This window comes from Mesobacillus sp. (assembly GCF_057785455.1).
In genome coordinates this window covers 1-57671 of record NZ_JBYNSB010000033.1, presented here as the reverse complement: position 1 = coordinate 57671, position 57671 = coordinate 1, and the positions used below count along the sequence as shown (strand labels likewise).

At 43.7% G+C, this 57671-nt stretch carries 54 protein-coding genes (1 of these 54 running past the window's edge); 11 read left to right on the top strand and 43 right to left on the bottom strand.

The genetic code is table 11. The annotated features are described in order from the left end of the window. From thrS to AC3EBE_RS12765, 21 genes are all read right to left on the bottom strand, one after another. Positions 1–692 carry the 5' portion of a threonine--tRNA ligase gene (gene thrS, locus AC3EBE_RS12865; protein WP_488595438.1) on the bottom strand. It extends 1240 nt beyond the left edge of the window, so the window shows 692 of its 1932 coding nt (coding positions 1–692); its start codon is at positions 690–692; the stop codon falls past the left edge of the window. Positions 693–1052: 360 nt separating this feature from the next. Next, positions 1053–1928, bottom strand: coding sequence for a putative sporulation protein YtxC (ytxC, locus tag AC3EBE_RS12860; RefSeq protein WP_488595437.1), 876 nt, complete (start codon positions 1926–1928; stop codon positions 1053–1055). A 137-nt stretch (positions 1929–2065) separates the two neighbouring features. Next, entirely contained in the window at positions 2066–2998 is a 933-nt protein-coding gene (gene dnaI, locus AC3EBE_RS12855) for a primosomal protein DnaI (protein ID WP_488595436.1), read from the bottom strand. A 5-nt stretch (positions 2999–3003) separates the two neighbouring features. Continuing rightward, positions 3004–4416 (bottom strand): replication initiation and membrane attachment family protein, encoded by a 1413-nt coding sequence (locus AC3EBE_RS12850; RefSeq protein ID WP_488595435.1) that lies wholly within the window; start codon positions 4414–4416, stop codon positions 3004–3006. Positions 4417–4835: 419 nt separating this feature from the next. After that, positions 4836–5297 (bottom strand): transcriptional regulator NrdR, encoded by a 462-nt coding sequence (gene nrdR, locus AC3EBE_RS12845; protein ID WP_488595434.1) that lies wholly within the window; start codon positions 5295–5297, stop codon positions 4836–4838. Between the two features lie 144 nt (positions 5298–5441). Beyond that, positions 5442–5840 (bottom strand): hypothetical protein, encoded by a 399-nt coding sequence (locus AC3EBE_RS12840; RefSeq protein WP_488595433.1) that lies wholly within the window; start codon positions 5838–5840, stop codon positions 5442–5444. A 103-nt stretch (positions 5841–5943) separates the two neighbouring features. Next, the gene (gene speD / locus AC3EBE_RS12835; protein WP_488595432.1) at positions 5944–6324 is read right to left on the bottom strand and encodes an adenosylmethionine decarboxylase; all 381 of its coding nucleotides are present in this window, start codon (positions 6322–6324) and stop codon (positions 5944–5946) included. Positions 6325–6894: 570 nt separating this feature from the next. After that, on the bottom strand, positions 6895–7926 hold the full coding sequence (locus AC3EBE_RS12830; protein ID WP_488595431.1) for a glyceraldehyde-3-phosphate dehydrogenase: 1032 nt from the start codon (positions 7924–7926) through the stop codon (positions 6895–6897). Positions 7927–8195: 269 nt separating this feature from the next. Continuing rightward, positions 8196–8792: a dephospho-CoA kinase gene (coaE, locus tag AC3EBE_RS12825; protein WP_488595430.1), complete on the bottom strand. Its 597-nt coding sequence runs from the start codon at positions 8790–8792 to the stop codon at positions 8196–8198. Between the two features lie 26 nt (positions 8793–8818). Next, positions 8819–9451: a sporulation membrane protein YtaF gene (gene ytaF / locus AC3EBE_RS12820; protein WP_488595429.1), complete on the bottom strand. Its 633-nt coding sequence runs from the start codon at positions 9449–9451 to the stop codon at positions 8819–8821. Between the two features lie 98 nt (positions 9452–9549). Then, on the bottom strand, positions 9550–10377 hold the full coding sequence (gene mutM, locus AC3EBE_RS12815) for a DNA-formamidopyrimidine glycosylase (protein ID WP_488595509.1): 828 nt from the start codon (positions 10375–10377) through the stop codon (positions 9550–9552). Positions 10378–10430: 53 nt separating this feature from the next. Further along, on the bottom strand, positions 10431–13064 hold the full coding sequence (polA, locus tag AC3EBE_RS12810) for a DNA polymerase I (RefSeq protein ID WP_488595428.1): 2634 nt from the start codon (positions 13062–13064) through the stop codon (positions 10431–10433). Between the two features lie 442 nt (positions 13065–13506). After that, positions 13507–14442, bottom strand: coding sequence for a protease modulator HflC (hflC, locus tag AC3EBE_RS12805; protein WP_488595427.1), 936 nt, complete (start codon positions 14440–14442; stop codon positions 13507–13509). Then, a complete protein-coding gene (hflK, locus tag AC3EBE_RS12800) occupies positions 14435–15403 on the bottom strand; it encodes an FtsH protease activity modulator HflK (protein ID WP_488595426.1) in 969 nt (322 codons plus the stop codon). The genes hflC and hflK overlap by 8 nt, the downstream gene beginning before the upstream one ends. A 314-nt stretch (positions 15404–15717) precedes the next feature. Further along, the gene (pnpS, locus tag AC3EBE_RS12795) at positions 15718–17490 is read right to left on the bottom strand and encodes a two-component system histidine kinase PnpS (protein ID WP_488595425.1); all 1773 of its coding nucleotides are present in this window, start codon (positions 17488–17490) and stop codon (positions 15718–15720) included. Next, a complete protein-coding gene (locus AC3EBE_RS12790) occupies positions 17487–18203 on the bottom strand; it encodes a response regulator transcription factor (RefSeq protein ID WP_488595424.1) in 717 nt (238 codons plus the stop codon). Before AC3EBE_RS12790 ends, pnpS begins: the two co-directional genes overlap by 4 nt. 128 nt (positions 18204–18331) lie before the next feature. Then, positions 18332–18808, bottom strand: a complete 477-nt coding sequence (locus AC3EBE_RS12785) for a MaoC/PaaZ C-terminal domain-containing protein (RefSeq protein WP_488595423.1) — start codon at positions 18806–18808, stop codon at positions 18332–18334. Positions 18809–18930: 122 nt separating this feature from the next. Further along, complete coding sequence (mdh, locus tag AC3EBE_RS12780) at positions 18931–19869, bottom strand: malate dehydrogenase (RefSeq protein ID WP_488595422.1); 939 nt, start codon at positions 19867–19869, stop codon at positions 18931–18933. 154 nt (positions 19870–20023) lie between these two features. Then, positions 20024–21292 (bottom strand): NADP-dependent isocitrate dehydrogenase, encoded by a 1269-nt coding sequence (gene icd / locus AC3EBE_RS12775; protein WP_488595421.1) that lies wholly within the window; start codon positions 21290–21292, stop codon positions 20024–20026. Positions 21293–21472: 180 nt separating this feature from the next. Then, positions 21473–22588 (bottom strand): citrate synthase, encoded by a 1116-nt coding sequence (gene citZ, locus AC3EBE_RS12770; RefSeq protein ID WP_488595420.1) that lies wholly within the window; start codon positions 22586–22588, stop codon positions 21473–21475. 383 nt (positions 22589–22971) lie between these two features. Beyond that, complete coding sequence (locus tag AC3EBE_RS12765; RefSeq protein ID WP_488595419.1) at positions 22972–23430, bottom strand: DUF441 domain-containing protein; 459 nt, start codon at positions 23428–23430, stop codon at positions 22972–22974. Positions 23431–23707: 277 nt separating this feature from the next. Between AC3EBE_RS12765 and ytvI the strand changes: the two genes are divergently transcribed. Then, entirely contained in the window at positions 23708–24835 is a 1128-nt protein-coding gene (gene ytvI, locus AC3EBE_RS12760; RefSeq protein ID WP_488595418.1) for a sporulation integral membrane protein YtvI, read from the top strand. A gap of 68 nt (positions 24836–24903) precedes the next feature. Here the strand turns inward: ytvI and AC3EBE_RS12755 are convergent, their stop codons facing one another. From AC3EBE_RS12755 to dnaE, 8 genes are all read right to left on the bottom strand, one after another. Next, positions 24904–25290 (bottom strand): FxsA family protein, encoded by a 387-nt coding sequence (locus AC3EBE_RS12755; protein WP_488595417.1) that lies wholly within the window; start codon positions 25288–25290, stop codon positions 24904–24906. A 178-nt stretch (positions 25291–25468) separates the two neighbouring features. After that, entirely contained in the window at positions 25469–27229 is a 1761-nt protein-coding gene (gene pyk, locus AC3EBE_RS12750) for a pyruvate kinase (protein ID WP_488595416.1), read from the bottom strand. Between the two features lie 32 nt (positions 27230–27261). After that, positions 27262–28221 (bottom strand): 6-phosphofructokinase, encoded by a 960-nt coding sequence (gene pfkA / locus AC3EBE_RS12745; RefSeq protein WP_488595415.1) that lies wholly within the window; start codon positions 28219–28221, stop codon positions 27262–27264. Positions 28222–28568: 347 nt separating this feature from the next. Then, complete coding sequence (gene accA / locus AC3EBE_RS12740; protein WP_488595414.1) at positions 28569–29546, bottom strand: acetyl-CoA carboxylase carboxyl transferase subunit alpha; 978 nt, start codon at positions 29544–29546, stop codon at positions 28569–28571. Beyond that, positions 29531–30409, bottom strand: a complete 879-nt coding sequence (accD, locus tag AC3EBE_RS12735; protein WP_488595413.1) for an acetyl-CoA carboxylase, carboxyltransferase subunit beta — start codon at positions 30407–30409, stop codon at positions 29531–29533. Before accD ends, accA begins: the two co-directional genes overlap by 16 nt. 166 nt (positions 30410–30575) lie before the next feature. Next, positions 30576–31139 (bottom strand): FadR/GntR family transcriptional regulator, encoded by a 564-nt coding sequence (locus AC3EBE_RS12730; RefSeq protein ID WP_488595508.1) that lies wholly within the window; start codon positions 31137–31139, stop codon positions 30576–30578. A gap of 67 nt (positions 31140–31206) precedes the next feature. Next, entirely contained in the window at positions 31207–32445 is a 1239-nt protein-coding gene (gene ystJ / locus AC3EBE_RS12725; protein ID WP_488595412.1) for an NADP-dependent malic enzyme, read from the bottom strand. A gap of 100 nt (positions 32446–32545) precedes the next feature. After that, positions 32546–35908, bottom strand: a complete 3363-nt coding sequence (gene dnaE / locus AC3EBE_RS12720; protein WP_488595411.1) for a DNA polymerase III subunit alpha — start codon at positions 35906–35908, stop codon at positions 32546–32548. A gap of 167 nt (positions 35909–36075) precedes the next feature. Here dnaE and ytrH point away from each other — a divergent pair, with 167 nt between their 5' ends. Next, a complete protein-coding gene (gene ytrH, locus AC3EBE_RS12715; protein ID WP_251479100.1) occupies positions 36076–36405 on the top strand; it encodes a sporulation membrane protein YtrH in 330 nt (109 codons plus the stop codon). A 1-nt stretch (position 36406) separates the two neighbouring features. Beyond that, positions 36407–36907, top strand: a complete 501-nt coding sequence (ytrI, locus tag AC3EBE_RS12710) for a sporulation membrane protein YtrI (protein WP_488595410.1) — start codon at positions 36407–36409, stop codon at positions 36905–36907. A gap of 40 nt (positions 36908–36947) precedes the next feature. Here ytrI and AC3EBE_RS12705 read toward each other — a convergent pair whose 3' ends face one another. After that, on the bottom strand, positions 36948–37883 hold the full coding sequence (locus tag AC3EBE_RS12705) for a DHH family phosphoesterase (protein WP_488595409.1): 936 nt from the start codon (positions 37881–37883) through the stop codon (positions 36948–36950). 222 nt (positions 37884–38105) lie between these two features. Here AC3EBE_RS12705 and AC3EBE_RS12700 point away from each other — a divergent pair, with 222 nt between their 5' ends. Further along, on the top strand, positions 38106–38402 hold the full coding sequence (locus tag AC3EBE_RS12700; RefSeq protein WP_488595408.1) for a YtpI family protein: 297 nt from the start codon (positions 38106–38108) through the stop codon (positions 38400–38402). Positions 38403–38964: 562 nt separating this feature from the next. On the opposite strand, the gene AC3EBE_RS12695 is transcribed toward AC3EBE_RS12700, so the two are convergent. The 3 genes from AC3EBE_RS12695 to AC3EBE_RS12685 all read right to left on the bottom strand — a co-directional run bounded on the left by AC3EBE_RS12695 (position 38965) and on the right by AC3EBE_RS12685 (position 41595). After that, the gene (locus AC3EBE_RS12695; RefSeq protein WP_488595407.1) at positions 38965–40284 is read right to left on the bottom strand and encodes a DRTGG domain-containing protein; all 1320 of its coding nucleotides are present in this window, start codon (positions 40282–40284) and stop codon (positions 38965–38967) included. 161 nt (positions 40285–40445) lie between these two features. Beyond that, a complete protein-coding gene (locus AC3EBE_RS12690; protein ID WP_488595406.1) occupies positions 40446–40688 on the bottom strand; it encodes a hypothetical protein in 243 nt (80 codons plus the stop codon). Between the two features lie 226 nt (positions 40689–40914). Beyond that, positions 40915–41595 carry a metal-dependent hydrolase gene (locus tag AC3EBE_RS12685; protein WP_488595405.1) on the bottom strand — a complete coding sequence of 227 codons (681 nt, stop codon included), beginning with the start codon at positions 41593–41595 and terminating at the stop codon, positions 40915–40917. Positions 41596–41759: 164 nt separating this feature from the next. On the opposite strand from AC3EBE_RS12685, the gene AC3EBE_RS12680 reads away from it, so the two are divergent. Continuing rightward, entirely contained in the window at positions 41760–42857 is a 1098-nt protein-coding gene (locus AC3EBE_RS12680) for a M24 family metallopeptidase (protein WP_488595404.1), read from the top strand. Between the two features lie 122 nt (positions 42858–42979). Here AC3EBE_RS12680 and queF read toward each other — a convergent pair whose 3' ends face one another. Then, entirely contained in the window at positions 42980–43477 is a 498-nt protein-coding gene (queF, locus tag AC3EBE_RS12675) for a preQ(1) synthase (protein WP_488595403.1), read from the bottom strand. Positions 43478–43949: 472 nt separating this feature from the next. Here queF and deoC point away from each other — a divergent pair, with 472 nt between their 5' ends. From deoC to AC3EBE_RS12660, 3 genes are all read left to right on the top strand, one after another. Further along, positions 43950–44624, top strand: coding sequence for a deoxyribose-phosphate aldolase (gene deoC / locus AC3EBE_RS12670; protein WP_488595402.1), 675 nt, complete (start codon positions 43950–43952; stop codon positions 44622–44624). Positions 44625–44803: 179 nt separating this feature from the next. Further along, a complete protein-coding gene (locus AC3EBE_RS12665) occupies positions 44804–45208 on the top strand; it encodes a cytidine deaminase (protein ID WP_488595401.1) in 405 nt (134 codons plus the stop codon). Between the two features lie 155 nt (positions 45209–45363). Next, a complete protein-coding gene (locus AC3EBE_RS12660; protein ID WP_488595400.1) occupies positions 45364–45978 on the top strand; it encodes an AmiS/UreI family transporter in 615 nt (204 codons plus the stop codon). A 60-nt stretch (positions 45979–46038) separates the two neighbouring features. On the opposite strand, the gene AC3EBE_RS12655 is transcribed toward AC3EBE_RS12660, so the two are convergent. The 3 genes from AC3EBE_RS12655 to AC3EBE_RS12645 form a co-directional block, all read right to left on the bottom strand. Beyond that, positions 46039–46968: a manganese-dependent inorganic pyrophosphatase gene (locus AC3EBE_RS12655; protein ID WP_488595399.1), complete on the bottom strand. Its 930-nt coding sequence runs from the start codon at positions 46966–46968 to the stop codon at positions 46039–46041. A 288-nt stretch (positions 46969–47256) separates the two neighbouring features. Continuing rightward, on the bottom strand, positions 47257–48378 hold the full coding sequence (ald, locus tag AC3EBE_RS12650; protein ID WP_488595398.1) for an alanine dehydrogenase: 1122 nt from the start codon (positions 48376–48378) through the stop codon (positions 47257–47259). 576 nt (positions 48379–48954) lie between these two features. Continuing rightward, complete coding sequence (locus tag AC3EBE_RS12645; protein ID WP_488595397.1) at positions 48955–49110, bottom strand: hypothetical protein; 156 nt, start codon at positions 49108–49110, stop codon at positions 48955–48957. Positions 49111–49212: 102 nt separating this feature from the next. Here AC3EBE_RS12645 and AC3EBE_RS12640 point away from each other — a divergent pair, with 102 nt between their 5' ends. Further along, positions 49213–49662, top strand: a complete 450-nt coding sequence (locus AC3EBE_RS12640) for a universal stress protein (protein WP_488595396.1) — start codon at positions 49213–49215, stop codon at positions 49660–49662. 56 nt (positions 49663–49718) lie between these two features. Here AC3EBE_RS12640 and argH read toward each other — a convergent pair whose 3' ends face one another. Together argH and AC3EBE_RS12630 are read right to left on the bottom strand one after the other, a co-directional pair. After that, positions 49719–51089: an argininosuccinate lyase gene (gene argH / locus AC3EBE_RS12635; protein ID WP_488595395.1), complete on the bottom strand. Its 1371-nt coding sequence runs from the start codon at positions 51087–51089 to the stop codon at positions 49719–49721. After that, positions 51086–52291 carry an argininosuccinate synthase gene (locus tag AC3EBE_RS12630; protein ID WP_488595394.1) on the bottom strand — a complete coding sequence of 402 codons (1206 nt, stop codon included), beginning with the start codon at positions 52289–52291 and terminating at the stop codon, positions 51086–51088. The genes argH and AC3EBE_RS12630 overlap by 4 nt, the downstream gene beginning before the upstream one ends. A gap of 207 nt (positions 52292–52498) precedes the next feature. Between AC3EBE_RS12630 and AC3EBE_RS12625 the strand changes: the two genes are divergently transcribed. Beyond that, entirely contained in the window at positions 52499–52816 is a 318-nt protein-coding gene (locus AC3EBE_RS12625; RefSeq protein WP_488595393.1) for a hypothetical protein, read from the top strand. A 238-nt stretch (positions 52817–53054) separates the two neighbouring features. Here AC3EBE_RS12625 and AC3EBE_RS12620 read toward each other — a convergent pair whose 3' ends face one another. From AC3EBE_RS12620 to AC3EBE_RS12605, 4 genes are all read right to left on the bottom strand, one after another. Then, positions 53055–53567 carry a MogA/MoaB family molybdenum cofactor biosynthesis protein gene (locus AC3EBE_RS12620; RefSeq protein ID WP_488595392.1) on the bottom strand — a complete coding sequence of 171 codons (513 nt, stop codon included), beginning with the start codon at positions 53565–53567 and terminating at the stop codon, positions 53055–53057. Positions 53568–53570: 3 nt separating this feature from the next. Further along, positions 53571–54407, bottom strand: a complete 837-nt coding sequence (locus AC3EBE_RS12615) for an EcsC family protein (RefSeq protein WP_488595391.1) — start codon at positions 54405–54407, stop codon at positions 53571–53573. A 211-nt stretch (positions 54408–54618) separates the two neighbouring features. Beyond that, positions 54619–55806, bottom strand: coding sequence for an acetate kinase (locus AC3EBE_RS12610; RefSeq protein ID WP_488595390.1), 1188 nt, complete (start codon positions 55804–55806; stop codon positions 54619–54621). A 253-nt stretch (positions 55807–56059) separates the two neighbouring features. Continuing rightward, positions 56060–57055: a class I SAM-dependent methyltransferase gene (locus AC3EBE_RS12605; RefSeq protein ID WP_488595389.1), complete on the bottom strand. Its 996-nt coding sequence runs from the start codon at positions 57053–57055 to the stop codon at positions 56060–56062. Positions 57056–57246: 191 nt separating this feature from the next. Here AC3EBE_RS12605 and AC3EBE_RS12600 point away from each other — a divergent pair, with 191 nt between their 5' ends. Beyond that, complete coding sequence (locus tag AC3EBE_RS12600) at positions 57247–57405, top strand: hypothetical protein (protein ID WP_488595388.1); 159 nt, start codon at positions 57247–57249, stop codon at positions 57403–57405. Positions 57406–57671: the final 266 nt, after the last annotated feature.

Sequence of the window (57671 nt, the reverse complement as noted above, 5' to 3'; positions counted from 1 at the left end):
AAATCCTCTTTCTTGAAGAAAGCAGTACCATAGATACGCTGAAGCATCTTGTTGTCGCTGTCTCCGCGCCAGTATGCGCCAGCAATGCTGAGCAGCTTGAACTCCTTCAATTTGCCTGTTGATGGGACATGGACACCGCGGCAAAGATCAACAAAATCTCCCTGCTCATACAGAGTCACTTTTTCATCAGCCGGAATCGCCTCGATCAACTCAAGCTTATATTCGTCACCGATTTCCTTGAAGAATTCTACAGCTTCTTCACGGCTGACCTCTTTACGGACAATCTCAATATTTTCATTGATGATTTTGTTCATTTCTTTTTCAATCGCAGGAAGGTCCTCTGGAGTCAATGACTCCTCCATATCGATATCATAATAGAATCCGCCTTCAATTACAGGACCGACTCCAAGTTTGACGTTTTTATAAAGACGCTTGATTGCCTGTGCCATTAAGTGAGCTGAGCTGTGGCGCAGGATTTCTAAAGCTTCCGGATGATCAGGTGTCACGATCTCGATGGACACGTCCTCTTCAATCGGTCTGCGGAGATCATACGGCTTTCCATTTACCATACCGGCAATGGCTTTCTTCTTGAGGCCCGGGCTGATTGAGCTCGCAATATCTTCAGTAGATGTTCCTGCCGGAAACTCCTTCACTGCTCCATCTGGAAACGAAATTTTTAACATGTCTGCCATTGGCTTTTCCTCCTTTTAAGATATGCGCATTTTTTGCGCAAAAAAATAAAAAAACCCGCCCCTGAAACAGGGACGAGTTTGATCACACGTGGTTCCACCCAATTTTTCATCCCACGCCAAAAGAGGCACAGGAATGACTTGGTTGAGATAACGGCAGCTGCCGCCAGCCAATACTTGCAAAGAAGCGTTCATAGCTGGAGTTCAAAGGTGGTAAGCATCTCTTTAGTGTTAGGAAGTTTTCAGCCTTGCCTTCCCTCTCTGGAAACCTTTCAAGAAAGCCCGTATCCTTATCATTACTTTTGCTAAATAATTTAAGTATGTACGTAATTATAGTTTGTAATGTTTTGAAAATCAAGTAGGCTATCGTACATTTTCATTATCCTTGTTAAAAAAATTCATCCGATCCAATTCAAACGCAGAAATCGGGCTCACTTCGACCCTTTCCTCAAAAATATTGAGGATGGTACGAACGAGAGGCTGCTGCTGGTCATCAGTATATAAATAAATCCTGTTTGGCGCGATTGACAATAGCGGAGCAATTGTCGCAGAGTCGACGTACACCGGGTGATTGACAAGCAGTCTTCGGTCGATGGCCTTGAACAGATCGCTTCGCTTGAGTTCTGTAAAATGCTGGTTATAAAAGGACATATTTTCACCAATGATCAGATACAGATGATTCATCTGTGAATTCCTGTCTGCCAGGAAATTACGAAGAGTATGGATAAACACCTGATATTCCTGTTCCATTTTGTATTCATCAATGGCTACTTCCAGCCATTGGGATAGCCGCTCCAAATAGGCCTTCAGCCTGAACTTCACAAAAGAATCGAACGAGAAAGAGATCTTTTCATTAAAAATCTCATTGATCGCCTGTTTAATATGCCCCTCCTCATCGAATCCTTCCAGGAATGGGGTCAGTTCCTCCCGTTCACCTTCCAGGACGGAGTAGATGATATCAATGATTTGTTCCTGCTCCTCCTCATCGGTAAAAAAATATCCATCCGCCAATATGGACCTGAACCAATCATCCCGCTTTGTCAAAATCAAAAAATCATAAAAACTGTTTTTTAGCTCGGTGAGCAGCCCATCTTTAAAAAATTCTTCAGGTATTTGCACTCTATTTCGATCTTCATTAAGAAGAATAACATTCGTTTCCTGCCATGAAGCGAGCCTGGTGATCAGATGCTGGTACAGCTTCCAGGCATCCTGCTTTTTTCGGAAGATGATTTCAATCAACCATATCCCCCCTTTATAAATAATCCCTGATTATATATATGGGGAACTTGGCCAATTTAGAAGTGGAGTAATTGCAGATTATCCGGTCAAAAAAAGAGGCCGCAGTGCAGGCTGCGGCATTCATGTGTTAATTTGCTTTATATTCTGCGGTTCTTGCCTTCTACCTTGACCGGATCGGCCAGATACTTGATCCGCTCCATGATTCTCGCGGCCTTGAGCTGCTCTTCTTCTCCGCGCTGGCTGTGCGTCAAATGATGCTCCAGCCCTTTCAGGTCGAAATTGGAGGTGAAGAATGTCGGCAGGTTTTCGAGCATGCGGAATTGCAGGATCGTCCCCAAAATCTCATCGCGTGCCCAGCTGCTCATTGTTTCAGCTCCTAAATCATCAAGCATCAGGACATTTGCTTTTTTGATCGCTTCCAGCTTGTCATTTACACTGTGGTCGCCGATTGCGTTTTTCATTTCCCTGAAGAATTCAGGCACATAGACAATCAAGGAGCTTACTTGCTTTTGAGCAAGCTCGTTGGCGATGGCTCCAAGAAGGTATGACTTCCCTGTCCCGAACGGACCGTGCAGAAAAAGTCCTTTCTGCTTCTTGCCTGGTTCATAATTCTCAACAAAATCCTTGGCCATCTTAATTGCCTTGAATCTTCCCTGATCATCAAGCTCGATGCCGCCGAAGGATGCCTTCAAAATCTCCTTGGGCACATATATGCTATTGATCAGGCGGGCATGCTTTTGCTGTTCGTCATGAACGACTTTTTTCTTGCAGCGGTCATATTTAATTTCGATATATTTCCCTTTGATAAAAAGTTCAGGCTCATAGCCCTTGATCATATTCCTGCACGCAGACAAACTAGGACAGTCTTCGCATCCCTTGCTCTGGTTTGTGAACTCATACAGCTTGCTCATGCTTCCGTCCAGCATTTCGCGGGTTATGCTATCTGCATTTTCGTCAAGGAATTGTTTAACATGCTGGTCCTGCATGACCTGCCGTTTGATTGCCTCATAGCGGCTCTGGAAATTCTGGTTATTCGCCAGTTTTTTTAGAGTTTCATTTATATTTTGCATTGGAGTCACCTCCCGGATTTAAATTTCTTCAGTTCTTCTTCAAGTTTTCTCTTCTCTGTTTCGTAATCAGCGTCTTCTACCGCACCCGCTGCCTGTCCTGCTTGTTCATCCTCAAGCTTCTTTCCGAACCAATCAGGCAATACTTCTTTACGGACTGGCTTGCGCTTATTTTGTGCAGCAGGGGCTTTCTTGCCCTCCGCCCAGTCGAGGTATTGACGGTGTTCATTTTTAGCCAGCTGCATCGCATCCTTGACAGTCGATATTTTCTTTCGTGCCCAGTGGCTGGCAATTTTCTCGATATATCCCTTTGTCAGCTTCTTATCAGTCTTGAGCATAACATAATCAACCAAAACATTCACGACTCCCGGAAGCAATTTCTGGTTGAATATAATATCCTCCACGATTTGCAAATCTGATTTCGAAGGCTCAGCGCCGCCGGAATAATCAATCAGGAGCTGGCGGGGAGAGGTTCTTTCAAAATAGAGGATCAGTTCCTCCTCCTGCGATTTCGGCTCTTCAATCCCTGCTTTATGCTGGGCAGGCTGAACACGGTCAAGCAGCGCCGGAAGCTGGTCCTGGTATTCAAATTGATACCAGTCGCGCGCTGCCTTCCGCAATTCCTCAATATCGATCTCGTTATCCGCATTTACAGCGCTTAGGACGATATTTTTCATTTTCAGCGCATCAATTCCATACAGGAAAGCAAGATTGCTGATCGCTTCCTTCACTTTGGCGGTGAAGGCTTTTTTCGGCAATAGAGTTTCCTTCATGCCGCCGATCAGCAATTCAAAATTGAATTCTTCCAGCGGGATCTGGATTTTATTCGGCTCAGCTCTTCCGATAAAAGCGGTTCCGTCTGCTGATTGCAAATCAAGAGCTGATTCTGGATTTTGCATTAATGCTTCAGGCGATACAGAGGCGAACACATCCTGAAATTCTTTAGTTATTTCCGCGTATTCCAGGTTTGGAGCCACTATTCTGTCGCTGAAGAACCGCTTAAGCCGCAGGAATTGATTTTTGCCAACCTTGCGATACAGGTATACATTCAGCATTCCATCCAGGAAGAACTGTTCAGGTGTAAGCGGCGGCTGAAGTTGATAGATAAAAGAGCGGCCATCCTCCCCATTTTTCACAAAAGTCTTCAGCAGGCCCATTCCTTCCAGCTTCTGGCGTGCATGGTAAATATCCTTCAGGTTCATATCCATGACGGTCATTAAATTATGGTGTGTCACCGGCTCTGACCAAAGCCGGTTTTCTTCAAGCTCTGCCCATAGCGTCATGTAAAGGCTTAAACATGATGGACCAATTAAAGGCTGATATAAAAAGGTCAGCACTTTGCGATCATATTCATGCAGCAGTCCTCCGGAAGCAACAATATACTGATCTATAGGCAATGTTTCCTGCCAATGCTGAGCCATCACATACCCCTCCATGTCTATAAAAAAAGCTGAAGTTCCCTTCAGCTTCCTCAGGATTTCTTAAATATTTATGACATACTTTTTATTTAAGGCTCTTTTCTAATACTTTGTTGCTATTCTATATGCTTTTGAAATCACCTTCTAAATGGTTTTTTAAAGAAGGCTTTGCAATAAAAGGCTGTTGATTTCCGTTCCAGGCGCTTCGCTTTCCTCTGAAAAATTATGAAAAAGCCCAATAGCCGGCTTTTTCAAGAGCAAATTTTTCCTAGGGCGTGCGCTGAGCCTCCTCGTCGCTTTCGCTCCTGCGGGGTCTCACCTGCCCGCTTCATCCCGCAGGAGTCTACGCGCTCAATCAACAGGACCTTAATTCAATATTAATGAAAGCAACAATCTTTGCGAAAACAGCCTTATTTAAACAATTATGATCTTTCCTTCTTAAGCAAGTCCTTCAGTTCATCAATAAAAACATTAATATCTTTAAATTGGCGATAAACAGATGCAAACCGGACATAGGCAACCTCATCTACATTGGCAAGCCTGTCCATGACCATTTCGCCCACTGCTTCACTTTTCACTTCAGAAACGCCCTGGCTCCTGAGTTCCTTTTCAACCTCTGAAGCAAGTTCCTCCAATTCCTTCAAAGCGACCGGACGTTTCTCACAGGCCTTAATCAAGCCTCTGAGGAGTTTTTCACGGTTGAATTCCTCCCGCGTTCCTTCTTTCTTGACCACAATCAAAGGAATTTCTTCCACTTTTTCAAAGGTAGTGAACCGATACCCGCATTCTTCACATTCACGTCTGCGGCGAATGGAACGGCTATCATCAACCGGTCTTGAATCAAGGACTCGGGTAGAATTATTTTGGCAAGTTGGACATTTCATTTCGATCAGCTCCGAATATCTTGAAATAATGTAGTGATGGATAACCGCATAATGCAGGCGCTTTCCTTTTTCGCCGCCAATCGGCGAGTTTTCTTTATTCCTTACTAATATCTTATAAAAAAGATGAAAGCCGGACAAGAGGAACTATTTATTTCCATGAATACCCGAACCAATATATGTATGCGCCTTGTCCAATTTTTGATAAAAATGGGACATATCTTTTCTTAGGGCAGGGTTCACACCTGCCAAAGAAAACTTTTCTGTTGAGATATGCATATCCACCGCAGTCTCGAATGGCTTCGTCGTCACAATGGTCACTGTTAAAAAGGCAGGAATTCCCCTGTTCAGCTCAGCTGAAATTTCCCCATGCTCCTTTGACACGCTTGTGATTTTCGCTGACGGCTCTGATCTCAGAAGATCTTCTACGGTTTGAAAGACCTGGTTGAAATTCGCTTTATAATATCGCGTCCTCAGCTGCTCGTCGCTGCTGTTCTCGCTTGTTCCACTAAATTTTTGAAAACGACCTGTAAGGGCTTTGAACATAAAATGGTCCTCCTGCAATTTGTTATAGTTACAGTGTACCGTATTTTCAAAATAAATTAAAAAGAGGTGTATCGCTACACCTCTTGTACATTCATATTTTCAATTATAGAGCTTTAGCTTGTGCCTGTTTCACTTGCACAGGGCCCATTCCGCGCGGAAGTTCGATGTTCTCACGAGTTTGAGCGCCAAGAGCTTCTGCAATATAGTCAGCTGCAATATTAGGATTTAGATCGCCGCATGTGTAAACATCAATGCTTGCGTATCCATGTTCTGGGAAGCTGTGAATAGTTAAATGAGATTCAGAGATAATGACAACTCCGCTTACACCCTGCGGCGCAAATTTATGGAATGCAACCTCGCGGATTTCAGCACCTGATTTTAAAGCAGCTGAAACGAAAGTCTGTTCAATATACTCCATATCATTCAATTTTTCAAAATCGCAACCCCAAAGTTCAGAAATTACATGACGTCCCATTGTTTCCATTATTCAATTTCCCCCTCTAACATTATTAGAATGAAATCCTTAGTTTCAATGGTATCTTAACTACCACGGGGGAAAGTTAGTCCAGAGAGGTCCTAACCCTTTAAGTAGCCAATTGGTACCGTTATTAAGAAGTTCACGATGACTAGTATACTTCCTTTATATTTATTTTGCAACACATGAAAACAAAATTTTTTAGCGATTTTTCAGTTTAATCTCACCTAGTTTCATATATTGCTATAACAAAGGCTTTTCTGACTTTTTACTGGCGCTTCTATTCATTGATTTTTGGTTCGTTATAAGTCTGTTGATTTTCGCTCCAGACGCTTCGCTTTCCTCAGAAAAATTATGAAAAAGCACAATTGCCGGCTTTTTCAAGAGCAAATTTTTCTTGGGGCGTGCGGTGAGCCTCCCCGCCGCTGCGCTCCTGCGGGGTCTCACCTGTCCCGCTGCTTCCCGAAGGAGTCTGCGCGTCTTCCACTACAATCAACAGGTGTTAACAAAAAACTTAGGGCTCTAATAACAAAAAAAAGCCTGCCGGATCTAATCCCGGCAAGCTTCTTGCAAATTTGTTCAACCAACCTTCATGGCCGGTGAATTTGACATGGCATGGGCTACATGCTTTGCAAGGTCCACGACTCTGCTGGAATAGCCCCATTCATTGTCGTACCATGCCAGTACCTTCACCTTGTTTGCACCGATTACCATTGTTGACAGTCCATCGATGATCGCTGAATGCTCATTCGTGTTAAAGTCGATCGAAACAAGCGGATCGGTTGTGATATCAAGAATTCCATTCAGCTTGCCCTTTGCTGCTGAATAGAAAGCATCATTGATTTCATCCACAGTCACTTCACGTTTCAGGTCAACCACAAGGTCTACAAGTGAGACGTTTGGTGTTGGAACCCTCAATGCCATACCATGCAATTTCCCTTTTAACTGAGGCAGTACAAGAGACAGCGCTTTTGCTGCTCCAGTCGAAGTTGGAATGATTGACTGGCCGCATGAACGCGCTCTGCGCAGATCCTTATGCGGATTATCGATATTATTTTGGTCATTCGTGTATGCATGGACTGTTGTCATCAGGCCGTTATCAATTCCGAATGTATCATCAAGAACCTTTGCCACAGGAGCAAGGCAGTTTGTTGTGCAGGACGCATTGGAAATAATGTCATGCTCTTCAATATTTAATGCGCTTTCATTTACACCCATAACAATAGTGATATCTTCATTTGTTCCAGGTGCTGTCAGGATCACTTTCCTGGCGCCAGCATCTAGATGAAGCGCTGCTTTGTCACGTGAATTGAACTTGCCGGTAGCTTCTATGACAATATCAATCTTCATTTCTTTCCATGGCAATTCAGCAGGATTACGATTGCTTAATAGCTTAACTGTTTTACCGTTAACGATTAAGTGATCGTCAGCAGGAATTACTTCCCCTGAGAATTGTCCATGTGTTGAATCATATTTAATTAAATGCGCCAGCGTTTCTGCTGGATAGCTCGCATTAATTGCTACTACTTCGAAATTGTTTTCCAAAATGGCTCTTCTGAAAACCATTCTGCCAATTCTCCCAAAACCGTTTATCGCTATTCTCGCCTTCATTATACGGCCCCTTCCGAATTAGTGTTATACTTAATAACCCCTTTGTATGGTATTAGTATAACATATTAAAATTTATTTGTGATATATAAAAGCACACATTTTAAATTTAAAATAATTCTGATAATAATAACTGAAAGTTATACTGGGATTATTTTGGAGTAAACAAGATTCAAAGGGAAAGAACAGGGATTTTATTATTGGAAATCCGGATTATAACCAGAGAAATGAAAGTTATGAAGACAATAAAAAAAAGAGCCATTCCAGGCTCTTTAGATTCCCCATTTCTTCAAAATGTCCTTAAGCTGCTGTTTACTTTCCTCAATGCTGCCGTTATTGTCAATGACCGCGTCTGCCAGACCGACTTTATCCTGAATCGGCATCTGCGAATTGATTCTGGCCATTGCCTCTTCCTTAGAAAAACCGTTTCGGTCCATCAGCCTTTCCAGCTGTGTCTGTTCATTGACGTAGACAACAATAATTTTTTCCACTAGCGCTGTCAGCTTGCTCTCGAATAAAAGCGGGATATCCATCACGATCGCTTTTTCGTTTGCTTCTTCCGCAAGCTTCCTTTTTTGAGCCATCCTTCCACGGACAGCTGGGTGGACAATTGAATTAAGCATTTTTCTTTTTTCACTGTCATTGAACACAATACTGCCTAATTTCGGGCGATTTATAGCTCCATTTTCATCGAGTATTTCCTCACCAAAAAAACTGACAATGTCGCTGTATGCTTTTTCTCCTTTTTCAACTGCAAGCCTGGCCTCGATATCGGCATCGATGACTGGAATGCCCATTTCGGCAAACATCGCCGATATGGTGCTTTTCCCGCTTGCTATCCCTCCAGTCAATCCAATAACTAGTGACATTGTTCCTGTATCCTTTCGCCGGGCATTTACATTTTAAGAAGCCCAATAATGATTAATAAAATTCCTGGTACAAATGAAAATTTCTGCATCCAGCCGCTCTTGGCAAAGTAACTGCCCAGCTTCATTCCTGCATAGACAAAAATCGAACTCATGCAGGCTGCCGCAAGAGCCAATTTTGCCGGTGATAAACCAAGCAAAGCGGCGCCGATACCCGCGCCGAACGCATCAAGCGACAAGGCAAGGCCAAGCATGACGGCTTCTATACCGTTAATTGTACCTGAGCGGTCAAAGTCAGCAGTCATCGGCTTCTTCAGGATATTGATGACAATGCCCAGGGACTTTATTTCAAAATTCATAATGATTTTTTCATGACAGAGCAGTTCGTTTTTATCGGGACGAAAAAACTGGATAAGAATCCATCCCCCAAGCAAAATCAACACAGCCCCGCCAAGCTTTTCTGCCAAATCAGGCGAGAAAAAGCTCTCCAAAAGTTGCCCAATCATCATCGCAGCCATCAAAACAGCTGCTGAACAAACCGCGATTACAGCTATTGATTTCAGCGGTATCTTCATTTTCCGCAATCCATACGTTAACCCTACACTAAAACTGTCAAGACTGACAGCGAATGCAAGTAAAAGCAGGGAGATTGTTTGCGCCATAAACTAAGCTCCTTCCTGTCAATCGCTACGTTAGTATATGGAAGGAGCCTATTTATGGTGAGTAAAACAACCTGTCTATCAAATGAATTATTGGGCGATTACAGCTGCTGGCATTTAGGGCAGTAATGTGTGCCCCTTCCGCCTACAACTGTTTTTTCCAGTGGTGTTCCGCATACTTTGCATGGCTCGTTTTTGCGGCCATACACAAAAAGCTGCAGCTGGAACATCCCTATCTGGCCTTGTGAATTGACATAAGAGCGGATGGTACTGCCGCCTTTTTCAACAGCCTCGGAAAGCGTGCTGACAATTTCCTTGTGTAAAACTGCCTCCTCCTCGGGAGTGAGGGTATTCGCAATCCGCTCCGGATGGATGCCAGCTCTGAACAATGCTTCATCTACATAAATGTTCCCAAGCCCGACAAGGATTTTTTGATCCAGCAATGCAGGTTTAATTTTTCGATTTGTCTTCTTAAGTTTTTCTGATAGCCACTCAAGCGTAAACTCTTCTGAAAAAGGCTCCGGACCCAGATCCGCAAGAGGCTGGGTATCAAACTCTTTACCTTTTTCATACAAATGCATGGTTCCGAACTTGCGGACATCCTTATATCGCAATTGAGTGCCATCGGTAAAATGAAAGATCACATGCGTATGCTTGTCCACAGGTTCATCTGCTTTAAATAGGCCGTACTTGCCCTCCATCCGGAGATGGGAGACAAGTGCGTAAAGTTCCGTATAAAGGATGAGGAATTTCCCTCTCCGTCCGATTTCCTTGATGGTTTGCCCCTTCAGTGCATCATTGAATTGCTCGACTTCATCAGGGCGCTTGATCATTTTCGGCCAGAAAACTGAGACCTGGCCGATTTCTTTCCCAATTGCAAGAACCTCAAGAGTTCTCCGTACGGTTTCTACCTCTGGCAATTCAGGCATACGATCCCGCCTTTCCTGGCTTATTTCCATTCTGTTATCCTTTAGCCCAGCATCTACTTGGCGTCGTACCACGTTGGGCCATAAGCGTAATCCACTTTAAGAGGGACTTTAAGCTCGATTGCGTTTTCCATGACGTCCGGAACGATCTTCTTCAGCGTTTCAATTTCGTCCTCTGGTGCTTCAAAGATCAATTCATCGTGCACCTGGAGCAGCAGCCTTGACTTCAGGCCTTCATCCTTCAGCCTTTCAGCCATATCGATCATGGCCTTTTTAATAATATCCGCCGCACTGCCCTGGATTGGCGTATTCATTGCTGTCCGTTCTGCAAAGCTTCTCAAATTGAAATTTCTGCTTGTGATTTCCGGGATGTATCTGCGGCGATGGAGCAGAGTCTGCACATATCCCTTTTGTTTAGCATCCTTAACGATCTCATCCATATACTGTTTCACACCAGGATAGCTTTCCAGATAACGTTCAATGAATTCGCCCGCTTCCTTTCTCGTAATGCTAAGGCTTTGAGAAAGGCCGTAATCACTGATTCCATATACGATTCCAAAGTTAACTGCCTTGGCATGGCGGCGCATATTCGAAGTGACTTCCTCAGCGCCTACGTTGAAGACCTCCATCGCGGTCTTTGTATGGATATCCATATCATTCTGGAAGGCCTCGATTAATTTTTCGTCGCCTGCAATATGTGCGAGCACCCTCAGCTCAATTTGCGAGTAGTCAGCCGCAAAGATGACCCAATCCTTTTCTGATGGAACAAAAGCCTGTCTGATCTTCCGGCCTTCCTCCAGCCTGATGGGGATATTCTGCAGGTTTGGATCTGTGGAACTTAATCTTCCGGTGGCAGTCAGAGCCTGGTTGAACCTTGTATGCACCTTCTGCGTTCCTTTATTGACGACCTTCTGCAGTCCTTCAATATATGTGGACTGAAGCTTTCCAAGCTGGCGATAGTTCAGGATTTCCTCGATGATTTTATGCTTTGGTGCGAGCTTTTCAAGAACATCAGCAGACGTGGAATAGCCTGTCTTTGTCTTCTTTGCTGCCGGCAAACCCAGTTTTTCAAAAAGGATGATTCCTAGCTGCTTAGGAGAATTAATATTGAATTGCTCTCCTGCCATTTCAAAAATCTTTGTCTCAATTTCAGCAAGCCGGCCCTTGATTTCTTCCCCCATATTTCCAAGACGCTCCATATCGAGCTTGATGCCCTGGTATTCCATATCGGCCAGGACAAGAGAAAGCGGCATTTCAAGACTGCTGAATAGCTCATGCTGATCATTTTCCCATAACTCATTCTCGAGCTTCTCTTTCAAGGACGTCAAAGCTGCTGCCTTGCGTACGAGGTGTTCCCCAAGCGTATTTTCCTCTGGAATCCTTCGCTTGGCACCTTTTCCATATACAGCCTCATCTGACTGGACACTCATAAAACCATGCTGCCTTGCTACTTCCGCAAGGTCATCATGGGATTCGGACGGGTTGATGATGTAGGAAGCAAGCGCGACATCGAAGTCAGCGCCCTTCAGATGAATGCCCTGGTGGCGCAATGAAACTTCTGAACTTTTTGCATCATACACTGTCTTTTTGCAAGTTTCATCTTCTGCCCATTTTTTGAAAGCCTCTGATTCCAGAGCCATTTTGGCGGGCAGATAGAAGTTTCCTTTTTCGCTTACGACTGCAAAGCCGACAATATCAGCATAATGATAGTTGTCTTCCAATACTTCCACATAAAAGCCGCTGTCACTGCCTAACATCTCCGCACTGATTTGCTCAGGCTGTTCAAACTCGATCTCCTCAAGCTCGACTGTATCACCAGCTTCTACATCCCCGCCAACCTTGTCCAGCAATGAATTGAAGCCCAGCTCCTTGAAGATTTTTATGACCTTCTCTTTTTCCGAGCCTTCATATTCCAATTGGTCAAGCCCAATTTCTACAGGTGCTTCCCTTGTTATGGTTGCAAGCTCCTTGCTCATCACTGCCTGGTCCTTGAATTCCTCCAGCTTTTCCTGGAGCTTTTTCCCGCTCACCTTATCGATTGACTGCAGCAGGTTTTCAAGGGTCCCATACTCTTTTAAAAGCTTGATCGCTGTTTTCTCGCCTACTCCTGGAACGCCCGGTATATTATCGGAAGCATCCCCCATAAGACCCTTCATATCGATAATCTGCTCTGCAGTCAGCCCGTACTTTTCCTGGATATGCTGAGGTGTATATTCCTCAATGTCGGTGATTCCTTTTCGTGTAATGCTGACAGTTGTATGGTCAGAGCTTAATTGAGTCAAATCCTTATCTCCAGAGATGACCTTGGTTTCGAAGCCTTCTTTTTCAGCCAGCAAGCTTAAAGTGCCAATAATATCATCGGCTTCGTAGTTTTCCAGCTCATATTGAGGAATGCTGTATGCCTTCAATAATTCACGAATGAAAGGAAATTGCTCTGATAGCTCAGGCGGAGTCTTTTGTCTCCCGCCCTTGTATTCACTGAAAGTCTTGTGCCTGAAGGTCGTTTTCCCCGCATCAAAGGCAACCAGGATGTGCGATGGCTTTTCATCCTCAAGAATTTTCATTAGCATCATTGTAAAACCATAAACAGCATTCGTATGTATCCCTTTTTCATTATTCAATAGCGGCAGCGCAAAAAACGCACGGTAGGCTATACTGTTCCCATCTATCAAAACAAGTTTTTTAGACATGTGTTTCCTCCTCATTTTATGAAAGTTTTCCATGTAAGTACTGGCAGCATTTTTTCATTTAGGCTCAGTTAAAGCTGAAGGTTGATTTATAAACGCTGTTGATTGTAGTGGAAGGCGCATAGACTCCTTCGGGATTTAGCGGGCAGGTGAGACCCCGCAGAAGCGGAGCGACGAGGAGGCTCACCGCACGCCCCAAGAAGAATTTGCTCATAAAAAAGCCAGCAGTTGGGTTTTTCATAATTCTTCAGAGGAAAGCGAAGCGCCTGGAACAAAAATCAACAGCCTTGTTTAACAAAGCCTTCATTTAAGAAAATTTCAACTTTCGCAAAGCACCCTATATAAACATAGATCTAAACAATAATAAAGACCGTTAAATCCCTTTCTATTTTATCATGAGAGATGATAGAAAGAAAAATAACGGCCTTGTTATAGTGTTTCAGTATTAGTTTGTGTAGCCCATCAGCATTCTTGCGTATGGGGAGTTGGATGGAAGGACGATGACCGTCTCGCCATTGATGGTCTTTTTATAGGATTCGAGCGTCCGGAACATTGTGTAGAATTCAGGGTCCTTGGAGAAGGACTGGTTATACACCCTTGCTGCCTCTCCTTCCCCTTCACCACGGATCGTTTCAGCATCTGCTGAGGCCTTGGCGAGGAGCTCCTTTACTTCACGGTCGGTCTGGGCTACAATCCGGTTCTTCTCGGCATCCCCCATGGAAAGGTACTCCTGAGCCTTGGATTCACGTTCGGAAATCATCCTTGTAAAAACAGATTTCTCATTCTCTGCTGGCAGGTCAGTCCGCTTCATACGCACATCGGTTACTTCGATACCGTAGTTTCCTCCAGCTAGAAGATCATTCACCTTTTCTGTTACCCTATCATTCAATGAACCCCGGGATGACTTCTCATCATTGATGATTTCGTCATAATCCAGCTGCCCTAGCTCGGAACGGACGACAGAGTAAATGAATTCCTCCATTCTGCCTTCTGCCCCTTCGAGTGTCCTTGCGTTTGAAATCATTTTTTTCGGGTCTTCGATTCGCCAGATCGCATAGTTATCGATCAAAATCCTCTTTTTATCCTTTGTATTGATCTCAGCCTGAGATACATCATAGGTTAATTGATACTTAGGCAATGTCGTCACGCTTTGAACAAACGGGATTTTATAATTCAGCCCCGGCTCCTCTATGATTCTTACAACTTCACCAAATTGGCGGACCACCTTGTATTCACCCTGCTTTACGATAAAGACATTTGTGAAAATGATCACCAGTGACGCGATTAGGATAATGAGAAAAATCCCCAGCTTCGTATAATTTTTTAAATTAGAAGAGCCGCCGCCGCGCTCATTGATATCAATTACGTTTTGATCAGCCATTATCCTTCTCACTGCCTTCCTTTTCCGACTTCGGCTTTTCTGTTTCAAGCGGGCGAATCGGGAAATATTTCATCGTATTCCCCTCATCGTTCATGATGTATATTTCTGTTCCTGGCAGAACCTGTTCCAAAGTTTCGAGGATCAGACGCTGTTTAGTAATATCCGGGCTTTGCTTGTATTCCGCATACAGCTTATTGAAGACTGCAACGTCCCCTCTGGCGCGCTCTATCCTGGCCGCTTTTTCACCTTCTGCCCTTGAGATCAGAGCATCCTTTTCACCCTGCGCTTCATTCAGCTGCTTATTTCTGTATTTTTTGGCTTCATTTATCTTTGTGTTCATTGTCTCTCGCGCATCCGTAACATCTGTAAACGCCGTGCGCACTTCCGCATTTGGAAGTTCAACGTCCTGCAGCTTTACACCAAGGACTGATACGCCCATATCGTATTTGGCTATTAGCGTTGAAAGCAGGTCACGTACTTCAGCTTCGATTTCGGCTTTTCCTGAGGTCAGGGCATCATCAATTTTGGAGCTTCCGATGATACTCCGAACAGATGCAGAAGTAGCATCATATAGGATTTCCTTTGGCTCATCCGCATTGTAAAGATATTTTGCAGGATCAGTTATTTTCCATTGGACAACCAGATCTGCCAGAACGATGTTTTCATCGCCTGTGATCATTTTCGTTTCATCTGGAAATTCTTTAATTTCCCCATTCTTTTGTTCATAGCCAAATTGTAAACTGAATGTTTCCTTCGACAGTTTCTCCACACTTTGGATTGGCCATGGCAGCTTGAAGTGCAAGCCAGGTGTACTGATTCCCTCCTCAACCTTTCCGAACGTCAAAATGACTGCCTGTTCCGATTCATCTACCGTATACCAGGTCGTGAAAGCAACAAGTCCTAGAAGCAGCGCCAGGACAACAATCCCGGTCGTAACATAAATCCTTTTTAAGCTAACCATTCTCTTCCCCTCTTTTCTATCCTTTTGTCTATGTTTGTTTTTACGGATTAAACATTAAAAAGTTTCAAAAAAAAGCATAATCCAAAAGGCCTATATAGACAATGAGAAAAAGCACAAGCGGGGTCTGCTTGTGCCTTTTCTGAGCTCCTTGGATGAAGGGGTCTTCAATAAAGATTGTAGCAGCACAGTGTTAAGCAAAAATAAATCCATTGTTAAGACATTGTAAATTTATCCAGGAAGTGACCAGATTGCAAGTAAAAAAAAAACAGCCGGCTTCAGCCGGCTGTTTAATTCATGTGGACTTAACCGTATATTCAAGAACTCTCAGGAAAACGTTTAAGCAATTTGATCGTAAAGGTTGTTCCCTTTCCTACCTCACTCGTGACTTCAATGGATCCCTTATGTGCTTCTATAATATGCTTCACGATGGCCAAACCAAGGCCCGTTCCGCCTGAATTCCTGCTCCTTGCTTTATCTACCCGGTAAAACCGCTCAAAAATACGGGGAATTTCATTCTTCTCAATCCCAATTCCAGAATCCTTCACCACTAATGAAACCTTTTCTCCCTGCTCTATCAGGGAAATCCTGATTGTAGCGCCATTCGGGGAATAGGTGATGGCATTGCTGACAAGGTTAATCAGCACTTGTTTCAACCGATCAGCATCTCCATCGATTTCAACATTGCCTATGACAGGCGCAAGCTCCAGTTGAATCTCTTTTACTGCAGCTCTGCCCCGCAGGATTCCCAGTACTTCCTCCGCTTCCTTTTCCAGATTTACTTTACCGATTGTCAGCGTGAAGCCGTGCTGTTCGATTTTGGAAAGGTCGAGCAGCTCCTGTATCAGGATTTGCAGGCGGTTGCTTTCTTTTAAAATGATATCCAGGAAAGCTTTCAGTGTCTCCTGATCATTCATCGCGCCATCAAGCAGCGTCTCGGAAAATCCTTTTATCGACGTAATTGGTGTCTTTAATTCATGTGAGACATTCGCGACGAAGTCCTTCCGCATTTGTTCCAGTTTCTTCAGTTCGGTAATATCATGAAAAACAAGGAGGATCCCTTTCCAGACATTGTTCGTTCCAATAATCGGCACACCGTATACCTCAAAATACCGCCGCTCAATTTCAAGTGGCAGTACTACCTGTTTCCGGACTTTTTGCTCGGTCATGAAGATTTCCTCAACCATTTGGGTGATTGCATCATGCTCAATTACTTCATAATAAAGCTTATCGAGATATTCAGAAGGGTCAACATTGAATATTTCTTTATAGGGACGGTTAATCAAATTGATATACCCTCTGCTGTCGATTAAAATCAAACCGCTGCCCATATTTTCAATTAAAGTTGACAAGCGGTCCTGCTGGGACTCCTTCTGCTTCATCAATTCCTGAAGATTCCTGGCCAGAACATTGATAGATGCACTGAGCATACCGGTTTCATCAATGTGGTCTTCGTATGTCCGTGCACGGTAGTTTCCTTTTGCAAGCTCGATTGCAACGTTTGTTGCCGACTCAATTGGCTTTGTGTAGCGATTTGTTATCCGGGACCCGAGAATGATGATAACAATCATGGACATTCCCAGGCTGACAGACAAAATCCACCAGATCTCCCGATATGCCTTTTGAAGTTCGTCAATCTTGGTCGTTAAAAAAACATAACCTTCTTTTTCTTTGTTAAGGATAAGCGGTTTCCAATAATAATGCAGGTCATAGCCTCCGCCGATTTCCAGGTCGCTCTGTTCCCCTGGTTTATCCTCAACAATGTCCCCAATGATTTCTTGATGCCTGCCCATCTTTTCATCAGAAATTTCACCAGTATCGTAACGGATCTTGCCATCCATATCCACCAGTGTAATCCGGGCATCCAAAAGCTTGCCCATGTTTGAAATCTCCTCGGGATTAAGCGAATCCAGGCCGCCATTCTGCTCAATATTGGAGGTTAGCAGGCTCATTTCTATTTTGATCCGTTCATTGAATGAATGAATATAGTAATTTTTGAATAGCTGCCCAAGCACTAGGCCCAGGCCCAGCAAAACGATGATGATCAGGGTTATAAGGGCAAAAAGCAGTCTTGTCCGGTACTTTGTCATTCTCCCTTAGGTTCCTCCAGCTTATAACCAAGACCGCGAATCGTCTTGATATAGGACGGTTTTTTTGTATTTTGTTCGATTTTTTCGCGCAAGTGGCTGATATGTACATCGACAATCCTTGTATCTCCAGCAAAATCATAATTCCAAACGGAGCTCAGCAGCTGGTCACGGGTCAGAACACGGCCTTTATTTTTTGCCAGGAAAAGGAGTAATTCAAATTCCTTAGGCGTGAATTCAAGCAGCTGGTCCATAAAATAAGCCTCATAGAATTCCGGCAGTATCTTTAGTTCCCCGATGCGGATCTGTCCTTCTTCCTCACCCTTTTCCTCGACAGGTTCAGGAAGGGTTTGTACTCTGCGCAGAATCGCTTTTACCCTTGCCACAACCTCACGCGGGCTGAATGGCTTTGTCATGTAATCATCCGCCCCAAGCTCAAGGCCAAGCACTTTGTCAAACTCATCATCCTTGGCAGTCAGCATTAAAATAGGCACATTTATTTTTTGCTGTCGAAGCAGCTTGCACACTTCGATGCCATCGAGCTTGGGAAGCATTAAATCCAATACCATCAAATCCGGCTTCTCTTCTGCTGCCAGTTTGATTCCTTCTTCCCCATCCATTGCTGTCACAACCGTATAGCCTGCCTGTTCCAGGTTATACTTAAGCAGCGTAACGATTGACTGTTCATCATCAACAACCAAGACCTTCTTGTCCATATATGCCTCCAAAAATGTTATTACCCCTGTTTCATCCATTAGCTCTATTTACATTATAATATCAATCCATCTAGTAAAATCAAATATAAAGAAAAAGAGATGTACATCAACTGTACATCCCTGCCTTTTTAAAAATTCTCCAGTGCTTTCCCATCCATTCGCTGGACTGGATATGGTGGGCATACAAGCAACTTCCCCTTGATTACTGATTCGTCTTCCTCATTCTTCCCAGTAACAGTAATCTCGACTGTATGCTTGCCCTTGTTAACTTCTGTTACTTCAAATAGGAACTGGACAGTCCCATAGTGGTAAATTGGTTTAACATATTCTATATCCTGTTTTAAAATATGGCTTCCCGGTCCAGGCAAATACTTTGAAACTGCAGAAGTAATGATTCCATTCAGCATGATTGCCGGAACAATCGGTTTTTCGTATGGCGTCTGGGAAGCATAGTCATGCTGGATGTATAAAGGATTTGCATCATTGGTTAACCCCAGGTAAAGCAGCAAATCCTTGTCCTCAATTTTTTCAGTCAAAGTCAGCTTTTCACCAACAGTGATTTCTTCAAGCTTCCTTCCAAGCTTACGTTTTCTTCCAAGCAGCATAGCCCTTTACCCCTTTGCAATCGAAGTTTGGATATTTGCAATCCATTCCCTTGTCCAAAAACAATATACTTATTAATTTCTGCAAAAAAATCGGGGAATATTCCCCGATTTCCAAATGATCCTTAAGCAAGAACCTGCATAACACTTCGTACAGACTCAGCAGACTTATCAAGCGCTGCCTTTTCTTCTTCTGTCAATTCAAGCTCAATAACCTTTTCAATGCCACCTGCTCCAAGGATCGTAGGGACACCAAGGTAAATACCCTCGTATCCGTATTCCCCTTCAAGATAAGCGATAGCCGGAAGAACACGGCGCTGGTCTTTCAGGATCGCTTCACACATTTCCACCAGCGAGGCTGCTGGTGCGTAGTATGCGCTTCCATTTCCAAGAAGGTTGACAATCTCGCCGCCGCCCTTGCGTGTACGTTCAACGATGGCATCGAGGCGTTCTTTCGGAATAAGAGTTTCCAGCGGAATACCGCCAGCATATGAATAACGTACTAGAGGAACCATGTCATCACCATGGCCGCCAAGGACAAATCCTGTCACATCTTTTACAGACAGATTAAGTTCCTGTGCCACGAATGTACGGAAACGAGCAGTATCAAGAACACCAGATTGACCGATCACTCGGTTCTTAGGGAAGCCTGACTCTTTGAAAATAGTATAAGTCATGGCATCAACCGGGTTGGTCAGTACCACGATAAAGCAGTCTGGAGAATGCTTTGCGATTTCCTGAGCAACGCTCTTCATGATTTTCTGGTTGGTCTGGACTAGGTCATCACGGCTCATACCTGGTTTACGTGCAATCCCGGCTGTTACGACGACAATGTCGGAGTCTTTCGTATCTTCATAGCTTGATGTACCTGTAATATTCGCATCAAAACCTTGAACCGGACTTGCTTCAAGCATATCAAGCGCTTTGCCTTTTGTAGGGTTTTCCATCTGCGGAATGTCGACTAATACCACATCCCCAAGTTCCTTTTGTGCAAGCAAGAATGCTGTAGTTGCTCCTGTGAATCCCCCACCAATGACCGAAATCTTTTTGCGTTTCAATGACATAAGGCTTCCTCCTCAGAACATTAAAGTTTTACATGAACTTTGAAAAATTTTATTTAAAGGCTATCCACAGGAATAACCTCCAGGCATGCATCCATCCGCGTGGATGGAGCATGCCTGGTTTTTTCCAATGAATAGCCTTTTAAACTAAAACCGATTATTCCATGTTCTTGATCAGTTCATCACCGAACTCAGAAGTCTTCACTTCTGTAGCGCCATCCATCAAACGAGCGAAGTCATAAGTTACAACCTTAGATGCGATTGACTTTTCCATTGACTTGACGATTAAGTTAGCAGCTTCAGTCCAGCCAAGGTGCTCAAGCATAAGGACGCCTGAAAGAATAACTGAAGATGGGTTGACCTTATCCAAACCAGCATATTTAGGTGCAGTACCATGAGTTGCTTCGAAAATAGCGTGGCCAGTTTCATAATTGATGTTTGCTCCAGGAGCGATACCAATACCGCCAACCTGTGCAGCAAGTGCATCAGAAATATAGTCTCCGTTAAGGTTCATTGTTGCAACAACATCGAACTCTTTAGGACGTGTAAGGATTTGCTGAAGGAAGATATCAGCAATCGCATCTTTAACGATGATTTTGCCAGCAGCTTCTGCATCAGCCTGAGCTTTGTTTGCAGCATCTGTTCCTTGCTCTTCCTTGATCTTGTCATACTGTGCCCATGTGAATACCTTATCACCGAATTCTTTCTCAGCAAGTTCATAACCCCAGTTTTTGAACGCGCCTTCAGTGAATTTCATGATATTGCCTTTATGTACAAGCGTTACTGACTTACGGCCTTCAGTGATGGCGTAATTGATCGCTGAACGTACAAGGCGCTCTGTTCCTTCTTTGGAAACAGGCTTGATACCGAGACCTGAAGTTTCAGGGAAACGGATTTTATTTACTCCCATTTCAGTTTGCAGGAATTCAAGAAGTTTCTTGACTTCATCAGATCCGCTTGCATACTCGATACCAGCATAGATATCCTCAGTGTTTTCACGGAAAATAACCATGTCAGTGTCTTGAGGACGTTTTACAGGAGAAGGAACACCTTCGAACCAGCGAACAGGACGCAGGCACACGAATAGATCCAATTCCTGGCGCAATGCAACGTTAAGAGAGCGGATTCCGCCACCGATAGGTGTTGTTAATGGACCTTTGATCGCGATTAGGTATTCGTTGATTAACTCTAAAGTTTCGCTTGGCAGCCACTCACCAGTCTGGTTGAATGCCTTTTCTCCAGCTAAAACTTCTTTCCAGACAATCTTTTTCTCGCCCTTATATGCTTTTTCAACAGCTGCATCAAGAACGCGTACAGAAGCTGCCCAGATATCAGGACCTGTTCCGTCACCTTCGATAAAAGGAACGATTGGATTGTTTGGTACGTTTAATACTCCATTGGAAACTGTGATTTTTTCACCTTGCATTATATTCTCTCCCTCCGAAAATCATTCATTGCAGAATCATAGGTTAGACAGCCATATGCACTGCTAACCCTTCGGCAGGGGAGCCAATTTTCAGGCAAGCTGCTGATGCAGCCTGTTTGGACTGGCTTCCCCCACACTACTATTACAGCAATTTTTCACTGAAAAGTAAAATATTGCTCCTTATCTTTTTTCAATCGCTACGTATTCTTGCTTTCCTGGTCCAGTGTAATCTGCACGCGGACGGATCAAACGATTATTTTCATATTGTTCTAGAATGTGAGCGAGCCATCCTGATACACGGCTTACAGCGAAAATCGGCGTGAACAGATCATGGTCAATTCCCAGGCTGTGGTATACAGATGCAGAATAGAAGTCTACGTTTGGCGGAAGATTCTTTTCGCCAGTTACGATTTCTTCAATTTTAGTAGACATTTCATACCAGTGAGGTTCACCTGTCATTTCAGTAAGTCGCTTGGACATTTCTCTCAGGTGCTTGGCACGAGGGTCTCCCTGTCGGTAAACACGGTGCCCAAAGCCCATGATTTTCTCTTTGTTGGCAAGCTTTTCGCGAATAGCAGGCTCTACATTTTCAAGTGTAGCAATTTCAGTCAGCATTTTCATTACTGCCTCGTTTGCTCCGCCATGAAGAGGTCCCTTCAATGCACCGATTGCAGCTGTCACACCTGAATACACATCAGAAAGTGTCGCCACACAAACACGCGCTGTGAATGTTGAAGCATTAAGTTCATGATCCGCATGCAGGACAAGAGCTTTGTTCATCGCTTCTACTGCTACAGCTTCCGGTTCTTCACCTGTCAGCATATAAAGGAAGTTTGCAGCGAAATTCAGGTCTTCTCTTGGCGCGATTGGCTCCAGGCCTTTTCTGACTCTGGCAAAAGCTGTAACGATTGCTGGCATTTTCGCCTGAAGGCGGATCGCTTTAAGATAATTCGCTTCGCTTTCCATTACATCAGCTTCGTCATCATATAATCCTAAAAGAGATACAGCCGAACGAAGTGCAGCCATTGGGTGGACTTTATCGATTGGGTACATCTTGAAATGCTCAAGAACTTCTTTTGGCAAAGCCGCGTTCTCAGCAAGCTGCTTCTTCAATTCGTCCAATTCAGCTGCTGTAGGAAGCTTGCGATGCCATAATAGGTAGATAACTTCTTCGAAACTAGCATTCTCAGCTAAATCATCAATGTCATAGCCAACATAAGTCAGCGTATCATCAATAATCGAACTGATTGAGGATGTTGTTGCCACAACCCCTTCTAGACCACGTGTTACTGTCATACTCATTCTCTCCTTTGTAGTTAATTTCCCCATATCCCATTTGTCTGCATGTTGAAATGCTGTAAAAAAACAGCGATCAGAAAAAAAGAAATTTCTGACACTTTTATAAGCCTGCAAGGGCTCCGAAAAGCCGGATCGATTCCCCCGGCAACAGACCAATACGCAGCAGCCAGCCTGCTCTTGCCGCCCATTTTCGAGCGCTTGCTCAGGCAGACAGCAAAAAGAAAATGCTTACATTTTATTTTATGGAAAAACTACCGTGGAATTTGCTTCTGTCACCTATTAGCGAGTGGAAGCTGTTACAAGTCCTATTATAAACAATTATCTGACTTTTGTGAACGAAAACAACTTAAAACAATATAAAATATTATTTTACAAAAAAGCTATTTAAAGAAATCAAAGAACTTCATTGCTGCAAAAGCAATGCCTGCTCCAATAAGCGGGCCTACTGCAACGCCCTTAAACAAGGATACTGCCAAAATGGTTCCCAGCACCAACGCTGTCGTTATGTGCGGGTCCTCGGAAAGCAGCGTTACACCGCCTTTGGCAAGAAGTGCTACCGCCATTCCGGAAACTAGCGCAATCCAGGCATAAGGGGATTTGAAGGCTCCAGATAAATCCTTAAATCCTATATCCCCGCTTGCGATCGGTGCCAGGACAGCAATCGTTATGACCGTTACTCCCCAATTTATGCCCTTTCCCTGAACAATGGAGAAGGTTTTCGCTTCCATACCTGCTATTTTCATAACAAGCAAAACCAATACCGCAATAATTAATGACTGGTTTTTGGCTAAAAAACCGATGACCAAAAGCGTTATTAAAAATAGCAACGGTTCGAGCATTTCTTATTCATCCTTCCACGGTTAAAACTATTGTAACATAATTAAAAATATTACACCAAAAAACAAATACCTGCTGGTTTTCATTTGATTATAATTCCCAAATATTTGTCCAATCAAATTAACTTTACCCTTTTAGAGGATTTTTTATTTTACGGTCGAATCTTTTTTAAACATAACCCGTATATCATTGGAAACTTTCCGGATTGCCGAAAAAGGAAAACAAGGCGATTATCATTTCTTATGCTGCAAAAAAGAGGTTATAAAAGGAGGATCCTGTTTGAATACCGTTTATCTTCAGAGGACATTAAGATTCATCCTCGTCATCGGTGCCGTTATCGGGGGGGCGATCGCCCTGTTTTACGTATCCAAGGTTACATACCCTTTTATCATCGGTTTCCTGATAGCATTCATGATGAACCCGCTCGTCAATTTTTTTCAGGAAAAAGCAAAAATGCCAAGGGCCCTGGCCGTTATTGTCTCCCTGATCCTGATTATGTCAGTATTTGCTGGGTTAATTACCTTGCTTGTTGTGGAAATCGCCTCTGGCGCTGAATACCTGGCAAGAGTTGTTCCTGATCATTTAGTTACATTGATTGATTACATCGAGCACTTATTCGCAGCCCAGATCATCCCGCTCTATAATCAGCTTGCCGGATTGTTCCAAAACCTTGATGCAGGGCAGCAGGATACGATCATGAGTAATATCCAGAATGTCGGTGCTACCATTGGTACAACTGCTGGCAATTTCATTAAAAATCTTTTCGGCAATATCCCGAATATCATCTCCTGGCTGCCTAACGCAGCCACAGTGCTGATCTTTTCTTTACTCGGTACATTCTTCATCAGCAAGGACTGGTACCGTCTATCTGCACTTGGAAACCGTTTCCTGCCAAAACGGGCAAGAAGCAGCAGTAAAACTGTATTCGATGATTTAAAGAAAGCACTTTTTGGATTTATCAAAGCACAGGCAACCTTGATTTCGATCACTACAGTTATCATTTTAATCGGCCTGCTGATCCTTCGAGTGGATTATGCCATCACGATTGCGCTGGTGACCGGAATTGTGGACATTATCCCTTATCTGGGAACAGGTGCAGTTTTCGTACCATGGATCATTTACGAGGCGATCGCAGGGGAAATGAGCATGGCCATTGGTTTAGGAATCCTTTATATCGTCGTCCTGGTACAGCGTCAAGTGATGGAACCGAAAATCCTGTCTTCAAGTATCGGCCTTGACCCTCTTGCTACCCTGATCGCCTTGTTTGTAGGCTTCAAGACAATCGGCTTCCTCGGATTAATTGCCGGCCCTGTCGTTCTTGTCATTTACAACACCCTTCAAAGGGCAAATGTATTCCGCGATTTATGGAGCTTTATAAAGGGCAAAAATGAGGTAATCATTAAATAACGATCTGTTCGTATATTCAGCATAAAGAACCGCCAGCCCTCACACAAGGACTGGCGGTTTTGATTTGCTTATCTTATCACCTTGATATTATCTTTATCAATCCAGTTCCTGAAGGCTTTCATCATTAATACCTTGAAAAATTTCCGTGTTGGCGGCGCCAGCAGCAAAATGCCAAGGATATCAGTGACAAAGCCCGGTGTCAGCAGCAAGGTGCCTCCTACCAGGACACTTATTCCATCAAGTATCGCATCCCCGGGCATCATACCTCTTCTTAGTTGTTCCTGGGTTCTTCTGATTGTCTCAAGACCCTGCTGTTTGGCAAGATACGCACCCAGGAATCCCGTGAGGATAATGAGCAGGATGGTTGGCCAAACACCTATCGTTTGCCCGGAATAAAGAAGGATGCCAATCTCAGCTGCCGGGACAATCACTAAAAATAGAAAAAAATATTTCATCTTCCACCTCTAATTATTTGTTTAGCCTGTCCTTCTATTATATGAATAGGAGGCAGGTGAATACAACTAATTGAATTTTGAGCTTGGTCCCTTATTTACCAGCCGATATCTTGATGACCCTGTATATCATGCTAAATAAAAAAAGGATGGGTGCTCCCCATCCTTTTATATATCTATTTTACAGAATGCTCGCACGTCCGTTGTAAACTACGCCTCGAGCAGAGTCTACTGTAATAACCTGTCCATCGCGGAAAAGAGTCATAGCGTTTTCGACACCGACTATTACAGGGATTCCAAGGTTAAGTCCGACTACAGCTGCGTGGCTTGTCAAACCGCCTTCTTCTGTAATTAAAGCCCGGCATTTTTCAAGAGCTGGAACCATGTCACGGTCAGTACCGATTGTGACGAGGATGCTTCCCTGTGTCACTTTGCTCATTGCTTCGTTCGCATCTTTAGCGACAACGACGCTGCCATAAGCTGATTTGCGGCCAATTCCCTGCGCTTTAGCAAGAACATCACCCACAACATGAATCTTCATCAGGTTTGTAGTTCCCGCTTCGCCCACCGGTACACCAGCAGTGATGACAACCAGGTCACCATGTGTCACTAGGCCGCTGTTTACACTTTGATCTACTGCAACTGATAGCATTTCATCAGTTGTTTCTGCCTTCTGGCCCAGCTGCGGATATACGCCCCAAACCAATGCCAGGCGTCTGACAACCTGTTCATTTGATGTGACAGCAACAATTGGTGCTTTTGGACGGTATCTAGAAATCATCCTCGCTGTATGACCGCTTTCAGTTGGGGTGATAATTGCATTCACCTCAAGGTTTAAAGCTGTATGTGCAACCGATTGCCCTATGGCATCTGTAATATTGTGATCGGTATCCTTGCTTCGTGCAGATAAAAGTTCCTTATGATTCAGCGCCTGTTCAGCACGAGACGCGATATTGTGCATTGTCTGGACAGCTTCCACAGGATATTGCCCTGCAGCAGTCTCACCTGAAAGCATGATTGCATCAGTTCCGTCGAAAATTGCATTCGCAACATCACTTGCTTCCGCGCGTGTCGGACGAGGATTGCGCTGCATGGAGTCAAGCATTTGTGTAGCTGTGATAACAGGCTTTCCAAGCGCATTGCATTTCTTGATCAGTTCTTTTTGAACTAGCGGCACTTCTTCAGCTGGAATTTCTACACCAAGGTCTCCACGTGCAACCATCAAACCATCAGATACTTCGAGGATTTCATCGATATTATCGACACCTTCCTGGTTTTCAATCTTAGGGATGATCTGGATGTGCGATCCGTTGTTATCTTCAAGAAGCTGGCGAATCTCCAATACATCAGTCGCGCGGCGCACAAATGATGCAGCGATGAAATCGACGCCCTGCTCGATACCGAATAGGATATCCTGTGCGTCTTTTTCAGTGATTCCAGGAAGCTTTACAGAAACACCTGGTACGTTAACGCCTTTTTTGTTTTTAAGCGTCCCACTGTTCAAAACCTTCGTTTTGATTTCATTATTAGCCTTGTCGATGCTGATTACTTCTAATCCAATCAAGCCGTCATCCAAAAGGATTTTAGCACCTGAATGGATATCTTCAATCAATCTTTCATAAGTAACCGAGAACTTTTCCGGTGTACCAAGGACCTCTTTCATGGAAACGATACATTCCTGGCCGGATACAAGCTCAATCGCTCCATTTTCCATGTCGTTCGTACGGATTTCAGGGCCTTTCGTATCAAGCAGGATGCCTACTTTCTTCCCTGTTTTCTCGGATGCTTCTCTGATACTCTTGATGCGTGCACCGTGTTCTTCGTGGCTGCCATGTGAAAAATTCAAACGGGAAACATTCATCCCGGCTTCCATTAATTGAACCAATTGATCTACACTTTCACTTGCGGGACCTATCGTACAGACAATTTTTGTTTTGCGCATAGCTCGCAACCTCCTGGTTTACTGTTAAGCGATTAAATAGATAATTCTTTGGACAATTTGTATAAGTTCAAATCAACTGTATGCGTTTTTCCTAGTGCCTCAATGATATCATAGTCTACAATCTGGTTTTTTTCTATACCGACTGCTCGTCCGCCCTTGCCTTCAAGCAATAGCTCGACCGCGCGCGCACCCAGTCTGCTGGCAAGAACCCTATCAAAGGCAGTTGGAGAACCTCCACGCTGCATATGGCCAAGAACCGATACCCTTGTATCGAAATCCGTTTCTTCTTTTAATTTATTAGCAAACTCATAACCGTTCATTACGCCTTCCGCCACAATGATAATACTGTGTTTCTTTCCGCGTTCATGGCCCTTTTTAAGACGGTCCGCAATATCTTTCATATCATGAGGATCTTCGGGAATCAGGATGGTTTCGGCTCCGCCTGCAAGTCCGGCCCATAAAGCAAGATCCCCTGCGTTACGGCCCATTACCTCAACAACAAAAGTTCTTTCATGAGAAGACGCAGTATCACGGATTTTATCGATTGCATCAATAACAGTATTCAAAGCTGTATCGAATCCAATCGTAAATTCAGTACCAGGGATATCATTGTCGATCGTACCAGGCACGCCGACACATGGAAAACCTTGTTCAGTCAAAGCCTTTGCACCTCTATAGGAACCATCTCCGCCAATGACAACAAGTCCATCGATTCCGAAATTCTTTAGCTGTTCAATTCCTTTTTGCTGGCCTTCCTTCGTCTTGAACTCTTCACTTCTTGCAGAATAAAGGAATGTACCGCCACGATGAATGATGTCACCCACTGAACCCAACTCAAGTTTCTTGATATTTCCGCTCATAAGTCCAGCATAACCGCCATAAACACCAAACACTTCAATGTCATGATAGATTCCTTTTCTAACTACCGCACGGACAGCAGCATTCATTCCGGGAGAGTCCCCTCCGCTTGTCAATACACCTATTCTTTTCATAATCTTTCACCTCATTCGGTATCATCTATGTACTCTGTATCATAAACAGCCTTACGTTTTAACTAATGAAGCAATCTTGTCTTATTATAAACAGAATACCCGGGAATATTTCTAAAATAACATGTAGGTTACGGTATCTCAACTGAATCCTCAATATTGACATAAAGACGGAATTATCATATAACTGCAAGCGCTTTAATTATCCTGAACTGGGCTGAATTTGGAAATTAACATCCTAAACCCGAGAGTTTAAAGCCTTTCAGAGGAATTTTTGTTCAAATAGTACTTCTCTATTAGGTTGAAAGGAATGTCTAAATAAAAATAATAAAACGTGCATTATGCACGTTTTATTTTACCCCTATAAATTCATTGGAAAACGAAAACTCGCCAATTCGTTTATATTTCTCATAGCGCTGATCGATAAGCGCACTCTCACTCATCTTTAAAAGCTGGGCCATTGAATCCTTCAATATCTTGTCCATATACTTTGCCTGCTGGGCAAGATCCTTATGGGCACCGCCCTTAACTTCCGGGATGATCTCATCGATAATCCCCAGTTCCTTAAGGTCGGGTGCAGTGATTTTCATTGATTCGGCAGCCCTTTTCGCCTGGGTTGAATCCTTCCATAATATCGCTGCTGCTCCCTCCGGAGAAATGACGGAGTATGTGGAGTTTTCCAGCATATGAATATAGTTTCCTACACCAAGGGCAAGTGCGCCGCCGCTGCCGCCTTCCCCGATGACCACGCAAATCACAGGAACCTTAAGGCCAGCCATCTCAAACAGGTTGCGGGCAATCGCTTCACTCTGGCCGCGTTCTTCTGCTGCCTTTCCAGGGTAGGCACCTTTTGTATCAATAAAGCAAATGATCGGGCGATTGAATTTTTCCGCCTGCTTCATCAATCTTAAAGCTTTGCGGTAGCCTTCAGGATGCGGCATGCCGAAATTCCGGCGGATATTTTCTTTCGTATCCTTGCCTCGCTGATGGCCGATGACTGTAACTGGGTAGCCATGGAACTTCGCAATTCCTCCAACAATCGCTTCATCATCCCCGAATGCCCTGTCTCCATGGCATTCAAAGAAGTCTGTGAACAACAGTTTGATATACTCAAGTGTGGTCGGACGATTAGGATGACGGGCAATCTGGACCCTGTCCCATGGTTTCATATTTTCATAAATTTCGGATTCCAGCTTTTCAAGCCTTGCTTCCAATTTATCGATTTCAGATGATAAATCCACATCGGTATTTTGTGTGAATTCTTTAAGCTCACTGATTTTTTTTCTTAGTTCCAATACCGGTTTTTCAAATTCTAGTTCTCCTGCCATTCGAAAGTCCCTCCTGGCTGATGAATTTCAAGTATTCCTGCAATCTTTTCCTTCAGTTCTGTCCTGGAAATCACGGCATCGAGCTGTCCATGCTTCAATAAAAATTCAGATGTCTGAAAATCCTCAGGAAGTTCTTCACGAATCGTCTGTTCAATGATCCTGCGGCCGGCAAAACCAATCAGTGCTCCCGGTTCTGCCAGATTATAATCTCCCAGGGATGCAAAGCTCGCAGATACTCCCCCGGTGGTTGGATGGGTCATGATCGAGATAATCAAGCCTCCATTATCACTAAACCTTTTAAGCGCGACACTGGTTTTTGCCATTTGCATAAGGCTTAAGACGCCTTCCTGCATCCTGGCGCCTCCAGAAGCTGTGAAGATGATGAATGGGATTGAGAGCTCATCAGCTTTTTCAATCGCTCTTGTAATCTTTTCACCTACGACCGATCCCATACTGCCCATGCGGAAGGTAGAATCCATGATTGCGACTACAGCATCGAGGCCATTGACAGCACCAATTCCCGTAACGACTGCCTCGTTTAAGCTGGTCTTTTGGCGATCTTTTTCCAGCTTTTCTTCATATTCAGGGAAACCGAGTGGGTTGCCTGACACCATTTCACGATCCAGCTCATGGAAACTTCCGGCATCCAGGAAACTCTCGATCCTTTCAGCTGAATCCATTGGATGATGATAACCGCATTGGATACATACCTTGCAGTTTTTATTCAATTCTTTTGTATACATGATTTTTTTGCAATTAGGACATTTAGTCATGATTCCTTCAGGCACATCTTGCTTTGCTGCTTCAGAAGGAATTGTTGCGTACTTCTTCTTCTTTGTCTTTGTAAAAAGCTCTTTTAGCAAAGTAAAACCCCCTCCGTATTCTTGCTAGTATATTAATACCAAGTTTAGGTAATTCTCCCTAGTGGTCAGACCACTACCTCAAAAAAGAAAGAACTGCTTTCAAAGTATCTAAAGCATGTCCACTAGTATAGCCTGTTTAATAGACAAAGATTGTTAGTTCATGTCGTCAACGAGTCGACATTTTCCGCAGCTCGCGATACTTCTCAAGAATCAGATCCTCTTTTTTGCCGGCAAGTGAGTCAACCAGCAGGTGGTATTCTGATTTTTCAGCCGGTGAGACCTTTAATTCAAGCGATTTATAATATTCATTCAATATATTCCAGATTCGATAGAAAAGATGGTTGTCTGCTAAATCTGCTATTCTTTTGAAGAATTCCTCATCTTCAAAATTATGTTCATCAATCCATGCTTTCAAACCTTGCAATTCCGCTTCTTGCGATTTTGCAGCAGCCAGGTAGAGGCAGTCAACTTCTACCATATATTTAGTCTCGACGACATCCTTCTTCGCTTTTTCGTCCTGCAGGATAAAGGTACTTAATAGCTGGACCAGCTGGTTGCCCCGAAAATCCCGGATGAAGGTTCCTTCCCCTCTCCTCGTTTCGATCAGTCCAAGGAGCTCCAGTGCCCTAAGTCCCTCACGAACGGAGGAACGCCCCGCATTGAGGCGTTCGGAAAGCTCACGTTCTGATGGGATTTTATCTCCAGCTTTTAAGCCGTCTTTTTTAATCATTTCTCTTAGCTGCCTGACTATTTCCACGTATACCTTCGTGTTCTTTTCAGGTTGTGTCACTTAGTGTTCACTCACCTTTTCCAATAATCGCAAGGCGCAATGTCCGCTCTTTTACCTCTTCTGGATCCACTTTGATGCGGGCAACGCCTGTTTCCATCGCTGCCTTTGCAACTGCTGCTGCAACCTCAGGTGCAACACGCGGGTCAAATGGTGCAGGAATCACGTAGTCGCTTGAAAGCTCTGATTCATCAATCAATCCCGCGATGGCATTCACTGCCGCAACCTTCATTTTTTCATTGATATGGGTTGCTCTGGCATCCAATGCACCTCGGAAAATTCCCGGGAAGGCAAGAACATTATTGACCTGGTTAGGGAAATCAGAACGTCCCGTACCAATCACCCTGGCACCTGCAGCTTTCGCTTCCTCCGGCATGATTTCCGGAACCGGGTTAGCCATGGCGAAAATAATCGCATCGCTGTTCATAGTCTGGATCATTTCAGGAGTCAGGGCTCCAGCTACTGAAACGCCGATGAAGACATCTGCGCCTTTCATAGCCTCAGCCAAATCACCTTTAACATTGTCCCTGTTCGTGAATTTAGCCACTTCATCCTTGATTGAATTCATGCCGACAGGACGGCCCTCATAGATGGCACCCTTTGTGTCGCACATGATGATATCACGGACACCGTAAGAGTAAAGAAGCTTGATAATCGCAATACCTGCAGCACCGGCTCCATTGGCAACTACTTTAATTTCGTTCATTTTCTTGCCGACAATTTTCAGCGCATTGACTAAACCAGCAACTGTTACGATAGCAGTTCCGTGCTGGTCATCGTGAAATACCGGTATATTGGTTTCTTTTTTCAGGCGTTCTTCAATGACGAAGCAATTAGGAGCAGCAATATCCTCCAGGTTAACCCCGCCAAATGTAGGCTCGAGCAGCTTGACTGTCTCGACGATTTTGTCAATATCCGTTGTATTCAAACAAATCGGGAAGGCATCTACTCCAGCAAAGCTTTTAAATAGCACTGCTTTACCTTCCATTACTGGCAATGCAGCTTCAGGGCCGATATTCCCAAGGCCGAGTACAGCTGTACCATCTGACACAACCGCAACCATATTGCCTTTCATTGTATAGTCGTAAACTGTTTCTGGTTTATCATATATTTCCTTGCAAGGCTCCGCTACCCCGGGAGAATAAGCAAGGCTCAAATCCCTGGCATTGGCAACAGGAACTTTTGATTTAGATTCCAATTTTCCTTTATGGATACGGTGCATATGCAAAGCTTCTTCGCGTAAAGTCAACTTAGGTCCACTCCTTATTTAATTGAAAAAGTGCCATTTCCAGTGGTCTGACCACACATATCTTTTTTCAATATAACACATCTACTATACTTGTAAAAGGCTAATTTTTCTCGACGACGTTATTTTCACCAAGTATTACCTTCAGATCAGCAAGGCATTCTTTTGAATTGCTGATCCGTAAATCAGGGGGCATCAGGATCGATTTTTCTGTTTCCTCGTTATAAACGATAACAGGAACAGCACCATGATATTTTTTCAGCAAAGCTTTTATCTCTGCCATTTTTCCAGCAGTGTCACTGCCCTTCTTTATTCTTAAATAGACGACCGTTTTTTGCTGCTGGCCTTTTTCTGCTTCCTTCTCGAGGTCAAGAACTGTTTGGATTACAAACTGGCTTTTTCCGTCCCGCTTGTCGAATTTGCCTTCTATTAAAGCCATTTTACCCTGGGTCAAAATATGCCCGAATTGCTTGAAGACTGCCGGGAAAACCACCGCTTCCGTTTCCCCGCTTGCATCGCTCAAAGTCAGGAATGCCATTGCTTCGCCCTTTTTCGTCCGGATTTTTTTCTGCTCGGTTACATATACTCCGAGCCTCACCTTTGGTCCTGACGGTTGGGCAGCAATCGTTTTTACGCCAGCAGCTTTGAATTCTTTTTCATGAATGGAGACCGGATGCTTTGAAAGATAGACTCCCAGGACTTCCTTTTCGAGACTTAGCTTGTCTTCAATCCTCATCGGGTCTACTTCTGTATACTTTGGCTTCAAAGTAAATTCTGCCTCTGCAAACATATCGATCTGGCCGCTGTCCTCAGGAGCTACCAGCTGGGCGTGTTCAATCGCCACATCGATCGTTGCCAGCATAACTGCCCGGTCATGGCCGAATTCATCAAATGCGCCAGCATAAATCAAGGACTCCAGCACTTTTCGGGAAGCTGCTTTGTGAGGGACTCGAATGCAAAAATCGAACAGGTCCTTGAATGGCTGATTCCTTCTAGCCTGGAAGATCTCCCTAAGTGACGCGATCCCTACACCTTTGATGCCCGCCAGGCTGTATCGGACCGCTTCACCTTCGGGCTGGAAGCTAAAGGAGCTCTTGTTGATGGAAGGCGGCAGCAGCTTGATTCCCATCTGCTGCATCTCCCGTGCATACTGGGCAATCTTTGCATCATTCCCTATGGCTGAGGAAAGGAGCGACGCCATGAAATACAGCGGGAAATGCGCCTTGAGGTAGGCAAGCTGATAGGCGATCATACTGTAGGCAACAGCATGGCTCCGGTTGAAACCATAATTGGCAAACCTGACAATAAGGTCATAAATTGTCTTTGCTGTTTGAGAATCATACCCTTTCCTTAAAGCGCCTTGGACAAAATGCTCACGCTCATGGTCGAGGACTTCCTTCTTTTTCTTACTCACCGCTCTCCTTAACAAATCTGCCTCTCCGAGAGAGAAACCTGCCATCTTAGAGGCAATCTGCATAATTTGCTCCTGATAGACAATGACGCCATATGTATTACCAAGGATCCCCTGAAGATCTTGGTGGTAATAGTCAATGGGCTTCCTGCCGTGCTTGCGGTCGATGAAAAGCGGAATGTTTTCCATCGGACCTGGCCGGTATAGGGCATTGACAGCTACTATGTCTTCAAAACGGCCAGGCTCAAGCCTTGTTAATACCTTTCTCATACCCTCCGACTCTAGCTGGAAAATCCCAGTGGTCTCACCCCTGCTTAAAAGCTGGAATGTTGGTTCATCATCAAAGGGAATATCATGAATATCGAGCTTGCGGCGGGTCTTTTGCTGAATGGAATGAAGGATTGTATCAATTAATGTCAAATTTCTCAATCCAAGGAAATCCATCTTGAGCAAGCCGATTTCCTCGAGGTGATCCATCGAATATTGGGTCAGGAAGACCTTTCCCTGTCCAGACTGGATCGGCACGACGTTCGTCAGCGGCTGTTCACTGATGACGACACCAGCTGCGTGAGTGGAGGTGTGCCTTGGCAAGCCTTCAAGCTTAATCGCTGTCTCGAGGATTCGTTTATTCTTTGGGGATTCCTCCATAAATCCGCGAAGTCCCTCTGATTCGTTAATTGCCTGTTCCAGTGTAATTCCGAGTCTGGAGGGCACCAGCCGGGAAAGACGGTCCAGCTCTTTTGTGTTCAAACCGAATGCCCGTCCAACATCCCTGACTGCGGCTTTGGCGGCCAGAGTGCCAAAGGTGGCTATTTGGGCCACATGGAGCTCACCGTATTTGGAAGCGACATATTCGATTACCTCATCCCGGCGATTATCTGGGAAGTCAATATCGATATCGGGCATCGAAATTCTTTCAGGATTCAGGAATCTCTCAAACAGCAGCTCATGTTCGATAGGATCGACATCCGTTATGGAAAGGACATAAGAAACGATTGACCCTGCTGCAGAGCCACGGCCTGGCCCGACAAGAATGCCTTTTTCTTTAGCGTATTTAATGAAGTCCCATACGATCAGGAAGTAATCACTGAACTTCATTTTTTTAATAACAGAAAGCTCGTATTTCAGCCTCGCTATATGTTCATCCGCAGGATTTCCATATCGCTCTTTCAGGCCTTCGAAGCATTGGATCTCCAGTAAGTCATCTGCGCTTTGTCCATTTTCAACAGGATATTTAGGCAGATGCCTGGATTCAAAATCAAGCATGACATTGCAGTTTTCAGCAATGAGAAGGGTATTTTCCAGAGCTTCTGGATACTCACTGAAAAGTTCACCCATTTCTGCAGCAGTTTTCAGATAAAATTCATCGCTCTCCAGCCTTTCTCTGCCATCGTCGGAAAGCTTATCTCCATTCTTGATGGCTAACAGACACTCCTGGGCAAATGAATCCTCCTTGTCCAAATAATGCACCTGGTTCGTTGCGGCAAGTGGGGTTTCCGTCCTTTGCCCCATTGCTGCCACCTGTTGCATCAAAGCTTTTTGTTCGGCTATCCCATGATCCTGCAGCGATAAATAAAAATGCCCGCCGCCAAACATCTTTTTATAAAGCTCCAAAGCCTTAAGGGCTTTCTCCTGTTCACCGTTTAACAAATAGTATTCTATTTCACCCTTGGTTCCCGGCGTAAGGGCATATAAGCCTGAAGCATAGTGCTTCAGCCATTTTACCGGTATGCCTTCTGGAGATTTCGTCTGCACAGCACTTGAGATTTTCATCAGGTTTTCGAAGCCCTGATTATTTCGCGCCAGGAGAACTAGCGGGAAGGATTCGTTCTCTGTTAATTCGCTGGCTACGTCCACCGTGAGCCCAAGCAATGGTTTGATTGATCGTTTCAGGCATTCTTTATAAAAAGCCACAGTTCCATACATAGCATTCCGATCGGTTAACGCGAGTGCGGAAAATCCTTTTGCCTTTGCATCTTGGACGAGCTGCTCGACAGTCGCCGTGCTAGTAAGCAGGCTGTATGCACTATAGACATGAAGGTGAATAAATGTCATTTTCTCTCACACCCTTAAAAGGTTCATCTATGATTATTATAGGCTGTTATCGCCAAAAAAGAAAATATGTTCTCCTTTTTCGCAACGCAACTTTAAACATATTACATGGTGATTGTCCATATGATGGAATACAGGGTAAATCGATCTTTTTTCAAAGGGTGTATTCTATGAATCAGCCATTTATTCCACATCTGTTCGAAGCTTATTTCATCGCGCTTGGGGTCCTTCTCGGCGGCTCGCTGATTGGCGGGCTTGCTTCTTTCCTGACGGGACAGCCTCTGCTCACTGAAATCGCACGCTTTTCCAGCTCCATCAGGATTTGGGCGATCATTGCGGCGATTGGCGGCACGTTTGACACAGTATACAGCTTCGAAAAGGGGCTGTTGCACGGAGAAACAAAGGATATTTTCAAACAGTTTTTATTGATATTGACTGCCATGGGCGGGGCACAGACCGGTGCACTTCTCATCAGCTGGCTGACACAGGAGCATGTGTAATATGAGGATCCCTCCCTATTACCGCAAGCCGTCATGGCAAAGATTTTTTTCTGGGATGACAGTGGGAGCCATGCTCAGCTGGGTGTTATTTTTATATTTTAATGGTGAAATGATTGAAAAAAACGCCAAAGTCATCCATGAACAAAAGGTTAAGATTGAAGATTTGGAGAATGATATCAAAATTTGGCAGGATGATTATGCAGAACTAAACAAGAAGAATGAAGAAAAGCTGACGGTACAGGAGGTCAAGGTTAAAATCACAAATGATAAAAAATACAAGCTAGATGCCCTCAGCATTTATGAGATTGAAGAACAGACAAAAAGTGATTTGAACATCCTGCTCGCAAAGGATCTTGACTCGGTTTTTAAAAGCCGGGAACTAGTCAACAAGCTGATTGAAAACAAATCCTTCCGGGTCGGGGACAAACGCTATAAACTTAAGATCAAATCAATGGTGATTTATACATCAGTCTCGATCCAGGTTGAACTGATGCTTGATTAGCAGAGCCCCACTGGCAGTAATGGCCAGCGGGGTTCTTTTTTTATTCCTTGCACGCCTCAATTAAATCAGACAGGACATTGTCAACCTCATCCCAGGAATGAATTGATGCACCTGCGGCAAGAGGATGTCCACCGCCATTGTATTTTCTAGCGATTCCGTTGATGACGGGCCCTTTCGATCTTAGGCGGACCCTGATTTGATCTTGTTCTTCGATAAAGAATACCCATGCCTTGATTCCAGCCACATTGCCAAGCTCACTGACAAGCAATGATGCCTCTGATGGCTTGACACGGAATTCTTCCAGCAGTTCACGCTTCATGACTACCTTGGCAGCTCCACTTTCAAGCAGCTCAAAATTTTGCAGCACATATCCATTCAACTTGACCACATTCGGTGCAAGCTCATACATCCTGTCATAAAGCTCAGTCCGAGAGAAGTTGTAATGAATCAGTTCACCTGCATAAGCAAATGTCTTGTTTGTCGTGCTCGGATACAGGAATCGGCCTGTATCGCCAACTATTCCCGCATATAAAAGGCGTGCTGCCTCATCGGACATCTTAAGACCTTTATCTTTAAAAGAAAGATAAAATTCATAGATCATTTCACTTGTTGAACTTGCCGCAGTATCCACCCAACGCAAATCACCATATGGATCTTCATTTGGGTGGTGATCAATCTTGATCAGCTGCTCCCCGAGGCGGTAGCGGTCATCACAAATACGTTCAGCATTTGCTGTGTCACACACGATGACAAGTGCCCCGCTGAAAACATCATCGGAAATATCATCAAGGCGCCTCAAAAAATTTAATGAAGGCTCCTCTTTTCCTACTGTGTAAATATTTTTACCAGGGTAAGATGCCGTCAGGATTTCCGCAAGCCCCCCCTGCGAACCATAAGCATCAGGATCCGGCCTGACATGGCGATGAATAATGATTGTTTCATAATTTTCGATAGCTTCTAGAATTTGCGCTTTCATGAACATACTCCTTCAACTGTTTCATATCTCAATTATGAACATTTTTATTGCAAAAGAAAAGCAGAAGGATTAAGTTTTGTGCTGACCTATTGCCTTTTGTAAAAATAAATGAATGAAGTTGCTGGATGGTTAGGATCCAGGAGTGAGGAAAACATCTCTATGGCAATAAGATAAAAATAACGGTAAAATGATAGTAATGTTAATAATTTTGGAGGAAAAGCAATGCCAATACTTGTTATGCTGATTGTTCTATCATTCGCATTCTATATCTACTATAAAGTAAAATACGTACGCAGCAGACGGCCTGCCGAGAAGAAATGGCTTTCGGCAAAATCAAGCATCGCGCTCGGATTGTTCGTCGCAATATTCGGTTTGAACCAGCTGTTCCTATTTCAAACGACGGTTACTTACATCGTCGGCGCTATTTTCATCATCGTCGGCCTAATGAGCGTCTATGGAGGAATAAAAGCTTATAAATTCTATCTGCCTCATGCAGTGAAGGAAGCAGAAGAACACTGATACCTGAAAGAAGCCGGACCTTTATGGCCGGCTTCTTTTTGTTTTTTTTGGAGAGTTGTTGGATTAAGACCATCCTTCCTCGATTTTTTCTCCTGGATGGTCTTTATAGCCTTTATTAGGACCATCCTGCTTCGATTTTTTCTCATGGATGGTCTTTATAGCCTTTATTAAGACCATCCAGCTCCGTTTTTTTCTCCTGGATGGTCTTTATAGCCTTTATTAAGACCATCTAGACTCGATTTTTTCTCCTGCATGGTCTTTATAACCCTTATTAGGACCATCCAGCTCCGTTTTTTTCTCCTGGATGGTCTTAATTACCTTTATTAGGACCATCTAGCCTCGATTTTTTCTCCTGGATGGTCTTTACAGCCTTTATTAAGACCATCCAGCTCCGTTTTTTTCTCTTGGATGGTCTTTATAGTCTTTATTAGGACCATCTAGCTTCGTTTTTTTCTCTTGGATGGTCTTTATAGCCTTTATTAAGACCACTCAGCTCCGTTTTCTTCTCCTGAATGGTCTTTACAATCCCTCATATGAACACTCAAAGGATTGATATAAAAGTTTAATGCCGATCAATCAGCTGGCACATCATCATGGCCTTGCCTACCAGGACACCATCATTGAACGCTTCAATGTCCACTTTACCGAACTTGCGCCCTACTTCCAGCACCTTTGGATATATTTCAATCACACTGTCAATCTGGACCGGCTTGATAAAGTAGATTGTCATATTTTCAACGACCAGGTCACCTTTTTTATAGCCCCTTAGAACCTGGTTGGCTGCTTCTGTAACTATGGTTGTGAATACACCGTAAGAAATTGTGCCGAGATGATTGGTCATCTGTGGGGTGACCTGGCAGCGGAAGATATCCTCATCTTTGGTTTTTCCTTTTGTCAGGACCATCTGGCTGGTGACAGTGTCATCAAGCGTTTCCCCGACCTGGGGCTGGCGCTGGATCATCTGCAATGCTTTCAGGACATCCTGCCTGCTGACAATCCCCTGCAGCCTGTTTGCATCATCGACTACCGGAAGGACCTCGATTCCTTCCCATACCATCATATGTGCAGTGGAGGCGACACTGGTTGATCCGCTTACTGCCATCGGGTTTTTCGTCATGATTTTTTCAATGTATGTGTCCTGTTCGTGGCCCATAACGTCCTTTGATGTAACCATGCCGATGACCTTCATATTATGGTCGACTACTGGAAAGCGGCTGTGGAAGGTTTTATCCTTATGACGGTACCAATCAGAAACCTGGTCATCACTTCTGAGGAAAATTGTATCGGTTAATGATGTTAAAATATCCTCAACCAGGATGATTTCCTTTTTAATCAATTGATCATAAATTGCCCGGTTGATCATGGTAGCGACGGTGAATGTGTCGTAGCTGCTTGAGATGATCGGCAGCTCCAGCTCATCCGCCAGCCTTTTGACATGGTCTTCGGCATCGAACCCGCCGGTAACAAGGACCGCAGCTCCAGCTTTCAATGCCTGTTCATGGGCCTTGTCGCGGTTACCAACGATCAGCAGATTTCCGGCTTCGGTATAGCGCATCATCGCTTCCAGCTTCATCGCGCCGATAACAAACTTGTTCAAGGTTTTATGAAGACCCGCACGCCCACCTAGGACCTGGCCATCAACAATATTCACGACCTCAGCAAAGGTCAGCCTTTCAATGTTCTCTTTCTTCTTTCTTTCGATTCTAATTGTGCCCACGCGTTCTATCGTGCTGACATAGCCTTTATTTTCAGCATCCTTAATGGCCCTGTAGGCCGTTCCTTCACTTACGTTTAGCGCCTTGGCGATTTGGCGTACCGAGATTTTTTCTCCTATTGGCAATTCATCTATATATTGAAGTATTTGTTCATGCTTTGTTGCCAAGACTTTCACCCTTTATAATAATTTTCCGTTCAATGTAGTTCTATCCATCCTTTATTATAAGGTGAATAACGCACTGATTCAATCGTACCCCTATTTATGCTGCTGTTTTTATCCATTTATTTAAAATCCAATGTTAAAAAACAAAAAAACTGGCTGAAATTTCAGCCAGTAAATCCACGAGTTTTTCTTTTTGGCTTGCTTTGCAGTGCTGCGCTTTTTGCCTGCTTTTTTGGCGTATATAAAAATGCTGCAAGGTTGCCCGCGAAAACCAGCAGTGCCAGAAAAAGCCATGAACCTGCGAAAAGCGCTTCGCTTCCGCCTGAGGCAAGGTTGAGCCGGGGCATTGCAATGTATAACATCAGTCCGCACAGGAGCAAGTACAGCAAGTATTTGTTCTTATTCATTTCTTCCCCTCCAATAGGTTGTCTTACTTAATGTCTATGCCAGGAATGGAAAAATAGCCATGTTAAATAGAAAAAGCTGCACAAAAAGTTGTGCAGCACTGATTGTACCAAGAAAATATGAATATCAGATTTCAACATAAAATTAAGGCTGTTGAAGAAAGCCATTTGTTATACAACTATTTTTTCTGACAAATCCAGCTGCACAAAAGCTTGCGCCGATAAACTCTTATAATTCAATAACCTCTCCAGCTTCGAGTACCCGGCCCTGATTATTTTTAAGCAAATTTGCAAAAGCATGTGGATCCTGTTTGATTGGCGGGAATGTGTTGAAATGAATTGGCACTACTATTTTTGCATTAAGGAACTCTGCCGCCACAGCTGCATCTTCAGGTCCCATCGTAAAATTATCTCCTATTGGCAAGAATGCCAGGTCAATTGGATGCCTTTCACCAATCAGTTTCATATCTGAGAACAAGCCTGTATCTCCTGCATGGAAGACTGTTTTGCCTTCAGCCATGAACAGGATTCCGGCAGGCATGCCGCCATATACAATTTGATTGTCATCCGTGATCATGCCTGTTCCATGGAAGGCAGGAGTCATTTTCACTTTGCCAAAATCGAACTCGTATGCCCCGCCAATGGACATGCCATGTGTGTTCAGCCCTTTCCAGCTTAGATATGTAGCAACCTCAAAGTTGGCGATCACAAGAGAATCATGTTTTTTTGCAAGTTCCACAGTATCTCCCAGGTGGTCTCCATGGGCATGCGTGAGGATGATGACATCTGGTTTGACATCCTCCACCTTTAGGTCTGTCAGGTCATTGCCTGTAATGAACGGATCAATCAGGATTGTTTTTCCGTTCGTCTCAATTTTCACAACGGAATGGCCATGATAGGATACTTTCATAATATCGCTCCTTTCAATTATCTATAAATTATTTCAACACCATATGGTTATCTCCTGCTCCATTTTTCTTTATACCCACCTGGAAGTCATAATAAAAGTTTTACTTTTTACCCCCGAATTGCTACTCTCATAGATGAGATATACATATCGGAGGAGGAATTTTAATGTCTGAAAGACTAGCTGCTTTATCTGGCTGGATGAAAGAAAATGATGTGGATGTCACATTCATTACATCCCCTGACAATGTCTTTTATTTGAGCGGTTTTTTAAGCGACCCACACGAAAGGCTGTTAGCCATCGCGGTGTTCCAGGATTCCGAGCCTTTCATGATTTGCCCGGCAATGGATAAGGAAAATGCAAAGAATGCTGGCTGGAATCTTGAAATCATCGGCTACAGCGATACTGATGACTCCATGGAGCTTGCTTATAATGCAATTAAAAAAAGAGTTTCTTTAATTAAGAAAACAGCTATCGAGAAGGAACAGCTCAATGTCGAGCGTTATGAAAAAATGTCAGCACTTTTTGGCGGCTCAGCATTTGTATCTGCCGAGGAAAAATTAAGGCTGATGCGCATGGTTAAAACCGAGGATGAACTCCAAAAGCTGAGAAAAGCATGTGAGCTTGCTGACTTTGCGATTGAAACTGGAGTAAACGAAATCAAAGAAGGCAAGACAGAGCTTGAGGTGCTCGCTGCCATTGAATATGAATTGAAGAAAAAAGGCGTCACTGAGATGTCTTTCTCAACGATGGTTTTGACAGGTGCAAATGCTGCGGCTCCACATGGTACACCAGGCCTTACAAAAATCAAAAAAGGTGACCTTGTGCTATTTGACCTCGGCGTTGTAATGGATGGTTATTGCTCTGATATCACTCGTACCGTTGCCTATGGAGAAATCAGCAAGCAACAGGAAGAAATCTATAACACTGTGTTAAAGGCTCAATTGAAGTCCCTTGATACAGCCCGTGCAGGAGTTGCATGCTCAGAGGTTGATTTGGCAGCACGCAATGTGATCGAAGCAGCCGGTTATGGCGAATACTTCCCTCACCGCCTTGGCCACGGACTTGGCGTCAGCGTCCATGAGTATCCATCTCTAACTAGCACGAACTCACTGCTTTTAGAGAAAGGCATGGTCTTCACAGCCGAGCCAGGCATTTATGTCCCTGGTGTTGCGGGCGTGAGAATTGAGGATGATGTGGTCATTACTGAGGATGGAATTGAGATTTTAACTAAATTCCCGAAAGAATTAGTCTATGTATCATAAAAGAAATGACCGTCTGGATTTAGAGTCCAGGCGGTTTTTCTTTTACAGATTGCAATGAAGAATTGTTTTTATAGCTTTTTTTCAGTAAAAAAGAGCAGCACATACAGCTGCTCTCCCTCTGTTTAGCGATTATCCACTTTTTCCGGATACATGTCATGATTCATCATGCGGTAATTAGCCATTTCTTCATACTTGGTTCCAGGCTTTCCGTAGTTTGTATATGGGTCAATCGAAATTCCGCCCCGTGGAGTGAACTTGCCCCAAACCTCAATATACCTTGGATCCATCAGCTTGATTAAATCGTTCATGATAATGTTCATGCAATCCTCATGGAAGTCGCCGTGATTCCTGAAGCTGAATAAATAAAGCTTTAGTGACTTGCTCTCAACCATCAGCTGATCAGGGATGTAACTGATATAAATCGATGCAAAGTCAGGCTGGCCTGTAATCGGGCATAGACTTGTAAATTCAGGTGTGTTGAACTTTACGAAGTAATCGCGATATGGATGTTTATTTTCAAATGTTTCAAGGATTTCAGGGCTGTACTCGAATAGATATTTTGTTCCCTGATTGCCAAGCAAAGTCAAATCTTTCATTTCGTCTTCTTTTCTTCCTGCCATTCCTGTAGCCTCCTATGTTGGCCGCAAGCGCGATTTGAGGCAAATAACCCATCTATTTGCTTTTTTTAAAATCAGTCCCTTTAAATGGGGGCCAAAAATAAAAAACCATATCCTCTGGGATATGGTTGAAATTATTATTCAAAGCCATAGTTTTTTATAGAGGGTGTCCGCTATGAACCTCTCCCGCGATCACGGGATTATTTTATTGAATTTTATAAAGCAACTATAATGAATTACCCTTAGAAAGTCAAAAGAAATTTATGGTGCACTGGCTATTCTTTAATGATGGAAATGTGACAACATTATGGAATGGTAAAATCTTTAATTTTACATATGTTCATATGATTATTTACATTTGTTCAAACAACTGATATATTATTCATGTAAGTAAGACATACTATATTTTGAATTATATTTTTTATTCTTAATGAAAGCGTTTAAACATACTTTTATACGGAAAGGGTTTGAATTTATGACAAACGAATTAGCAAGAATGATTGACCACACATTACTTAAAGCAAATGCAACTGAAGCTGAGATTGTAAAACTGGCTGAGGAAGCAAAAGAATATAAATTCGCATCAGTATGCGTTAACCCAACATGGGTTAAGAAAGCTGCAGAAATCCTTAAGGATGCTGAAGGTGTAGAAGTTTGTACAGTTATTGGCTTCCCTCTTGGCGCGTCTACATCTGAAGTTAAAGCTTTCGAAACGAAGAATGCAATCGAAAACGGTGCCACAGAAGTTGATATGGTCATCAACATCGGCGCATTGAAAGACAAGCAGTATGATGTTGTAGAAAATGATATCAAGGCTGTAGTTGAAGCAGCTAAAGGAAAAGCTCTGACTAAGGTGATCATCGAAACTTGCCTTCTTACAGATGAAGAAAAAGAAATGGCTTGCAAGCTTTCTGTAAGCGCAGGAGCAGACTTCGTCAAAACTTCTACTGGATTCTCAACAGGCGGCGCAACAGTTGAAGATATCGCCCTTATGAGAAAAACTGTCGGTCCTGACCTTGGAGTTAAAGCCTCAGGCGGTGTACGCAGCCTGGAAGACGCTCAGAACATGATCAAAGCCGGCGCAACTAGAATTGGCGCAAGCTCTGGCGTTGCCATCATGAATGGCCTGTCTTCAAACTCTTCATACTAAGAAATGCGGAAGCGCCTTGGTCAACCCCGACAAGCGCTGGAGGGCCGACCGGTGAAGTCGTTCTTTGACTTCATTGGGCGGACCGAAGCGACTCGAGGGGTTAGGCGCTGGAGCTGGACAATTCTCAAAGCGAAATATACCTTTTGATACTAAAAAATCATGGGAATGGGGAATGGACGATGGATAAAAACATGCTTGTTGAAAAAGCGATTGAAGCGAGAAGCAAAGCATACGTTCCATATTCTGAGTTTCAGGTTGGTGCTGCAATCATTACGGGCGATGACCAAGTTTATCTTGGCTGCAATATTGAGAACGCGTCTTTCGGCCTGACAAACTGTGCTGAAAGAACTGCGATTTTCAAAGCTGTCTCAGAGGGCCAGAAGGAAATCAAGGCGATTGCTGTCGTTGGTGACACTGTAGGCCCTATTTCTCCTTGCGGTGCATGCCGCCAGGTTATTGCCGAATTTGCGACTGAAGATACAAAGATTTACCTTGCGAACCTTAACGGGGTTGTGAAGGAAACGACAATCAACGAAATACTTCCTGGTTATTTCACATCGAAAGATATGGAGAAAATCGATTAGGATCATAGAGTTTAGGTAAATAAGGGCAATCCCTTGCAGCATTTCTGGTATAGGGATTGCTCTTTCTTATTCAAGCTATCCCAAGCTCAACATCACATCTTGCTTGATAAAGGAGGAAAGAGCCGCTTTATGGAGGACAATTAGCGGCATACATCATGGGAGACGCAGGTTTATTATTATCAGGCGCAGCTTTGTTCCTGAACAGCCTAATGCTGCTTGGACGCGCCAATGCAAAAAGTGTTGCTGTTTTTAATTTATTCATCGGTGCCATGCAAGTCATCGTACCGTTTTATCTGATCATGGTTTCAGACCAGAACAACTGGACAATTTACAGTCTTGCAAGCATATTCCTTTTTGGTTTTACTTATTTGTATGTGGGATTGACGCTCCTGAAGGATCTCGATGGCAGCGGTTTGGGCTGGTACTCCCTTTGGGTGGCAGTTATTGCAGCCATCTATGCGATCGTCGCCTATGTACATTTTGCGGATATTGTCAGCACTCTTACATGGCTAATGTGGGCTTACCTCTGGTTCCTGTTCTTCCTTTCAATGGGGTTGAACAAGAAGATTGACCCATATATCGGAAAGGTGGCTTTCGTCCAGTCCTGGCTCACTCTAACTTTCCCTGCCCTGCTCTCAATGACTGGGCTGTGGAAAACAGACCAGGTTACTGAAGCATGGATTTACCTTTCCATTGCTGCCTTCATTTATTTCGGGATTATCACTATTAAACTTCGTGGCGCTGAAACAAGAAGAGAAAATTTTGCCTAACTGTTTTAAAACGTAAAAAACCGTCCATTCCAGCTGTTGGAATGGACGGTTTTTTGATTATTATTTTGCAAGTACATCTGTTAATACTGGTACAACTTGCTTTTTACGTGAAACAACACCCTTAAGTGTTGCGGTGTTATTGTTCAATGTAACATTGAATGCTTCTTCGACTGCCGCTGCTTTATCCCCCAGAGCAAGTGCTGCTGAGTCGTTTGTAAGGATGTCGGTGATGACAAGCACAAACAAGTCCAGGTTTTTCTCGGAGATTTTATTGTTCAGTGCCGCTTCAAGGTCAGCCTGGCGCTCCAGCACTTCATTCACATCCACTGTGTTAACCTGAGCGATTTCAACCTTTGAGCTTCCCATTTGGAATTCTTTCGCATCCAATGTGATGAGTTCATCGATTGTTTTCATGCTTAAATCCGCACCTGCCTTAAGCATCGCAAGACCGTACTCTTCAGCATCTACACCCGCAATAGCAGCTAGTTCACGAGCAGCTTCAACATCCTGCTCTGTGCAAGTAGGCGATTTAAATAACAGGGAATCAGAGATGATTGCGGATAGCATAAGACCTGCAATATTCTTTTCGATTTCCACATTGTTCTCTTTGTACATTTTATTCAAGATCGTTGCTGTGCAGCCTACTGGCTCAACGCGGAAATACAAAGGATCACTTGTCTCAAAGTTAGCGACACGGTGGTGGTCAATAACTTCAACAACCTTCACCTTTTCAATGTCATCAGCACTTTGCTGGCGTTCATTATGGTCGACAAGGATGACATGATCTGCTTCTTCAGATACTTGTCCAGCCAGGCGGGGTGCATCAGCCTTGAAGTAATCAAGCGCATATTGAGTTTCTCCATTTACCTGACCTAAACGAACAGCCTCAGCATTGACACCAAGCTTTTGCTTTAGGTTTGCATAAGCAATAGCTGAGCAGATTGTATCAGTATCAGGATTTTTATGTCCAAAAACAAGTACTTTTTCCATCGTGACACTCCTCAATAACAAATTATCACGGACATTCCATACGAGTCACTCGAGATAGAATCCGTTATCCCATAAATAATATACGCTAAAATGAAATTATTTTAAACAGCTTTGTACCAAAATGCGAGGATTGGATTGCCTCTCTTTGAAAAAGAGAGTCCCTTATATAGTTGTTTCTATAGGAAGCTCTCAATGTATACGAATGAAGGAATTTAATTTCCCTCCGAAACCATAGCCAAATTCATTGAAATAAAAGAATCCGGATAACCAGCATCCGGATCCAAAAAATTAGATTTGTTCAAGCAATGTTCTTGTTTGTGAATAAACTAGATTATGCGCTTCAGCAACTGCCTGATAGGTAACATATCCATTTAGCGTGTTAATACCCTTCAGCAATGCTTCATTGTCAAGGCAAGCTTGCTTGTAGCCTTTGTTAGCAATCTGAACTGCGTAAGGAACTGTTACGTTTGTAAGAGCAATTGTAGATGTTCTTGGAACAGCCCCTGGCATGTTGGCAACAGCATAGTGGACTACGCCGTGCTTCTCATAAGTCGGGTTGTCGTGTGTAGTGATTCTGTCTGTTGTTTCAAAGATTCCGCCTTGGTCGATTGCGATGTCTACCACTACAGACCCTGGGTTCATGGACTGGATCATTTCTTCTGTTACCAGTTTTGGAGCCTTTGCACCTGGGATCAAGACAGCACCAATGACAACATCAGAATTTTTTACAGCTTCAGCAATATTGTAAGGATTTGAGATTAAAGTTGTGATATCTGAGCCAAAAATGTCATCCAGCTGGCGAAGACGCTCTGGGTTCAAGTCGATCATTGTTACTTCTGCTCCAAGTCCAACAGCCATCTTCGCTGCATTTGTACCAGCTACACCACCGCCGATGATTGTAACCTTTCCTCTTTGCACACCTGGAACTCCGCCAAGGAGGATTCCTTTTCCGCCGTGTACCTTTTCAAGGAATTGAGCACCGATTTGTGTAGCCATACGGCCTGCAACTTCACTCATTGGAGTTAACAATGGAAGTGAGTTATTAGGAAGCTGAACTGTTTCATATGCAATTCCGACAACCTTGTTCTCGATAAGAGCCTTTGTAAGCTCTGGTTCTGGAGCAAGGTGTAAATATGTAAATAGAATTAAGCCTTCACGGAAATATACGTACTCTTCTGGAAGAGGCTCTTTTACCTTCATGACCATGTCCTGTGACCATGCTTCCTTTGCACTGTTGACGATTTGTGCTCCTGCACCTTTGTAATCTTCATCAGTGAAGCTTGAACCAAGGCCTGCACCAGTCTCGATAAATACCTCGTGACCGAAATTAACAAGGTTCAGTACTCCTGCCGGCGTCATTGCAACGCGGTTTTCATTGTTCTTTATCTCTTTAGGTACACCGATACGCATTATTGCATACCTCCTATATTAATAATTGCCTACCATTTCAGGCCCGCCACCAATATATCATTTTTTCCTGTTTTATCCTACTAGAAGAATAAAAAATTGAGTGGAATGAAAACAAGGAAAACACATTAAGTTGCGAGATGAAAACACTTTCATTTTAGTAGAAAAAAATCCTTTTGGCAAAACAATTTGTGCAGATTTACCTAAAATATACTATTCTATATATTTTTAATATTCTGTTGTTTCCAGTTACAGGCACTTCACTTTCCACTAAAAGCTTAACTGCCGTCTTTTTTAAGAGCAAATTCTTTCCGAGGCTGGCGCAGAGCCTCCCTTTCAAGCATAGGTACATGCTGTGTTTCATTATGTCGACGAATATGGCATACTTATCGACGAAAAATAAATTATATCGACGAAAACCAATCACTTATCGACGAAATTTTAATTATATCGACGAACTAGAAATTCCAGCTGATTTTTTCCAGCTGAAAATTACAACGCAATTATCCCAATAACAAATTCGAGTAGGAGCTAAGTAAAAAAACAAGCTGCTTCCAGAGAAACAGCTTGCCCATGATATTATTGCTGCTGTTCGTTGTCATCCGCCAGTGATTTCATTTGGTCCTGTCCAATCACACCGCTGTTATACGAGTCCATGATCTGCTGGCTGACCTGATTCACTCCCATATCGTCATAATCGTATGAAGAACGTCCTTGCTGTTCCTTTTTTTCCATATCCTTCTCCTCCTTGTTATTCTTACACGGTTAGTTTTCGTTGGATTGTCACAGCTATACTCTGGAAACTGTTGTATAATATAGGTAAAGGAGGCGAGAACGATGGCACTATACTATAAGAACATTTTAGTTGCCGTTGATGGTTCTAAGGAAGCAGCATGGGCTTTCAAAAAAGCTATAGAAATTGCAAAAAGAAATGACGCTAAGCTGGTCATGACCCATATCATCGATTTACGCACTTTCGCTACTGTGGAGGCATACGATAGGACTATTTCGGAACGCGCGAACCAGTTTGCGACAGAGCTTATGGAAAGCTACAAACAGCAGGCTCTGGAAGCTGGAATCAATGATGTCAGCTACGAAATCGATTATGGTTCACCCAAAGTCAAGATTGCAAAAGATGTTGCTAAAAAATACAACGCCGACCTGATCATATGCGGAGCGACAGGAATGAACGCAATGGAACGCTTTTTCATCGGAAGTGTTTCCGAGCACATTACACGCTATGCATCTTGCGACGTCCTTGTCGTCCGAACAGACAAAGTCAACTAACTGTACAAATATAGCAAAAGCACGCAGCCTATAAGGTTTGCGTGCTTTTTTACTATTTAAATGACTTCTTTTGCCCTGGCAATTTGAGCAGCCACCTGGGAAAAGCCTGTACCCCCTGCGCTGTTTCTGCGTTCCACAGCGGTATATGGATTCAAAGCTTCAAAGATATCCTCCTCAAATAAAGGATTCACCTTTTTATAATACTCCAAAGGCAGATCAGCCAGATAACACTCCTTCTGGATGCAATCCAGTACGAGCTTTCCTACTATTTCGTGCGCTTCCCGGAATGGGACGCCTTTAGCTGCCAAATAGTCAGCGAGTTCTGTCGCATTTGAAAAATCGCTTTTAACAGAGTTCTCCATCTTGTCTGTTTTCACTTTCATGGCAGTAACCATTCCAGCGAAAATTTTCAGGGAGCCTTTTACAGTCTTGACGGTGTCAAACATGCCTTCCTTATCCTCCTGCATATCCTTGTTATACGCAAGCGGCAACCCCTTTAAAACGGTCAGGAGCCCCATCAGGCTGCCATATACCCTTCCCGTCTTTCCGCGGATCAATTCTGCCATGTCTGGATTTTTCTTTTGAGGCATGATGCTGCTGCCTGTTGTAAACGCATCGGACAGTTCAATGAATTGGAACTCCTGGCTTGACCATAAAATGATTTCCTCACATAATCTCGACAAGTGCATCATCAGGATGGAACTTCCCGACAAGAATTCGAGGATAAAATCCCGGTCACTTACAGCATCCAGGCTATTCTCATAGATCCCGCCAAAGCCAAGCAGCTCGGCTGTATAATGACGGTCGATCGGGAAGGTGGTACCCGCCAGAGCCCCAGCGCCAAGCGGAGAGAGATTGATTCTCTTCAGACTGTCTGCAAATCGCTGTTTATCTCTGTCCAGCATCCAGAAGTAGGCCATCAGATGATGCGCAAATGAGATCGGCTGGGCCCTTTGCAAGTGGGTGTAGCCTGGCATGATGGTTTCAATATTTTGCTCAGCCTGCTGCACTAATGCTTTTTGAAACTCATTGACCAGCCCGATAATTTCAGCGACTTCATCCTTGAGGTATAAGTGCATATCTGTCGCTACCTGGTCATTCCTGCTTCTCGCAGTGTGCAGCTTGCCGCCGGTCGGGCCAATCAATTCGGTTAAGTGGTGCTCAATATTTAAATGGATATCCTCCAGCTTAGCGGAATACTCCAGCTCATTGTTCAACGCTTTTTCCTGAAGCTTTTTTAAGCCCTGAATGATCTCTTCAGCTTCTGCTGTTGAAATGATTCCGGTTTTTGCGAGCATCTTTGCATGGGCAATGCTTCCGTTAATGTCCTGCTGAGCTAATTCCTGGTCAAAGCCAATGGAAGCACCAAACTCGTCGACCCACTCTTCAGCTGAGCCTGTGAATCTTCCGCCCCATAATTTCTTCACACTGTCACCTTCTTATTTTGAACCATGCTGTGCACAACAGTTGGAAGGCCCCAAAGGTTAATGAAACCGACAGCAGCGTTGTGATCGAATTCATCATCTGCAGTGTAAGTTGCCAATTTTTCATTGTATAGTGAATAAGGAGATTTTCTTCCTTCCACAATCGCATGGCCTTTGAATAATTTGACACGAACTGTTCCCGTTACATGCTTTTGTGTTGATTTCAAGAAGGCTGATAATGCTTCCTGAAGCGGAGAGAACCAAAGTCCTTCATAAATTAATTCAGTCAATTTCTTCTCAATGACTGGCTTGAAATGGGCAACCTCTTTTACCAAAGTGATATCCTCAAGCTCCTTATGCGCTTTGATCAGGGTCATTGCTGCAGGAGCCTCGTATACTTCACGTGACTTGATGCCAACCAGGCGGTTTTCAACATGGTCAATTCTTCCGACGCCATGCTTTCCGGCGATTGCATTGAGCTCTAGGATCAATTCAGAAAGTGGATAGCTTTTGCCGTCGATTGCAGTTGGAACACCTTCGTTAAACTCAATTTCAATGACATCCGGAGTATCAGGAGTATTTTCAAGTCCGGCAGTAAGCTCATAAGCTTCTTCAGGCGGTGCCATCCATGGATCCTCAAGAATGCCGCACTCATTGCTTCGTCCCCAAAGGTTTTGGTCGATCGAGAACGGGCTGTCAAGATTGATTGGAATCGGTATCCCGTTGTTAGCCGCATATTCAATTTCTTCTTCACGAGACCATTTCCATTCGCGTACAGGGGCAATCACTTTAAGATCTGGATTGAGAGCCTTGATAGACACTTCAAAACGCACCTGGTCATTCCCTTTTCCAGTACAGCCATGAGCCACTGCAACAGCGCCTTCCATTTCAGCGATTTCTACTAGTTTCTTAGAAATCAGCGGACGTGAGAGAGCGGATACCAGTGGATATTTACCCTCGTATAATGCATGAGCCTGTAATGCATATAATGCATATTCATTGGCAAATTCTTCTTTTACGTCTAAAACATAAGATTGGACAGCACCAATTTTCAATGCCTTTTCCTTGATGAATTGAAGGTCTTTGCCCTCTCCTACATCAAGGCAGCAAGCAACTACAGCATATCCTTGTTCGTTTAGCCATTTAATTGCAACAGATGTATCAAGCCCGCCAGAATAAGCGAGGATCACTTTATTTTCAGTCATTTTATACGCTCCTTCAGTAACGAATATTTATTCATTGGTTTAAATTTTTATTCATGTTTAATAAATTAACAGGTTTTAAGAAACTTTTCAAGGTTAAAATTCAAATTTTATAAAATAATGTCTGAAACAGAATTGGCAAAGGTGGCAGCAAAAATGGAAGTATAGTAGAATGGAAACAATGATGACGGATTGGGGGCTCCTTCAGATATGGAACAATATTTTCTTTTTGACAGCCGACTGGGCATACCCCTGCCTGCTTTAAAAGAAAACTGGGATAAATATGACCTTGAAACACGGCACGCCATCCTTCTCCATTGGGAAAAGATCCGCGGCAATATTCCCGACAGGATCGCAGAGCTTGAACAAATCATCAACCTGAAACAGGCTCAGCTTTCGGACGAGAGCAATTTCATTCGTTCCTGTGAATTAAACAGCGAAATTGCCGAGCTTGCCTCAGTCATAAATGACCTTTGGCTATGGTACAGGACTCACCAGGATATTACTTCTGCCAAGATGCATCAATAAGAAATCAATTATTGCAAAATGAAAAAGAGCCTGGATTTTTTTCCAGGCTCTTTCAAGTCTATTATTAGTATATTTATCAAGATAGCTTTTTTCCCATTATTACAAATGGGTTGTTCGCTTCATCAGGATAGAATGTTTCCTTTATTGCCATCCAGCCTAAGCTCTTATATAATTCCGCAAAACCCTTACACAAATAAAAAAAGAATGAAATCAAAGACTTCATTCTTGGTTTTTCTATTTATAGATCCTTCGTCAATTCCCTTACGACATGGCCGATTTCCGGGATAATCAGCTTTTCCATGGCAAGCCTGACTGCACCGGTTGAACCTGGTGTTGAAAAGACAGCCCGGTCATTCAACACCCCTGCGGCGGCACGCGATAAGATTGCCGCTGAACCGATATCCTCCTGGTAGCTGAGCATGCGAAATATCTCTCCGAATCCGGGAATTTCTTTTTCAAAAAGGCTTTGGACTGTTTCAATCGTAACGTCACGCTTGGCAATCCCTGTACCGCCATTTGTTAGGACGACATCCACCTCTGGGCTGCTGCATCCCTTCAAGACTTCTGCTTTAATGGGTTCTGCCTCATCTTTGACTATCACATGTTCATTAATGATGTGGCCAGCTTCCTCAAGCATTTCCTTCATCAGCCTGCCGCTTTTATCTGTCTCCATTGTACGGGTATCACTTACTGTGATTATTTTGCAGCGGACCTGCCGTGGTGCAGCCTGCTTATGTTCCTGTGTACTCATGAGTTAAAGAACCCCTTTTTCTTTAAAATATCTCATCTGATAATATTTATGGGCAAACTCTGTTACTCTCCGCGTCAGCTGATAGTTCGCACCTGCCCCGATTGCCATGCTGATGAGCGGCATTCCCTGGATGTGCTTTTTCCTGAACAGCAGGATCGCCATGCCCTTGAATAGCTGTTTAATAGGCTGCTCGAGCCAGGTCACATCTGTCAGGTCGTCATTTCCCTGGTAAAAATAATAGTCTTCTGCCTGCTCGAGCTCGTTCCTCAGATCATTCCAGCCGGAACTCTGCATCCGTGATGGCATGGTGGCAGTATGGAAGACCTTCAAAGCAACCATCATTTCAAATGGTGTGTTGACTTCAAAGCCATACGTCATCGCAATCAGCTGGACGACGCGAAGATTGATGACTGCCATTGCCGGCATATCGGCTCCAAGTACAAGATTCCCGCCGCTGCCTGACATGCCTCCCTGGACGAGTGAATACATCCTGTGACGGGCAATTTGCTGGCCTGCTATAAATTCCAGCTGTTCAACCGGCAGCTGTCTTAAATCCTGGATGCTGTCGAGCTCCGGGTTGAAGACCCGGCCTGCGGCAAGTATCCTCTCTTTGGCATCCATCTGCAGCTGGGCACCCTGGATCAATGAATGCAGATGAAAGAGCCAGCTGTCAAACAGGGAGAAAAACCTTTCCTGAACCTCCTCTGGCAAAAGGTTAAAGGAGCGCTCCAAATATCGATCATATGCTAGTTCAATATCATTTGGTTCATAGCTATATAGTTTGCTTTCCCACTCGTGCAATTCATCCAGAACCTTTTGTTCCCGATCTGTAATAGCCATTCATAACCCTCCAGCACGTGAATTTTCTTCCAGTATAACATAAGAAAAGATGAAACGCTTTTCTGCTAAGAGACACCTGAATCGCCGGGGATTTTCAGGTATTTCACCAACACTCACAACACCTTCAATTGGTCCTCAACTACAAATTCTAAAATTGTATCCACACAAAAAAAAGAGCAGAAGCCGCAGCCCCTGCCCTTTACAATTTACTTTATTTCGCTAAACGCACAACATCGCGAGCGATCATGACTTCTTCGTCAGTTGGAATGACCATGACTTTTACAGGAGAGTGAGGATAACTGATGAATGCTTCTTCTCCACGGACTTTGTTTAGTGCTGGGTCCCAGTAAATGCCCATGAACTCAAGTCCCTGTAATACGCGTGCACGGATAGCTGAGCTGTTTTCACCAATACCTGCTGTAAAGATGATTGCATCAACTCCGCACATACGGGCAGCGTATGAACCGATGTATTTGTGGATTCGGTCAGCAAATACCTTCAAAGCAAGTTCTGCTCGCTCATTGCCTTTTTCAGCTTCATCTTCAATATCACGAAGGTCACTAGAGAATCCGGAAACACCAAGCATACCGCTTTCTTTGTTAAGTACATTCAATACTTCGTCAGCATTCTTTCCTGTTTTTTCCATTATATATGGAATCAAAGCAGGGTCGATATTACCTGAACGAGTACCCATTGTAACACCCGCTAGCGGAGTGAATCCCATTGATGTATCAATAGACTTTCCGCCTTCGATTGCTGCTATACTTGCACCATTTCCAAGGTGGCAGGAAATGAGGCGAAGATGCTCTACTGGACGTCCCAGCATTTCAGCTGCACGCTGTGATACATATTTATGTGAAGTACCGTGGAAGCCGTATTTGCGGATTCCATACTTCTTATAGTATTCGTATGGAAGGCTGTACAGGAATGAGTTTTCTGGCATTGTCTGGTGGAATGCTGTGTCAAAGACCGCGATCGCCGGTACATTTGGCAGCACTTGCTGGAATGCACGAATTCCTGTGATATTGGCAGGATTGTGCAGCGGCGCAAGCTCAGAAAGCTGATTGATTTTGTCTAATACTTCTTCTGTAATTAATACAGAGTCACTGAACTCTTCTCCGCCGTGAACAACGCGGTGGCCAATGCCTTCGATTTCATCAAGCGATTGGATGATTCCAAGAGATGTCAATTTATCAAGCAGGATTTTGACCGCAACCTCATGGTTCGGGATATCTGTTATTTCCTTGTTCTTTTCCCCATTTACAGAAATTGTGAAGATAGAATCATTAAGGCCGATTCTTTCAACAATCCCTTTTGTGATGACTTCTTCGCTCGGCATTTCGAATAATTGGAACTTAAGGGATGAGCTGCCGGCATTGATTGCAATGATTTTTGCCATTTTGTCCGCTCCTTTTATATAACAACCTGTTAAATAATCAAGTGAAATAGTACACCTTTATTGTGTGCCACAGGCTGCAAATATATCTCTCAAGTTTTCATTAAAACACTGTCTTTTTCACATTTCAAGCAAAGGTTTCCCAAAAGGCAAATGAGTTTTTATTCTGATACTTCTAATGATTGTAAAAAGTTTCACATAATCAATCTTTACCCAATTCCATAAAAAAAGAACCAGATAAATCTGGTTCCTCACATCATTTTTCAGTTCCTTTATTTTCTTTGAACCAAAGGTCGATTTTGTTCAGGATGCGGCTGACTGCTGCACCGTCGGACAGCTTCGGCAGTTCCGCTAGCAATGCCTGTTTGGGAGGTGTTACACCTTCACCATTTTTCTGCAGGACAAGGATGCTTTTGGCAGCCTGCTTGTTTTTGAATAAAGATTCAGGAAGCTGCAGAATTCCTTGGACAATCAAATGTTTTTTTATGAATTCATGAAGCTGTGGCGCTTGCTCACTTTCAAAAAGGCCATTCGGAATCATAAAGAACAGATAGCCCCCGTCTTTTACATGCTTGGTGCTTTGCTCAATGAACATATGGTGGGAATATGTATGCCCCTCTGAAGCTTTCACTTCGTATGTTTCTGCCCTAAGGTCATTTGGGTAATAGCCGATTGGCAAATCACCGATGACTGCGTCAGCTGGATCTACAAACAGTGGCTCAAGGCTATCCTGGTTGAAAAGTTCCACAGAGTGCTTTTGCAGATTGGCATTTACAAAGGCCAGCCTGATCAATAGGTCATCAATTTCCACACCAACCGCTTCAATCGTTTTTCCGGTTTGCTGATTCAGGACCGTTGCCAGCAGATTGCCTGTTCCGACAGCTGGGTCAAGCAGCCTGTAAGAATTCTTGTCTACAAACTTGCTTACTAGATACCCGATGAACATCCCGACTGAATCGGGTGTCATCTGATGGTTGGGCTGAACATGCTCCTGCATGCCTTTCAAAATTGCCAGCTGGAAGCCCCTGCGGATTTCCTCATTGGAAAACTCCTCAAGCTTTGTTTCCTTATATTTTTTCTCAAGCCTTTTCTTGGCAACATCATTCAGTTCGTCCTGGAGGACTGTGCCCTGGAACATGTTTTCTCCAGTTTCAGCCAATGCCTCCAAATATGTACATGAAAGTTCTTCTTTTAGGATGTCCGCTGTCTCGTTAAAAGCGGTAAAGAGTTTTTCTACCGGAGTCGTACTCACTTTTCTTCCTCCCGATCAAAATAGATATCTATTCATTTTAGCCATGTTTTTAGTTATCTACAAGCTTTATGGCTTGCTGAACAAAAAGTGCAAGCGCCTCGTTCAGCCCCGAAAAGCGCTGGCCGACTAAAAACGCCACGTCCTGTGGCAACGTCGGCACTAGAACATCGTGTCCGTCGGAGGGCCTGACAGTGAAGTCGTTCTTTGACTTCATTGGCAGGACCGAAATCGAAATGTATAGCCGACTGCCCAGAAACGCAGAAACTGGAGACTCCGACAAGGAAGCGCTTTTTGCTTCTGCGGGCGGAGTTAAAGTTTCGGAGTTTCTAGGAGGCGAAACGAGACAATAAGAAAAGCGGAGGCGACTGCTTAACTACGAAAAGCTCTGGAGGGCCTGCCAGTGAAGTCGCTCTTTGACTTCAATGGCAGGTCCGTAGCGTCTCGAGGAGTTAGGAGACGCAGCTAGTCAAGCGTTTCGAGGGGCTAGGCGCTGGAGCTGGATTAGGACAACTGAGTATTCATATTACAATTTAATTATTTTAACACCAATAAAAAAAGGAGCACAATCTTGTGCTCCTTTCGAAATGCAGATCAACAGCTTGCGTTTATCTCAGGG

Coding starts and splice junctions, on each gene's coding strand:
- dnaI (WP_488595436.1), bottom strand. CDS start 2,998: ATGCAAAATATAAATGAAACTCTAAAAAAACTGGCGAATAACCAGAAT.
- AC3EBE_RS12850 (WP_488595435.1), bottom strand. CDS start 4,416: ATGGCTCAGCATTGGCAGGAAACATTGCCTATAGATCAGTATATTGTT.
- nrdR (WP_488595434.1), bottom strand. CDS start 5,297: ATGAAATGTCCAACTTGCCAAAATAATTCTACCCGAGTCCTTGATTCA.
- AC3EBE_RS12840 (WP_488595433.1), bottom strand. CDS start 5,840: ATGTTCAAAGCCCTTACAGGTCGTTTTCAAAAATTTAGTGGAACAAGC.
- speD (WP_488595432.1), bottom strand. CDS start 6,324: ATGGAAACAATGGGACGTCATGTAATTTCTGAACTTTGGGGTTGCGAT.
- AC3EBE_RS12830 (WP_488595431.1), bottom strand. CDS start 7,926: ATGAAGGCGAGAATAGCGATAAACGGTTTTGGGAGAATTGGCAGAATG.
- coaE (WP_488595430.1), bottom strand. CDS start 8,792: ATGTCACTAGTTATTGGATTGACTGGAGGGATAGCAAGCGGGAAAAGC.
- ytaF (WP_488595429.1), bottom strand. CDS start 9,451: ATGGCGCAAACAATCTCCCTGCTTTTACTTGCATTCGCTGTCAGTCTT.
- mutM (WP_488595509.1), bottom strand. CDS start 10,377: ATGCCTGAATTGCCAGAGGTAGAAACCGTACGGAGAACTCTTGAGGTT.
- polA (WP_488595428.1), bottom strand. CDS start 13,064: ATGTCTAAAAAACTTGTTTTGATAGATGGGAACAGTATAGCCTACCGT.
- hflC (WP_488595427.1), bottom strand. CDS start 14,442: ATGGCTGATCAAAACGTAATTGATATCAATGAGCGCGGCGGCGGCTCT.
- hflK (WP_488595426.1), bottom strand. CDS start 15,403: ATGGTTAGCTTAAAAAGGATTTATGTTACGACCGGGATTGTTGTCCTG.
- pnpS (WP_488595425.1), bottom strand. CDS start 17,490: ATGACAAAGTACCGGACAAGACTGCTTTTTGCCCTTATAACCCTGATC.
- AC3EBE_RS12790 (WP_488595424.1), bottom strand. CDS start 18,203: ATGGACAAGAAGGTCTTGGTTGTTGATGATGAACAGTCAATCGTTACG.
- AC3EBE_RS12785 (WP_488595423.1), bottom strand. CDS start 18,808: ATGCTGCTTGGAAGAAAACGTAAGCTTGGAAGGAAGCTTGAAGAAATC.
- mdh (WP_488595422.1), bottom strand. CDS start 19,869: ATGTCATTGAAACGCAAAAAGATTTCGGTCATTGGTGGGGGATTCACA.
- icd (WP_488595421.1), bottom strand. CDS start 21,292: ATGCAAGGTGAAAAAATCACAGTTTCCAATGGAGTATTAAACGTACCA.
- citZ (WP_488595420.1), bottom strand. CDS start 22,588: ATGACAGTAACACGTGGTCTAGAAGGGGTTGTGGCAACAACATCCTCA.
- AC3EBE_RS12765 (WP_488595419.1), bottom strand. CDS start 23,430: ATGCTCGAACCGTTGCTATTTTTAATAACGCTTTTGGTCATCGGTTTT.
- AC3EBE_RS12755 (WP_488595417.1), bottom strand. CDS start 25,290: ATGAAATATTTTTTTCTATTTTTAGTGATTGTCCCGGCAGCTGAGATT.
- pyk (WP_488595416.1), bottom strand. CDS start 27,229: ATGCGCAAAACAAAAATTGTCTGTACGATAGGTCCCGCAAGTGAAAGT.
- pfkA (WP_488595415.1), bottom strand. CDS start 28,221: ATGAAAAGAATAGGTGTATTGACAAGCGGAGGGGACTCTCCCGGAATG.
- accA (WP_488595414.1), bottom strand. CDS start 29,546: ATGGCAGGAGAACTAGAATTTGAAAAACCGGTATTGGAACTAAGAAAA.
- AC3EBE_RS12730 (WP_488595508.1), bottom strand. CDS start 31,139: ATGATTAAAAAAGACGGCTTAAAAGCTGGAGATAAAATCCCATCAGAA.
- dnaE (WP_488595411.1), bottom strand. CDS start 35,908: ATGACATTTATTCACCTTCATGTCTATAGTGCATACAGCCTGCTTACT.
- ytrH (WP_251479100.1), top strand. CDS start 36,076: ATGAATCAGCCATTTATTCCACATCTGTTCGAAGCTTATTTCATCGCG.
- ytrI (WP_488595410.1), top strand. CDS start 36,407: ATGAGGATCCCTCCCTATTACCGCAAGCCGTCATGGCAAAGATTTTTT.
- AC3EBE_RS12705 (WP_488595409.1), bottom strand. CDS start 37,883: ATGAAAGCGCAAATTCTAGAAGCTATCGAAAATTATGAAACAATCATT.
- AC3EBE_RS12700 (WP_488595408.1), top strand. CDS start 38,106: ATGCCAATACTTGTTATGCTGATTGTTCTATCATTCGCATTCTATATC.
- AC3EBE_RS12690 (WP_488595406.1), bottom strand. CDS start 40,688: ATGAATAAGAACAAATACTTGCTGTACTTGCTCCTGTGCGGACTGATG.
- AC3EBE_RS12685 (WP_488595405.1), bottom strand. CDS start 41,595: ATGAAAGTATCCTATCATGGCCATTCCGTTGTGAAAATTGAGACGAAC.
- AC3EBE_RS12680 (WP_488595404.1), top strand. CDS start 41,760: ATGTCTGAAAGACTAGCTGCTTTATCTGGCTGGATGAAAGAAAATGAT.
- queF (WP_488595403.1), bottom strand. CDS start 43,477: ATGGCAGGAAGAAAAGAAGACGAAATGAAAGATTTGACTTTGCTTGGC.
- deoC (WP_488595402.1), top strand. CDS start 43,950: ATGACAAACGAATTAGCAAGAATGATTGACCACACATTACTTAAAGCA.
- AC3EBE_RS12665 (WP_488595401.1), top strand. CDS start 44,804: ATGGATAAAAACATGCTTGTTGAAAAAGCGATTGAAGCGAGAAGCAAA.
- AC3EBE_RS12660 (WP_488595400.1), top strand. CDS start 45,364: ATGGGAGACGCAGGTTTATTATTATCAGGCGCAGCTTTGTTCCTGAAC.
- AC3EBE_RS12655 (WP_488595399.1), bottom strand. CDS start 46,968: ATGGAAAAAGTACTTGTTTTTGGACATAAAAATCCTGATACTGATACA.
- ald (WP_488595398.1), bottom strand. CDS start 48,378: ATGCGTATCGGTGTACCTAAAGAGATAAAGAACAATGAAAACCGCGTT.
- AC3EBE_RS12645 (WP_488595397.1), bottom strand. CDS start 49,110: ATGGAAAAAAAGGAACAGCAAGGACGTTCTTCATACGATTATGACGAT.
- AC3EBE_RS12640 (WP_488595396.1), top strand. CDS start 49,213: ATGGCACTATACTATAAGAACATTTTAGTTGCCGTTGATGGTTCTAAG.
- AC3EBE_RS12630 (WP_488595394.1), bottom strand. CDS start 52,291: ATGACTGAAAATAAAGTGATCCTCGCTTATTCTGGCGGGCTTGATACA.
- AC3EBE_RS12625 (WP_488595393.1), top strand. CDS start 52,499: ATGGAACAATATTTTCTTTTTGACAGCCGACTGGGCATACCCCTGCCT.
- AC3EBE_RS12620 (WP_488595392.1), bottom strand. CDS start 53,567: ATGAGTACACAGGAACATAAGCAGGCTGCACCACGGCAGGTCCGCTGC.
- AC3EBE_RS12615 (WP_488595391.1), bottom strand. CDS start 54,407: ATGGCTATTACAGATCGGGAACAAAAGGTTCTGGATGAATTGCACGAG.
- AC3EBE_RS12610 (WP_488595390.1), bottom strand. CDS start 55,806: ATGGCAAAAATCATTGCAATCAATGCCGGCAGCTCATCCCTTAAGTTC.